This window comes from Streptomyces sp. MI02-7b (genome assembly GCF_033793585.1).
Classification (GTDB): Bacteria; Actinomycetota; Actinomycetes; order Streptomycetales; family Streptomycetaceae; genus Actinacidiphila.
In genome coordinates this window covers 281402-339072 of record NZ_JARAWX010000007.1, presented here as the reverse complement: position 1 = coordinate 339072, position 57671 = coordinate 281402, and the positions used below count along the sequence as shown (strand labels likewise).

Here is a 57671-nt window from a genome sequence, read left to right as displayed (position 1 = left end):
CCGGATCGAACTGCGGCTCACCCCCATGGACATCTCGGGCACCACCCTGCTCACCTCCGACGCCGGCTTCTTCGAGCCCTACATGACGGCCAATCCCGAGGACCGCACCCAACGCGGCATGGGGGCTTTCGAGATCGAGTTCGGCAAGGTCAGCCGCTACTACGCGCTCAGCGTGGACACCTTCGAGACGCAATGGGAACTGGCCAGCACCCTGGAGCAGTTCCGCGCACACGAGTTCCAGCACAAGCAGCGGCTGCGCATGCTCCTGAGCACCCTCACCGACGACACCGCCGCCAAGCCCGTCGCCCCGCCCGCGGGCGAAGCGGACTGAGCGGCGGCGGGCGCAGGTCCGCCGCGAACGGGCTACGGCACGTGGAACAGACCCCGCCGGGCGGCGCGCAGCACACCGGCCGACCCCACGAACAGGGCCTCGGGCAACGCGTCCAGCGGCCAGAATTCCCAGCGGCCGCAGCGGTGCGCCTCACGCACCACGGGCTCGCCGCTGAAGGACAGGACCTCCACGCCGATCTGCATGTGGTGGTTGGCCACCGGGTCCGGGTCGGTGACGTGCGCGACGCGCATCTCCAGCGCGGCGACGCCCGTCTCCTCCTTCAACTCCCGTGCGGCAGCCTCGAGGAGCGTCTCGCCGAGCTCCACGTGGCCGCCGGGCAGCCCCCACGTGCCGTGCCCGAAGGTGTTCACGCGCAGCCCGAGCAGGATCGCGCCCTCGCGCCGCAGGATCGTCTGCACGCCCACACGCACCGTCGGTTCCGCGATTCCGCTCACGTCACGCCTCCGGGCAGGTCCGGGTAGGTCCGGGTGAAGTTGTCCGCGTTGCTGTCGGACTCCACCATCTCACCGATACCCCGTGCGACGGCCTCCCTCTCCTCGAAGAGGTGCCCGATCCGGTGCTCCGCCCCGTCCTTGATCACCACAACCCGGCAGTCGGGATCGACGAAGAGGTAGCTGCCGCTGCGGGTCTTGTTGCGGTACACCTCCAGCGTCACCCCGCGGTCCGCCGCGGCCTTCTCGCACCGCGACAGCGCCTCCTCGAAGTCCCACTCGGAGACCGACAGCCAGTCGCTGTTGTCGGCGCCGTAGTTGGTCTCGGACATCTGGTAGATCTTCCACACGTCCGGCAGGCAGTCGTCGTCCTCGATCAGCCGCAGCACGTCCGGCGCACCGCCCAGATTGCGCCGGGTGATGACCGTGCCCAGCTTCACCTTCACGTCGTAACTCCGGCGCACCTCTTTCAGCAGCGCCAGCACCCGCTCCCGGTGCGGGGCGACGCCGGTGCGCAGCGCGGCGTGCTCGCGGGCGTCGGCGGACTCCAGCGGCAGGGCGATCCACGACAGGTGCGGCAGGACACGGCGCATGACGGGCAGTCGCGCCAGACCGTTCGTCGAGAGCACCACGCGGGGAGCGTCCGTGCCCGAGGGATGGTCCGCGCGGCCCAGCTCGGCCAGGAGTTCCGCCAGATAGGGCAGCAGCGTCGGCTCGCCCCCCGACACCACGATGCCCCGCACGCCCGCTTCCCTGAGCACGTCCGCGACGCGGAAGGCGTCCTGCCGGGACATCGTCGGCACCTCATGGCGCGGCCCGAAACAGAAGGGGCAGCTCAGATTGCACCTGCCGAGCGGGCGGAAGTCCACGTACGCCGGAAGCCTCAGGGGGGATGCTGGCATGGCTCGGCGCTCTCCTGCCCTCGGCAGACCCGGCCGCTCCGCTCGCCGGGCAGTGATTTCGCGGCCACTGTAACCGCAGCGGGGAGTCGCGGCGCGGCATTGACAAGGGTGTTACATGCACCCGCCCCCGGCCCATACTGGGCCCATGCGCGAGGCATTCGCCCATGAAGCGGTCGTGGTTCTGGGGCCCGGTGGGGACGAGAGGGCGCCCGGGGGCGCGATCACCGTGGCGTTGTGCGGTGGCTGGGAGCACGAGGGGCCGTGCCCGCTCGCGGCGCATCACACGGCGGTGTCGCCCGGGGAGGACGAGGGCGTGCGGCTGCGCGTGCTGTTCGCGGCGGAGCCGGCGGACGAGGCGGAGGTGCGGGCCCGGATCGAGGCAGCGCTGGCGGCGGGCACGCTGGGCCGGGAGCCGGCCCCGGACACGCGGTGGGAGGTGCGGGCGTCCGGCCCGAGCGCCGTCCGGGAGGACGAGGCCGGGCACGCGGCGCGGCTCAGCGGCTGAGCCAGTCGGTGTCGCCCATGACGACGACGGGGTGCAGGGCCGGGTCCAGGGTGCGCAGCAGCTCGCGCATGTCGGGACGGGGCAGGCTCACGCAGGCCTGGGTCGGGCCGCCGTGGTCGACGTGGAACCAGATGCCGCCGCCGCGGGAGGCGCCCAGGGGGCGGGTCCAGTCGCGGGGTGTGGTGCCGGGCTGCCGGTTGTAGTTGATGGCGACCACGTAGTCGAACGAGCCGGCCAGCGACTCGCCCCTGAAGCCCTTGCCGGAGATGAAGAACCCCGTCGAGTGGTCGTAGGGGAGCTTGCTGCCCGGATCGGGGAGCAGGCCGCCCGCGTCGGTGAGTCCGTAGACGCCCGCGGGGGAGCGCAGGTCGCCGACGTGGTGGTCGGTGGTCCAGCCGTCGCGGGCGTTGTGGGCGGACCAGGTCGGGCCGTCGCTCCAGCTGCCGTCGGCCCGGCGTTCGTGGACCACGACGTGGGAGACGGAGGAGTTCCTGCCCGCGCCGGTGACCACGACGACCTGGCGGGCGCCGGCCGGGACGGCCTTCAGGGTGCGCGGGCCCAGGCCCGGCACAGTGGTGTCGACCGGCGTCGGCGTCGGCGTGGCGGATGGCACGGCCGGCGAGGCGGAGGCCGCCACGGGCAGCGCCGCCGGCGAGACCGCGGCGGTCGGCGTCCCGCAGCCGGCGAGCAGTCCCGCTCCGGCGGCGACGGCCGCGACAGCGGCGAGCAGGGATATCGCGGAGCGGGCACCGCCGCGCGGCACGCGGTTGGGCATTGGCCAGGCCTTTCGGGGTGAACGAAGTGGTGGGGGGGAAGGGCGATCAGCCCTGGGGGAACCGCGCCGTCTCGAGGGCCTTGCGGATCGCCGCGACGGTGTCCTGGGACGGCTCTCGCAGGCAGACGTCGACGTTGAGCAGCAGGGGCCGGTCCTTCGTCGTGGGGATTCCGCCCCACGCCTGCATCTCGGCGTCGCCGTGGAGGACCTGGCAGCCCTTGCCGGGCGCACCCGGTTCCACGACGTCGAACCCGGCCTTGCCGTCCGTCTTCGTGTACATCGTCTTGTGGATGTAGATCAGCGCCGCGCCCCTGCCCAATGTTCCGACCGGCGGGCAGGCCGAGTACCCCAGGTCGGGGGTGGTCCCGCAGGAGGCCTGCTGGTGCATGGGCTGCTGCGACACGAAGCCGATCATCATCGCGTCCTGGTCGAGGGTGGTGAAGCCCTTCCAGCCGCGCGGCAGCCGGAGCGTCAGCCCGTACAGGTCCTTGAGGTGGACGGTCGTGTACGCGTCCCCGTCCGTGCCGGCCGACGGCATGGACGTGGACGTGGGCGGCGGCGTGGCCGCGGACGTGGCGGTCCCCGCGGCGGCGGGCGTCGCGACCGTCCGCCGGTGCGGGTCGGCGGCGCCCCAGGTCAGGCCGGTCACCGTGAGCGCCCCCACGCCGACGGCCGCCACCGCGGCCGTGGACAGCGCCGCCATCCGGCGCCGCCTGCGCCGCTGCACCCGGCGCCTGACCTGGGCCATCCGGTCGGTGGGGGCGAGGGGCTGCGGCACGGTCCGCTCCAGGAGCACGCTCAGCTCCCACTCGTCCTCGGCGCCCGGTTCCTGCTCGCGATCACGCGAAGTCCCGTTGCGCATGCCGCTCACCCCCTTCCGTCAGGCCGGGCACCGCCGCGATTTCCGTGCGCAGCATGCTCAGCGCCTTGGCCGCCTGGCTCTTGACGGTGCCGGGCCGGCAGCCCAGCACCGCGGCGGTCTCCTCCACGCTCAGGTCCTCGAAGTAGCGCAGCACCACCACGGCCCGCTGCCGCGGCGGCAGCCGCCGTACCACGGCCGCCAGCGACTGCTCCAGGTCGACGGAGGCGAAGGGGTCGCCCGCCGACGCACCGGCCGGCACCTCGCCGTGCGGCACCTCGCCCCGCCAGCGCCGCTGCCACCACGACGAATGCGTGTTGACCAGCGCCTTGCGCACATACGCCTCGGGGTTCTCGCCGGCTATCCCGCGCCATTTGGGCCAGACCTTCGCCAGCACCGTCTGCAGCAGGTCCTCCGCGAGGTGGGCGTCCCCCGTCAGCAGCCAGGCGACCCGGAGCAGCCTCGGCCCGCGCGCGGTGACGAACTCCTCGAAGTCCGGCCCCGCGTCCCTCACCGTGCTGTCCTCGCCATCGCATTCCTGTCCCTGATTCCGGCCTCACACCCGCCCAACCGGGTGGGGCACCTGTTCGGTTGCCTCAGGGACGAAGATCGTTCCGTTCGCCTTGCCATCGCACCGCGCGCGGGCAATGGTGGACAGTGCCCGTTCATGCGGCAGAGGGTCAGGTATACGCCATGGACAGACCCGGTACGCCGGCGGGTCCGCTGCCCCCGGGACCGGCGGGCTCGCGCCTCGACCAGTCGGCCGCCATCGCCGTGACGGACGTCGACGGCCGCGTGACGTCCTGGAGCGCAGGAGCCCAGCGCCTGTTCGGGTACACACCACGGGAGGCGGTCGGCGCGCCGCTGGACGAGCTCGTCGGCGGGGGTCTGCCGCTGCCGGCGGACGGCCGGGCCCGGGTCGTGCCGCTGCTGGACGGCGAGCGCTGGGCGGGCTTCCTGTTCCTGGCCCTGCCCGCGGACGAGCCGGAGCAGGCGCCCCCTGACCTCGGCCCGTACGCGGACGCCACCCTCATGCGGTGGATGTTCGAGCAGAACCCCGACGCCCTGGTGGTCTTCGACGACGACGCCCGGGTGCTGCGCGTCAACCCGGGCCTGGAACGGGCCACCGGCCGCTCCGAGGCGGAACTGCGCGGGCTGCGGCTGACCGAGTTCCTGCACGGTCCGGCCTACGAGGAGAACGAGCAGCGCATCCGGAAGGTCGCCGCGACCGGCGTGGCCGACTACATGGAGCACTACGCGTCGCGGGTGCCCGGCGAGACCAGGGCGCACGTGTGGGGCGTGGACATCTACCCGCTGAAGGACGCCGGCGGACGGGTGCGCGCCGTGGGCCTGGTCGCCTTCGACCACACCCAGGAGACCGAGTCCCGGGAACTGCTGGCGCTGCTCGCCGAGGCCAGGACCCGGATCGGGGCGAGCCTGGAGGTGGAGGGCACGGCACGGGAACTGGCGGAGGTCATCGTGCCCCGGCTCGCCGACTTCGTCAGCGTCGACCTGCTGGACGAGGTGTTCCGGGGCGAGCAGCCCCCGGCCGTGCTGTCGGGTCCGGTCGCGCTGCGCCGGGCGGCGCACCGGTCCGTCCCCGAGACGGTGCTCTCGCCCGGCGGCATGCACCTGCACCCCGTCACCTCACCCATCACCGAGTGCATGGTCACCGGCCGGCCCGTGATGCGCTCCTTCGCCGACCCCGCGATCACCGAGTGGCTGGAGCAGGACCCGCCGCGCGCCGCACTGGTCCGCAAGTACGGGGCGCACTCGCTCATCGCGGCGCCGGTGCGGGCCCGTGGCGCGACGCTCGGCGCGGTCACCCTGGTCCGCCACGGCGGCAGCCCGGAACGGTTCCGCACGAGCCATCTGACGATCACCGACGACCTGGTCACCCGGGCCGCGGTCTACGTGGACAACGCCCGGCGCTACGCCCGCGAGCACAGCATCGCCCTCGCCCTGCAGCACAGCCTGCTCCCGCAGGGCCCGCCCCGGCTGAGCGCCGTGGAGGCCGCCGCCCGCTACCTGCCGGCCGGCGGCGAGGCGGGCGGCGACTGGTTCGACGTGATCCCGCTGCCCGGCGCGCGGGTGGGCCTGGTCGTGGGCGACGTCGTCGGGCACGGCATCAGCGCCTCGGCGACCATGAGCGGGCTGCGGACGGCCGTGCGGACCCTCGCCGACATCGACCTGCCGCCGGAGGAGCTGCTCACCCACCTGGACGACATCGTGACCCACGCCGCGTCCGAGCGGGAGACGGAGGAGTGCCCGGTGAACACCGAGGCCCGCGAGGCCATCGGCGACATCCCCGGCGACGTGGGCGCCACCTGCCTGTACGCGGTCTACGACCCGGTCTCCCGGGTGTGCTCCCTGGCCCGCGCCGGCCACCCCGCCCCCCTGCTGGCGCTCCCGGACGGCACCGTGACCGTGGTCGACCTGCCCGCCGGGCCGCCGCTGGGCCTCGGCAGCCTGCCGTTCGAGGCGGCCGAGATCGCCGTCCCCGAGGGCGGGGTGCTCGCCCTGTTCACCAACGGCCTGCTGACTTCCCGCGGCCGCGACGTCGACCAGCGCCTGGAGCAGCTGCGCCGGGCGCTCGCCGCCCCCGCCGGCTCCCTGGAGGACCTGTGCGACCGGGTCCTGGCGGCGATGCGCGGCGGCGAGGCGATCGGCGAACGGCGGATCGACGACATCGCCCTCCTGGTGGCCCGTACCCGGGCCCTGGACGGGAACCACGTCGCCTCCTGGGACCTGTCGGGCGACCCCGCCCACGTGGCGGAGGCCCGGCGGCGGGTGAGCGAGCGGCTGGCCTCGTGGGGCCTGGACGACGTGGTGTTCACCACCGAACTGGTGGTGAGCGAGCTGGTCACCAACGCCATCCGGTACGGCGGACCGCCCATCCAGCTGCGGCTGATCCGCGATCACCGCTCCCTGATCTGCGAGGTCTCGGACGGCAGCGGAACCACCCCGCACATGCGGCGGGCCCGGCTGTCCGACGAGGGCGGCCGGGGTCTGCTGCTGGTCGCCCAGCTCACCGACCGCTGGGGCACGCGCCACACTCCCGCCGGAAAGACCCTCTGGGCCGAGCAGTCCCTCGCGTCGGCCTGATCCCCGGAGACCTCACCACCTGCCTGACGTATCGTCACTTACCTTTGCGGCGGCCTCACCAGGCCGCCGTGCTCGCGCGGCCGGCCCCCCGACCAGGTGATCTTGTGAACCGGGGGTGTTCCGTCGGAGACTCGAACTCGGCGTCCCCGCCCGCCGATTCACCCCGCACCGACGGAGGAACAGCAGTGAGCACCCTCAACAAGGGCGTCAGCAAGGTCGAGGTCCGTCTCAAATGGGACCCCAGCCCGCTCGGCACCCCCGCCCACGACCTCGACATCGTCGCCGCCACCTACCTCGCCAAGTCCCCGCACGGCGATCCGGCCTACCTCGTGCACTTCGACAGCCGCTCGCCGGACGGCACGATCACGCTCAACCGCGACAGCAAGAACGGCAAGGGCCTGGGCGACGACGAGGTCATGACCCTCGAATTCGACCGGCTCTCACCGGCGTTCGGCCGCGTCGTCGTCGGCATAGCCATCCAGCAGCACGACGGCCGGATCACCTTCGGCGACGTCGCGGGCACCCGCGTGCGGGTCGTCGAGGGCTACGCCGACCTCGCGGCGTCCGACTTCTCCGAGGTCGCGGGCTCCACCGCCGCGGCACTCGGCGAGTTCGTCCGGGCCGGCTCGGGCGAGTGGCACTTCCACCCGGCCGTCCGCGGCTACGACACCGACCCCGGCTCGTTCGCCCGGGAGATGGGCGCGCCCTGAACCCCGGCCCCGCACGCACGCGAAGGCCCGCCGCGCCGGCGGGCCTTCGTGTTCGGACAGACCGTCAGACGACGCCCTGCGCGGTCATCGCCTCGGCCACCCGCAGGAACCCCTCGATGTTGGCGCCCAGCACGTAGTCGTCCCCGCTGCCGCCGTACGTCTCGGCGGTGGCACGGCACTCGGCGTGCACGGACTGCATGACGGAGGCCAGCCGGGCCTCGGTCTGCGCGAAGGTCCACACGTCACGGGAGGCGTTCTGCTGCATCTCCAGCGCGGAGGTCGCCACACCGCCGGCGTTGGCGGCCTTGCCCGGCCCGAAGAGCACCCCGGCCTCGCGGAAGGTCTCGATCGCCTCGGGCGTGCACGGCATGTTCGCGCCCTCGGCGACGGCCACGACCCCGTTCTTGACCAGCGCGCCGGCGTCCTGCCCGGCCAGTTCGTTCTGCGTCGCGCACGGCAGGGCCACGTCGCAGGGCACCTCGAAGACCGAACCGCGCTCCGACCAGCGCGCCTTCGGCTTCGCCTCCGCGTAGGAGGAGAGCCGGCCGCGGCGCACCTCCTTGACCTCCTTCAGCAACTCCAGGTCGATGCCGTCCTCGTCGACGACGTAGCCCGAGGAGTCCGAGCAGGCCACCACCGTGCCGCCGAGGGCGCGCACCTTCTCGATCGCGTACACCGCGACGTTGCCCGAACCCGAGACGACCACCTTGCGGCCCTCGAAGCCCTGGCCGCGGGTCGCCAGCATCTCCTTGGCGAAGAACACCGCGCCGTACCCGGTGGCCTCGGTGCGCGCGTGGGAACCGCCCCAGCCGATGCCCTTGCCCGTGAGGACGCCCGCCTCGAAACGGTTGGTGATCCGCTTGTACTGGCCGAAGAGGTAGCCGATCTCCCGGCCACCGACGCCGATGTCCCCGGCGGGGACGTCGGTGTGCTCGCCGAGGTGACGGTAGAGCTCGGTCATGAACGACTGGCAGAAACGCATGATCTCGCCCTCGGAGCGGCCCTTGGGGTCGAAGTCCGAGCCGCCCTTGCCGCCGCCGATCGCCAGGCCGGTGAGCGCGTTCTTGAAGATCTGCTCGAAGCCCAGGAACTTCACGATGCCCAGATTGACACTGGGGTGGAAGCGCAGGCCCCCCTTGTACGGCCCGAGGGCGCTGCTGAACTCCACCCGGAAGCCCCGGTTGACCTGCGGCCGGCCCTGGTCATCCACCCACGGCACACGGAAGATCACCTGCCGTTCCGGCTCGCACACCCGCTCCGCGATCCGCGCCTCCAGGTACTCCGGGTGCGCCTGAAGTGCCGGCGCCAGCGAGTGCAGCACCTCCCCCACCGCCTGGTGGAACTCGGGCTCACCGGCATTGCGCCGGCAGACCTCCGCGTAGACGGCCTCGATGTGTGCACTGACGTTCATGCGCGCCTTCTCTCGTCTGGACTCCCGGACGCGCCCGCTCGTGCGGCGCGCGACCGGCCGTTGCCGTGACAACGAGTACGGACCGAGGAAAGCCATGTGTCAGCGGAGGGACAGCGCGCACGGCGCGCTGTCCCTCCGGGTGTCAGAGCGTGACCAGGCGGACGGCCGCCAACAGGGTGAGCACGACCGTGACCCGCTCGAAGACCTTCGGGCTGATACGGCTGATCGTCGCCCGGCCGGCCGCGGCACCGGCGAGGACGGCCGGGGCGGTGAGCGCGCCGAAGGCCAGCGTCGCGGGCGTGATCAGGCCGAGCCCGACGCTGAACGGCACCTTGAAGGCGTTGAGCAGCAGGAAGAACCAGGCGCTGGTGCCGAGGAACCCCAGCATCGGCAGCCCGACGGCCAGGAAGTACAGCGCCATGATCGGTCCCGCCGCGTTCGCCGTCATCGTGGCGAACCCGGCCAGCACCCCGGCCCCCGCGGCGACGGCCCGGTGGTGCACCAACCGGTCGTCCGGGCCACGCCGCCGGCTCCACCAGTGCACCGCGAGCATCAGCAGGAGCAGCGCCCCGATCAGCTCCCGCATCCGGGCGTCGTCCACCCGGCGCACCACCGCCGCTCCCAGCAGGACGCCCACCACCACCCACGGGAACAGCCGGACCAGCCGGCCCCAGTCGGCATGCCGCCGGTACGACGCCACCGCCACCACGTCGCCTACCAGCAGCAGCGGCAGCAGCACTCCGGTCGACAGCTTCGCCGGCAGCACGAGGGCGAACAGCGCCACCCCCACCGTCCCCGCCCCGGACACCCCGGTCTTGGAGTAGCCGACGAGGAAGAGCGCGAGCAGGGCCACCGCCCACTGGGCGGTATCCAGGGACGGCATCAGCGCCGCCGGGTCGGTATCCGGGTCATCCGGCCTTCTTATCCGCCCGCCCCTTCGCCCCTCCGGGCGGGGTCCCGTCCGGTTCCTGTCCGGGCCTTGTCCGGTTCCTGTCCGGGCCTTGTCCGGTTCCTGCCCGAGCCCCGTCCCCGGGGCCACCCGCAGGACGCTTCCGCTTCACCCGGGCGCGACACCATCTGAAGATGTTGTGAAACGTTGTGACCAGCCGGTAGCTTGCGGAGCGCCGGATTCCGGCATCAAAAGGCGCGAAATCCCGGTGAGTTACCGGGCCCGCACCCGGTCCGCAGAGGGTGACCGACGCCTCGCCGTCCACATCGAGGAATCGATGCCGGCACCAACGAAGCGTGTGATTGAATGCTCGACATGCCGCTGATCGATCGACTTCGACGGGTCGTCATGACAACGATGTCGGGTTCGGCGGGCACAACTGAACTCCGGTGCGCACCTCCCCCGTTCACGTCGGCGCACCCATATCCGGGCGGAATCCGCCCGGCCGGTGGCGCCGACGATGCGGGCGTGACCGAACGCGGCACGGGATCACCGATCGGACACCTGACGGTCCCCGCGCCGTGCGTGCTGCGCATCACACAGCAGTAGAAGCAGTATCGGAAGGAATGCCTTGCACAAGCGAACAAGGAAGCGCCTGCTTCCGGCCGTCGTCGCCGGCGGAGCTCTGGCCGTGGGTGCCTTCACGCTCCTGCCCTCGACCGCCCTGGCGGGCCAGTCCGGCCCGGCCCCGCACCAGTCGGCCACCCAGGCGGACTTCGAAGCGGCCGCGGCCGAGTACCACGTGCCGGTCTCCGTGCTCCTCGGCGTGGCCCGCCAGGAGTCCGGGCTCCAGTCCCACTCCGGTTACAGCAACAACGCCGGGTGGGGATTCATGAACCTCACCGACGCCACTCCGGAGATGCTGCGAAAGGGCCCCTCGGGCATCACCGGCGACTCGGAGCTCACCTCCGCGACCAAGCACCCCGAGCTGCACACCCTGCTCACCGCCGCGAAGCTCACCGGCATCCCCGCCGACGACCTGCGCCACAACCGGCGGGACAACCTCCGCGGCGGCGCCGCCCTGCTGGCTTCCTACCAGAAGCAGTTGACCGGCCAGACCTCGGACAACGCCTCCGACTGGGCCGGGGCGGTCGCCAAGTACAGCCAGATGCCGAACGAGAGGGCCGCGCAGTCCTTCGTCTCGGACGTCTTCGCCTCGATCCGCTCCGGCGTCCGGCAGACCACGTCGGACGGTCAGCAGGTCACCGTGCAGGCCGACCCGTCCGCCACCCCGGCCACCGGGCAGCTGGCCGAGCTCAAGCTGGCCAAGACCGATCCGAACACGCCGGCCGAGTGCCCCAAGTCGATGGACTGCCAGTTCGTCCAGGCGTCGTCCACGGGTGTCCAGGTCTCCAACCGGCCCGCCAACGGCATCAAGATCACACAGATCGTGCTGCACACCACGGAGGGCTCCTACGACGCGGCCATCCGGACCTTCCAGGGACCGAACGCCGCCGCCGCGCACTACGTGATGCGCTCCTCCGACGGCGCGGTCACCCAGATGGTGTCGGACAAGGACGTCGCCTTCGGTGACGGCAACTACGACAGCAACCTGCACGCGATCCAGATCGAGCACGAGGGCTTCTCCGCCTTCGGCGCGCAGTGGTACACCGACGTCGCCTACCAGCAGACGGCCAAGCTGGTGAAGTACCTGGCGGACCGGTACGACATCCCCCTGGACCGCCAGCACATCCTGGCCCACGACAACGTGCCCGGCGGCAAGACCGCCGACCTGGCCGGCATGCACTGGGACCAGGGCAACGAGTGGGACTGGACCCGCTTCATGAAGAAGATCGGCGCCCCGTTCGACGACGGGACGAGCGGCGTCGGCCCGGTCGGCAGCGTGGTGACCATCGCGCCCACCTTCAACAAGAACCTGCAGACGTTCACCGTCTGCCCGGCCGACGACCCCACGGGCAGCACCCCGGTGTGCACCCCGAAGACGGTCCCGGCGAGCTCGCTCTTCGTCCACCAGGGCCCCAGCGAGGACTCCCCGCTCGTCCTGGACGCGAACGTGCACCCGACCGCGACGAGCGGCACCGACGACGTCAGCGACTGGAGCACCACGGTCCAGGCCGGCCAGCAGTTCGTCGTCGCCGACCAGCAGGGCGACTGGACGGCCATCTGGTTCGACGGCCAGAAGGGCTGGATCTCCAACCCCGAGGGCAAGAACACCATCCCGACCACGGGTGTGAAGATCCTCACCGCGGCCGGCACCACGACCGCGCCGGTCTACGGCACGGCCTTCCCCGACCCGTCCGAGGTCCCGGCCGGCTGGGGCCCCGACGCGCAGAACCCGATCACGGCGCCCAACTACGGCATCCCGGTGGGCCAGGCCTACGTGGCGGACCAGCCCCCGGTCAACGGCCAGGACTTCTTCCCGAGCCGGCAGGGCGTCGTCACCGGCGCCAAGCAGTACTACACGGTGCAGTTCAACCACCGCTACGTGTACGTGAACGCGGCCGACGTCACCGTCACCACGGCCTGACCCGGGCCGCGACGATCGCCGGGACACCCCCGCGCGAGCGCTGAACCACCGCTGCAGCAGGGCTCCTCGGTACCGCGGCCGGCCACACGCCGCCCGCCGGCCGAGGGGCCCTGACGCCTGCCTCCCGCGTACACGGCCACGGTTCGCGGGTTCGGAGGATGAGCGGCAAGGCCCGGAGGAGCGGAGGCAACGGGTCGAGCGCCGCGGGGGACCTGTTCAAGACCTTCACACCTTCGCCGCCCGACCGCGTGGCGCCCCCGTGCATCGACCACGTAGTCTATTTGCATCGTCAAGCAGTTCAGCCGTGACGCCTGGCGTCACGGGCGCCCTCGCGAGGGGCGGACGGCCCGCACGGCAATGTGGCGGATGCGGGGACCGGATGTCCTGAGCTGCGACGACGGCCCTCCGGAGCCAGCGGCACCGGCCGGGTCACGCGCGTTGCAGTGGGTTTGGCTGTAGATGACCGGTCGGTTACCGTATCGCCGGTCGAGGCCCCCGGCAAGCGCGGTCCCCGGTGGCGGCCCGGCCCGCGGAGTGCCCGACGACCTCTCCAGTTCTGAGCTCCCGTAAAGGATCAGCACCTTGCACAGAAGGAAGACGCGGCGGCGGTTGACGCTCGCGATCACGATGGGCGCGGTGGCCGCGAGCGGCCTGGCCGTTCTGCCGGTCAACGCGCTGGCCGACACGACGAGCGGCACCACGACCACCGCGGACACGGCCCGGCAGCAGGACTTCGCCTCGGCCGCCGCGGAGTACCACGTCCCGCCGAGCGTCCTGCTCGGCCTGGCGTACCAGGAGTCGGCCTGGGAGTCGCACGGCGCGCAGGCCAGCGCGGACGGCGGCTACGGGCCCATGCACCTCACCGACGTGACCCCGGCCATGATGGCCGACGACGGCGCGGGCGCCGTCGGGCGCAGCGACCTGAAGTCGATGGCCGCGAACCCGGCGTTGCACACCCTGCAGGCCGCCGCAAAGCTGACCGGCCTGTCCGAGGACGCGCTGCGCACGGACCCCGCGGCGAACATCCGCGGTGGCGCGGCCCTGCTGGCCTCGTACGAGAAGCAGGTGACCGGCGGCGCACCGGCGGACGCCGCCCAGTGGTACGGCGCGGTCGCCCGCTACAGCCAGTCGCCGCAGAAGCGGGACGCGGCGGGCTTCGCCGACCGCGTCTTCGCCACCATCCGCGGCGGCGCCGGCGTCACCACCAAGGACGGCCAGCGGGTCCGGCTCAACGCCGCCCCCTCGGTGCGCCCCGCCACCGCCCAGGTGGACCGGCTGCACCTGAAGGCATCGGCGACCACCGCCACCGAGTGCCCGCCGGCCGTGCCGTGCACCTTCGTGCCCGGCTCCCCGGCCGGCATGCAGGTGTCGAACCGCCCCGCCAACGGCATCAAGATCGACACCATCGTCATCCACGACCTGGAGGGCACGTACGACTCCGGCGTGGCCGGTCTCGCCAACCCGTCGAACGGCGTGTCGACCCACTACGTCATGCGGTCCTCGGACGGCGCGGTGACGCAGATGGTGGCCACGAAGGACATCGCGTTCCAGGCGGGCAACTACTCCTCGAACCTGCACTCGATCGGCATCGAGCACGAGGGCTTCGCCGCGCAGGGCGCCACCTGGTACACCGAGGCGCAGTACGAGTCCACCGCCTACCTCGTGCAGTACCTGGCCCACCGGTTCGACATACCGCTGGACCGCGAGCACATCGTGGGTCACGACAACGTCGCCGGCGGAAGCCCGTCCGGTATCCGCGCTCAGCACTGGGACCCGGGACCGAGCTGGGACTGGGACCACTTCATGCGCCTGCTCGGCGCGCCGCTCAGCGGCCTGCGCGGCACCGCGCCCGTGGGCTCGGTCGTGACCATCGACCCCGTCTTCGACACCAACCTGCAGACCGTCCGGGTGTGCCCGATCGACGACCCGACCGGCGCGACGACCGCGTGCACGGACCGGCAGCAGGCGTCGAACTTCGTCTTCCTGCGCACCGCGCCGGACGCGTCCGCCCCGCTCTTCGGTGACCAGGCGATCCACGGCACCGCCCCGGGCACCGACGAGATCAGCGACTGGGGCAGCACGGCGCAGACCGGCCAGCAGTTCGTCGTCGCCGACGAGCAGGGCGACTGGACGGCGATCTGGTTCAGCGGCGCGAAGGTGTGGTTCTACAACCCGGGCGGCCAGAACACCAAGCAGGCCTACGGCGTGAAGATCATCTCCGCCGCGGGCAGCACTCCGGTCGACGTCTACGGGTCGAGCTACCCGGACGCGTCGGAGTACCCGACCGGCCTGGGCGCCTCGACGCAGGTCCCGCTGGGCGTGTACACCCTGCCGGCCGGCCAGGCCTACGTGGCCACGCAGCCGCCGAACGCCACGGTGGACTTCTTCAAGTCCAGCGGGACGGTCGTCACCGGCGCGAAGACGCAGTACACGATCCAGTACAACCACCGTGTGGCACTGGTGTACTCGGGCGACGTGACGGCGACTCCCGTGACCAAGCACTGGGAGGACGGCAGCGCGAAGCGCTGACGCGCTGACGCGCGGGCCCGCACACGGGCGACCGTGAGCGCGCGTCAGCGCGAGGTGGCCCGGCCGGGGCGGTGAACCCCGGCCGGGCCACCGGCGTGTCCGGGGTGCGGGGTTCTGGGGGTGGGCCCGGATGCTGCTGGACCACGAACCGGTCACGAGAATGAAGAAGGGCCGGATGGACGAGATCGTCCGGGAGGGCGCACGACGGATGCTCGCCGGCGCTCTGGAGGCAGAGGTCAAGGCCTACATCACCGAGTTGGCCGATGAGCGGGACGAGTGGGGCCGTCGGCTGGTGGTCCGCAACGGCCACCACCAGCCGCGGAAAATCACCACGGCGGCCGGTGTGGTCGAGGTGAAGGCGCCGCGGGTCAACGACAAGCGCGTCGATGAGGCCACCGGCGAGCGGAAGCGCTTCTCCTCGGCGATTCTGCCCCCGTGGGCCAGGAGGTCACCGAAGATCGCCGAGGTGCTGCCGCTGCTCTACCTGCACGGCCTGTCTTCGGGCGACTTCGTGCCCGCGCTGGAGCAGTTCCTCGGCTCGACGGCTGGGCTGTCGCCAGCCACCGTCACCCGGCTTACCGAGCAGTGGCGAGCCGGCCACACCACGTTCCAGGAGCGCGACCTGTCCACCACCGACTACGTGTATGTGTGGGCCGATGGCGTTCACCTGCGGATACGCCTGGAGGAAACAAAGGCCGCCGTCCTGGTGATGATCGGCGTGCGTGCCGACGGCACCAAAGAACGGGTCTGATGCAGTTTCGGGTGACAGGTTGACCTGCCCCACAGTTTGGGTTCCAGCTGCGGTGGCTAACTGGCGGCGGGGACGGTGTCTTGTGCGGAGAGTAGCTCGTACTCGATCGGGGTGCGGTAGCCCAGTGCTGAATGTCGTCTCTGGCGGTTGTAGAAGATCTCGATGAACTCGAAGATCGCGTTGGCCAGTTCGATCCGGGTCTTCCAGCGCTTGCGGTTGAGCAGCTCGATCTGCATGGAGGACCAGAACGACTCCATCATCGCGTTGTCCAGGCCGTCTCCGACGGTGCCGAATGACGGTAGGAGGCCGGCGGAGCGGATCCGTTCGCCGAAGACCCAGGAGGTGAACTGGGTGCCGTGATCGGCGTGAACGATCCCGCCCGGCTCGGGGCGGCGGTTGCGGATGGCCATGTCCAGCGCGTTGACCACGAGGGTGGAGTCCTGCCGTGAGTCGATGGACCAGCCCACGATCCTGCGGCTGAACGCATCCAGAACTGCCGCGCAGTACACCCACCCTTCCCTGGTGCGGTGCTGCGTGATGTCGGTGACCCACAGCTCGTCGGGACGCAAGCGATGGAACTTGCGATTGACGAGGTCCTCGGCAGTGACGATGCCACGCAGCCGCTTGATGCGCACCGGTCCGGGCAGGCCGTGGATCCCGGCTTGTGTCATGAGCACCGACACGGTCCTGGTGCAGACCCGGATGCCCATGCCCAAGGTGAGCTCGGCGTGGATGCGGCGGTAGCCGTAAGTGCCGCGGGAAGCGACGTGAACCTCTCGGATCAGCCCGGTCAGCCAGTCTCGCCGTAGCTGCCGTGGCGTGGTCGGTGTGCGCTTGTGCTTGTAATAGTTCTGCCGGGCGACACCAAGGATCCGGCAGCACCTGTTGACCGGTGCCCCGGCATCGACGAGTCGGTCGATCACCGGGTAGAGCCTTTTGGGGCCGGCTTGTCCTCACCGAGGAACTTCGCCGTCTGCCGGACGATCGCCAGCTCGGTTTCCAGCTCATGGATCCGCCGGCGAGCGGCCCGCAACTCAGCGGACTCGCTCGACGGCGTTCCCGGTCGCCGCCCGTTGTCGATGTCGTCTTGCCGCAACCACTTCGACAACGTGACGGGATGGATGCCGAGCTCCACCGTCGTCTGTTTGGCCTGCTTGCCGGCGCGGATGAGCGCGATGGCGCGCGCCCGGAACTCCGGAGGATAGGGACGAGGCATGACTGCCAGCCTTCCGTGAAGGACTGTCAGTTAGCCACCAAAACTGGAACCTGAGAGGTGGGGCAGGTCAAGATGTCACCCGATCGTGCGGCAGACCCCACATGCCTGGCGCAGGTGGCCGCGACACTCGAAACCGCTGCTGTTGAGTTGCTGGAGGTTGCGATGCCGATCGACATGGAAGAAGCGACCGGGTTCGAGAAGAACCCCGGGCCGCCGTTAGGCGTCGTGCCAGCCGGAAGTGCGTCCGCCCCGCCAGACAGCTTCGATAGCCACGATGTACCGGCCGGAAGGCGCGGTGAACTTATAATTATTGCAGTCGTTTCCTGCGCCATCCCCGTCGGCGAGGTCCATGATCTGGCCGTTGTCGAGCTTGAAGCGGCCGTAGACACCCACACCGTCGGCCTCCTTGTCGCACACCCACCCGGTCTTGTGGTCGCTGAAGACGCGGGTTTGCCCGAGCCACGTTTGATTCCACTGGCCCGCTGAGTAGACGTTGGCGTCATGCTGATGGGCCGCTGCGGGTGTTGCGAGAGCCAGCGTGCTGGCCATCGCGGCAGCGGCGGCGACCAAGACCGGAGTGATTTTCCTCAACGCGATCCCCCCTGATGAAACTTCGCGGCGCCCACGATCAAGTGGCGTGAGCCGAGATGTTGCCATGGACACAACAGAGCGTCAACGGCAAGGACTGAACATCAATCTCGGGGCAGGTCCACGGTTGAGGGGGACGAACCCGGGCCGCTCACTCCGGTGGCGGCGCCCCCGCGTCGGGGTGGCCGAGTGTCGGAGAGTTAGTGTTGACGTGCGGGCTTCATTCACCCCCCCCCGGGTGGAACCTGCCGAGGCCTCCGCTCACCCCCCCGAGCGGAGCCCTCCTTGCTGCGCAGCAGAAGGCCCCCACCGCCTGCCAAAGATCGGTGGGGGCCCGTTGCCGTCCGCCCCGTGGTGCTTGCCGTCGAGCGGCCGGCAGTCTCAGGAGGGTGCGGTCCAGCGGGGTGCCGGGGCCCGGCTGACGCAGGCGGCCGAGTCGGCGCAGACGACGCCCATGCCGCCCGGGCCGGAGCCGGTCTCGACCATGAACGGGACGAAGTCGGTGGTGGACTTCTGGCAGCGGGCGCAGGTGCGCGGGGTGCTCTTCTCGGCGGCGGTCATCGCTCGCCGTCCCGGGCTTCGGTGAACACGACCCACAGGCCGGTCGCCACGGTGCAGCGCGCGGCTCCGTGGCCGCAGTCGACGCAGCCCTGCGAGTGCTCAAGGTAGAGGCGGTGCGCGCGGCGTGCACGGCCCTCAAAGGCGTTGAGTCCGGCGGCTACGCGCGGGCTGTGCTGGACGGTACCGTGAGCCATGTCGGCTCCCTCCGGGTCGACCGTGCCCCGGGCCGTCGCCACGGCTGCGGGGCTTCCTTCTGCCCAGCGTAGAACAGGTCTGATGGGTCTGATAGGGGTGATGAGTAGACCCATAGTGATCATCTAGCCGAGTAGGGGCACCGCGCCCATCCTGATGAGATGGACTGGAAGCCCGAGATCCCCAGGTGGCGGCAGGTGTACGAAGCGATGGAGGAGCGCATCGCAAACGGTACGTACCCGCCGGGCTCCCGGCTTCCGGGGATGCTCGACATTGCAGCCGAGTGGGGTATCGGGGCGGTGACCGCGCGCCGTGTCCTGCAGGAGCTGCGTGCCGCCGGCCTCGCCGTGATGCACCCGGGGCTGGGCACGTTCGTGACCGAGCTGCCCAAGTCACAGAATTGAGCCCTTCCCCAGCCAGACACCGGGGCTCTAACGTGCACCCGTGAAGATCTCCTTGAGGGTCCTAGTCGCCCTGGGTCTCACCAGCACTGGCGTCCGCGTTATCGTCTCGGCCGTCATGGACTCTGACGGCGGTGGCCTCGTCTACATCGCACTTGGTGCCTGCGTGCTGTACGCAGCCTGGATGCATTGGCGAGTCGTCCTCCGCTCCATGCGTGCGCGAAGCGAGAAGCCCTGACCCCGGACGCACAAAAGCGCCCCCGCCGTCCCCAATGACAGCGGGGGCGCTGCGTGCCGCTACGCCACGCGAACTAGTTCATCTCGATCTTCCGCCAGGTGTTGTAGTCGCTTTGGTAAGTGACGTACACGTGATCATTAGGCTGCTCATCGGCCGTGAGGGCCCAGTCCGTCGTGTCCAGGATGTAGGTGTAGGTCGAAGTGCCGACCTTCCAGTGCCTGCTCGTCCAGTCCTCGCATGTGCCGGACTTGACGTCGTCGCTGAGGGCATGGCCACCGTTGACCAGACAGTCCCCCGTCCACCTGTTTTTCAACAGTCTGTAGTCCGAGTTCCAGGAGCTGTTGATCCAGGACCACTGCTGGGCCGTGCCTCCAGAACAGTCGGCCATGCGGATGACGCCGGTTGAATACTCCGTCAGGCACCGTCCGGTGCCATCGGTGAACGACCAGTAGATCGCCGCAGCCGAGGCCGTCTGGACGCTGGTGGTCATGGATCCGAGCGTGGCCAGCGCCAGGCCGGCAACCGCGAGGATGCGCTTACGCATACGGAAGTTCTCCCCATTGATCTTGAGAGTGATCGGGGAGTCAGACTGGCTTGGGCGATCAAACAGTGGGGTGTCGCAGAAGCAACGGAACCCTGAATGCCGGGTTGCGAGCGGAACTTCGTCGGTACACAACGACACCAGACCCACAAAGTTGGCAGACCCCCCGAACGCACGAAAGCGCTCCCGCCGTCCCGAAGGACAGCGGGGGCGCAGGCGTCTCGGCTACTTCCGGCCGAACTTCACGTACTCGGTGTCCAGCAGCGCGGTGTGCGTTGCCGCGGTGGCAATGAGGAGCACCAGAAAGAACCCGGGGATCGGGCTTTCGTTCCCAGGGCCGGCAATGGCGTCGACCGACAGACCGATGGCGATGGCCACCACCGTCGCCGCACCGTAGACGACCGGCACGATGGGCCGCACGACACCCTTCACGGTCGCGATGACGAACGGAAGCGCGGCAAGTAGCCCCATCGAAATCACCGGCACGAGCACCCAGATCACCTTCGCCTTCGTGTCGGCGAACATACGCGGGCGCTCCGCCACGATGGGCGCATTCAGGTACGGGTTACCGCTTGGCTGCATGTGTCCCCCAATGAGGCCGTTGGTCGGCCTAGGTTGCCGGACGGCGGGACGACAGCACGACAACAACCACACGTCGTGACCCAACGGTTACGCGACTGCGCCCCGCCACCCGTGAGGACATCTGGGGTCTTCACCGGATCGCGCGCCGGGGCAGGCCGCTCGCGCCAGGATGGCTGCATGACGCAACCTCGCTTCCACCCCGGTGACGGACGACCTCGGTACGTAGGTCCCGCCACGGTGGTCTTTCCTGACGGCCGTGAAGTCTCCGTTACGGCCTCGCTCGTGCTGCGGCTGGACCCGGCCACCGTGGAGAACTTCAGCTACGACCGCCACAGCACCTGGGCTGGCAGTGTCGCGCTGACAGACAGAGAGACGGGCGTGGACCTCTTCGACGCGGAGCCCGGCACATTGCGCATGCCCGACGGGCGCCAAGGTGAGTTCATGGCCACGGGAGGTCCAGCCTGGGAGGTTGGCTGCTCCGGCCTGGGGCCAGCGCCCTTTGGCCCGCATTGAGCTCGCCCGCTGGAAAGACGGCGGGGTGCGCAGGCTAAGAGGTCGCGCGGATAGGCGTGGTTGGGGGCCCGGCAGCAAAAACGGGCACAGGTCCCGGTGATCATAGAGTTGCGACGCTCTGTGATCACGAGGGAGACCTGTGCCCGTGCTGCCGTCATGGCTCACCGAACCGCTCTGGGAGCAATTCGTGGCGCTGCTGCCCGAGCGGCCCGAGTTCCACCCGGACCATCCACTCGGCTGCCACCGCCGACGCATCAGTGACCGGATCATCTTCGACAAGATGCTGCAACTGCTGCGCTTCGGCTGTTCTTACGAGGCGATCGCCGACACGACCTGCTCAGCCACCGCGATCCGCAGCCGTCGCGACGAGTGGATACGACTCGGCATCTTCGCCCAGTTCAAGCAGATCGCGCTGGACTCCTACGACCGGATCGTGGGCCTCGTCCTCGACCAGATCGCCGGGGACGGCTCCATCACCAAGGCTCCCGGAGGCGGCGAGGTGGCCGGTCGCTCACCGGTCGACCGCGGCAAACGGGGCTTGAAACGTTCGGGTATGACGGACGGGTACGGCATTCCACTGGGTCGTGTCCTGGCCGACGCCAACCGCCACGACTCCCCGTTGCTCGCCCAGACCCTGGACCGTCTGGACGACCTGGGGCCGTTACCCGACGACATCACCGTGCACCTGGACGCCGGCTACGACTCGGACAAGACCCGCGCGCTGCTCAGCGAACGCGGCCTGCACGGACGCATCGCGCTCAAGGGGGAAAAAGCGCCCATCCAGGCCAGTCGGCGTTGGCATGTCGAACGCACCCACGCCTGGCAGAACGCCTTCTACCGGCTCGCCCGCTGCTACGAACGGCGTACCACCGTTATCGACGCATTCTTCGACCTCGCCGACACGATCATCACCGTGCGGAGTCTGATCCGGAAGGCATGGACGACTCACCGCTGGGACCAACGCCCGAACCGCTGGCCATGACCGCACCCCCATCCGTGCGACCTCTAAGTCACTGGTATTGAGGCTAATGCTGCCGTGTCAGTGGTCGGTGCTACGTTCCTGCATGCGCTGCCAAGAAGATCATGTACAGGCCTTCTGGTCCGATTTGACCGGTACCTGACATTCAGTCAGCTACCCAATCCGGCAGGACTGGGGCCGATCCAATGAAGGAGAAGTTCGATGCGTAGAAGCGTGCTGGGTCGCGGCCTGGCCCGTACTGTGGCTGCCCTCACGGCAACCCTGGCCCTTGCGGTGACAGCAGCCCCGCTGACGAGTACGGCGCAGGCCGCCGAGGCGGTGACGGGAACGCTCAGCTTCAGCGGCGATCCCGGCGAGTACGTCACCGGCGGCCAGTCCTACAGCTACACCCCTGATACGACGCAGATGTTCGATGTCCAGGGGGCGACCGACGAGTCCGGCCTGAGCGCCACCGTCGTCTCGCCTGAGGGTGAGCGCTGGTTCCTGGACATGGCAGCCCCTTCCGGCGAGAAGCTGGCCCCCGGTGTCACCTACACCAACACATCCAACTGGCCCAACGCTCAGCCGGGAGACCCCCAGCTGGAGTTCAGCGGCGACCGCGACTGCCAGAACGGCACCGGCTCCTTCACCATCTCCAGCATCTCCTACGGCCCCTACGGCTACATCCGTGCGGTCGACGCCACCTTCGAGCGGTACTGCAGCGGCTCCACGCTTCCCGTGCGAGGTGAGCTCCACGCGCAGATGCCCGACCCAGCGCCGGAACTCGCTGTCAGTATGACGCTGAACACCACGGGCACGGTCAACACCCACACCGGCGTGATTACCGTCGGCGGCTCCGTGACCTGCAACAAGTCGGCCCCCGTCACCCTCAACACCAGCGCCTACCAGATACAGAAGACCGGGACCCCGAGCGGCTCGTACGAGAACCTGACCTTCACATGCGAGCCCGGGTCCCCGGTCCCGTGGACCGCCTCATTCCCCAGCAACCTCGACCCCACCGCCTCCTTCAAGCCCGGCGCCGCTGTTCTCCGGGGCATCGGCTCGGCGCGCGACAATGACTACCCGGCGACCGTCAACCTCCCCTTCCCGGACACCGACATCACTCTCGTTAAGTCTTGACCTCGACGCGGGCCTGGCTGCGCCTAGCAGCCGGGCCCGCCTGACGCTGACTGATGCGTCGGCGGTGGCAGCCGAGTGGATGGTCCGGGTGGAACTCGGGCCGCTCGGGCAGCAGCGCCACGAATTGCTCCCAGAGCGGTTCGGTGAGCCATGACGGCAGCACGGGCACAGGTCTCCCTCGTGATCACAGAGCGTCGCAACTCTATGATCACCGGGACCTGTGCCCGTTTTTGCTGCCGGGCCCCCAACCACGCCTATCCGCGCGACCTCTAAGCGGTCGGGCACGGTGGCTGGCACGCGCAGCAGCGCCCGCCCCCGGAGATGGGAGCGGGCGCCATGACTGGCCCGAGGACTGATCAGGTCCTCACCTTGCCCTGACCCAGCAGTGCCTGGACGTCGCCACCATTCCGCCGGCGAATCACGCCAGCCAGCGGGTTGATGAGCTGCTCCGCCACGACCCTGCCGTCCAGCGTGATCGTGTTATGGATGACAATCGGCTGCCCGCCTCCCGCTCCGGCCATCTGCCGCGACTGCCCGGCCGGGTAGACCGTTGACCCGGACGGGATGCGGACCAGCTCCGGGCCTTGCTCCCCGACCCACGTCAGGCCGCCGCGCGGCCCGCCCGAGGCAGCGCCGATGACGCCCCCGCTGGCCTTGCCCTTGACGCCCAACGACTTCTTGAGCTGCCTGGCGAACGCCTCGGCAGCCTTGGCCATGGTCGATTCGAGCTTGTCCTGCTTCGCCTGCAGCCCCTTCACGAGTCCGTTGGCCGCGGCGATCCCGGCCCCGTACATCGCGTCCGAGGTCGCCTTCCCGGCCGCCGACGCAGAGCCCTTCAACTGCGACTCCAGGGAGTTGATCTCCTTGATGTCGCCCGCGGACGCGCCCATGAGCGCGCGCGCCGTTCCGAGCCCTCCGCCGCCGAGCCCCGCCTGCGCGATCTCGCTGAGGCTCTGCGCGTTCAGGCCGCGCTTCTTGAGTGCGGCCAACGCCGCAGCGAACTCCTTCGCCTCGCCCGCGGTTCCGCTGAGTCCGGACTTGATGCCGCCCACCGTGACCAGCCCGCCGGCCTGCGCCATGCCCGTGAGGTTGCCGGAGCCGAGGATGCCGGACGAAACCGAGCTGGCCATCTGGGCGGCCGCGTCCTTCAGGCTGGCCAGCTTGTCCTTGGCCTTGTCCAACGCCGTGTTGACGCTGGTCAACGCCTTCTCCTGCTTGATCAGGGAAGCCGCCGTAGAGTCCAGACCCCTGAGCAGCCGCGACTCGGTGAGCCCAGAGGTGGCCGCCTTGATCAAGCTGCGCCACTTTCCGAGCGCGCCCACCAGGTCGCCGAGTGAGTCGGCGCCGCCCAGCTGGTTCGCGACGCTGGTGTTCTTGTAGCCGGCCATCCGCCCGAAGTGGCTGAGGGTCAACTGCGCCGTGGCATCCGAGCGCGCCTGCTTCATCGCGTCCGTGAGGCCGCCCTTGGCGAAGTGCTGGACCGTGCCGGAGTTGATCGCCTCCAGTAGTCCCCGATTGCGCTTGGTCGCCGCGGCGTTCACCACGAACTCGCCGTTCGACAGCATCGCCGGAATGCTGTCCGAGGTGGCCGAGCCCGGCCCGGAGATCGCGCCGCCGCCGGCGTGGCCAGGCACCCGGCCGGACGCCACGGCGCCGATGTTGACGTACGCGTTCGCCACGAACCGGCCGGCGATGGCGCCGATCGAGGAGTAGAACGATGTCGTGTCGGCCTTCACCACGACGCTCTTGGCACCCACCTTGGCCGCGCGGACGGCGCTGACCGCCTGGTCGTAGGGCGTCTTGTCCGCGCTCAGCTTGCCCTTCTTGTTGAGGTTGGTCCGCGTCAGCGCCTCTCCCGCCGCGGCCAGGCCCCGCTCGAACTCCGAGGTCTGCAGCCCCAGCCGCTGGCCCCTGAGCTTGGGCACGGCGTTGTCGCTGAACTCGGTGATCTTCCGTCCGGCCTCGTCCATGCTCTGCGAGACGCCGCCCTTGAAGTCCTCGAAGTCCTTCAGCGCAGCGAACGCCTTGTCGCCGATGCCGGGGATCGGGGCCATGGCGACGGCGAAGCCCTTGACCACGACCTCGGCCATGTTCAGCGCGGCATCGGTGACCGACCGGAACGCGTTGAACATGGTCCAGGGGGATCCGCCGTGGTCCATCAACGCAGGTCAACTCGCATGGCCGGACTCGGCTCGCTACCGGACACGATCCTGACCCGCTCCGTCATCATCCGCATGCGCCGCCGCGCCCCCAACGAGCACGTAGAACCATTCCGGCAGCGCATCCACGAAAAGGAAGGCCACAAACTCCGCGACCGCCTCGCCCGCTGGGCCCAAGTCTCCCGCGGGGCAGTCGAAGGCAAATGGCCAGAGATGCCAGAAGGCGTCACCGACCGGCCCGCCGACGTCTGGGAGCCGCTACTCGCGGTGGCGGACGCTGCCGGCGGAGCGTGGCCCGCTCGCGCCCGGGCCGCGTGTGCCGAGCTGGTCGCCGCGGCCCAGGAAGACGATCGGGCCTCACTCGGTATCCGGCTGCTGACGGACCTGCGGGACACCGTGTTCTGCGGCATCGACCGCATGCCCACGGCCGCAATCCTCGAATGCCTCAATGCCATGGACGACGCCCCGTGGATCGACATGGGAGGCAAGCCCCTCACCCCGCGCGGACTGGCCCGAATGCTGGGCGAGTACGTCACCGGGGCCAACAAGCCCATCAAGCCCCGACCCATTCGCACTGCTGCCGGCACCATCCCCCGCGGCTACTACGCGGAAGACCTCACCGACGCCTGGACCCGCTACTGCCCTCCGCCCCCTCCCAAGTCCGCTACATCCGCTACACCGCAGCTCAACGGGGGTGAATCCGTAGCGGATGAGCTTCCCGGAATCCGCTACATCACCCCGGAAACCGCTACAGCCGCGCCCGCCGGCCACACCGCGTAGCGGCACCAATCCGCTACACGCTACGAATCCGCTACACAAAACAGGCCCCTGACCTGCGGTGTAGCGGATGTAGCGGATGTAGCGGACTTCTGAGAAGGCCCGAAGAGACACCTTCCTAGGAGACATCCGGATGACGACCGCGATTGCTGCCCCCATCGACCGACTCCTCTACAAACCCGAGGAGGCTGCCGAAGCGCTCGCCATCGGCCGCTCCACCGTCTACGAGCTGATGGCCGAAGGCGCCCTGAAGTACATCAAGTTGGGCCGTACGCGTCGGATTCGGCGCGCCGATCTCGAAGCCTACGTAGCGGCCCTTCCGTCCCAGCACAACTGACCTACCCACGTCCAGAGGCGCCCCGAGCATCGCGCTCGGGGCGCCTTCCGCATGGAGGAGTACATGAGCCCCCGCAAGCCGAACAATGAGTCGTCCATCTACTTCGGCGCCGATGGCTGGTGGCACGGCCGCGTCACAATGGGCGTGAAGAACGACGGAAGCCCTGACCGTCGCCACCGCCGCGCCAAAACCGAACCCGAGATCAAGCGCAAGGTCAAGGAATTGGAACGGCAGCGCGACGAGGGCCGCGCAACCAAGGCAGGCCGCGCGCCGACCGTCGCGAAGTGGATGGAGATCTACCTCACCGACATCGCGAGCCTGAAGCTCAAGCCACGCTCCCTCGATGACTACTGGTCGAAGACGCGCAACGACATCATCCCGGGCGTCGGTCAGCATCGAGTCGACAAGTTGCAGCCGGAGCATCTGGAGCGGATGTACCGCGCCCTACTCGACGCCGGTCACGCTCCCTCGCACGTCGTGAAGGTGCACCGCATCCTGTCCCGCGCGCTCAAGATTGCCCACCGTCGCCGCATGATCAGCGAGAACGTCGCCACTCTTGTGGACCCGCCCAGTGTCGATGAGACCGAGGCGAACCCGTTCACTCAGGAGGAGGCCAAGGCGTTTCTCGAAGCCGCCGCGAAGCGGCCCACCTTCATGCGCTGGATCGTCGGTGTCGGTATGGGATTCCGGCAAGGCGAGACGCTCGGGCTGCGATGGCCCTACGTCGACCTGAAAGCGGAACTCTTCCGCCCCGAGTGGCAGCTACAGCGCCTCACGTGGCGACACGGATGCGACGACCCACACGCGTGCGGAGTACGCCTCCACCGCTTCGACCCGTGCCCACCCGGCTGCACCACACACAAGGGCTACACGCGTGGCTGTCCGAAGCCATGTGCCAAGACGTGCACGAGGCATGCAAGCGCCTGCCCGAGGCGCAAGGAGGGCGGCCTTGTCTTCACTCGCCCCAAGACCAAGAAGAGCCGGAACGCCGTCCCAATCCCGCCCGTCTTCATCCCGTTTCTGGCTGACCACAAAGCCCGACAGGAGGCGATGCGAGCGGCGGCCGGCGAGCTCTGGGAGGAACACCACGTCGTGTTCTCGCGACCGGACGGACGCCCGCTCGACCCGCGCGCCGACTACGACGAATTCAAGGAGCTGCTGGCCGAGGCCGGGATCGATGACCGCCGACTGTACGACGGGAGCCGCCACACAGCGGGCACGATCCTGAACGAACTCGGGGTGGACATGACCACGATCATGGAGATCCTGCGGCACACCCAGATCAGTCAGACCCGCCGCTACGTGAAGGGCCGATCCCACCTGTCGAAGGACGCCATGCGGCGCATGGGCGAGTTCTTCGCACCCGCTCCCACAGAGCCCGATCCGAGCCCCACTGAGACCAGAACTGAGACCGCCGACACCCGCGCGGCCCGATCCCGCCATCGCCGTCGCGTCCGCTGAACGACAAAACCCCAGGTCGGATCCGATCCGACCTGGGGTTTCAGGTGAGCCGCCTTCGGGATTCGAACCCGAGACCTACGCATTACGAGTGCGTTGCTCTGGCCAACTGAGCTAAGGCGGCAAGCTGCCCGAGACAGCTTCGCATCGGCAGCGGGCACAAGTCTACACAGTTCTGAGGGAGGCCCTGACCAGGGTCGGGGCCTCCCGGGTGGCCGGGTCAGCAGGTCTTGCCGGCGGCGGGCGGGGTGCCCTTGAGGAGGTAGGTGTTGACCGCCTTGTCGATGCAGTCGCTGCCCCGGGCGTAGGCGGTGTGGCCGTCGCCCTTGTAGGTCAGCAGGACGCCGGAGTCGAGCTGCTCGGCGAGGGACTTCGCCCAGCCGTAGGGGGTCGCGGGGTCGCGGGTGGTGCCGACCACGAGGATGGGGGCGGCGCCGCGGGCCTCGATGCGCTGGGGGTGGCCGGTGGGGCGGACGGGCCAGTAGGCGCAGATGAGGCTGGACCACGCCAGGTTGTCACCGAAGTGCGAGGAGGCCTCGCGGAAGGTGGACACCGCGCGATCGGCGGCGGGCGGGCCGGTGAGGGCCGGCGGGAGGTCGGTGCAGTTCACCGCGGCGTTGGCGTACATGAGGTTCGAGTAGTGGCCCTGGTTGTCGCGCTCGTAGTACGAGTCGGACAGGCGGAGCAGGACGCTGCCGTCGCCCTTGGCGGCCTTGGAGAGCCCGGTGCGCAGGGTGGGCCACATGCTCTCGTCGTACATCGCGGAGATCACGCCGGTGGTGCCGAGCGCCTCGGTCAGCTTGCGGCTGGAGCCGGTGGGCAGCGGCTTGGCGTCCAGGGAGCGGAAGACGGCGTCGAGGCGGCGGCCGGCGTCGGCGGTGCTCTTGGTGCCGAGCGGGCAGTCGCGCCGGCGGATGCAGTCCTTGGCGAAGGCGTCGAAGGCGACCTCGAACCCGCCGGCCTGGGCGCGGCTGCTTTCCAGGGCGGAGACGGACGGGTCGACGGCACCGTCCAGGACGAGCCGGCCGACGCGCTGGGGGAACAGGCCGGCGTAGGTCGCGCCGAGGAAGGTGCCGTAGGACTTGCCGACGTAGTTCAGCTTCGCGTCGCCGAGCAGCGAGCGGAAGATGTCCATGTCGCGGGCGGCGTCGACGGTGGTGACGTGCTCCAGCAGCTTGCCGGAGCGCTGCCGGCACCCGTTGGCGAAGGTCTTGTCCGCGGCGACGAGCTTGTCGACCTCGGCCTTGTCGTCGGGGGTGACGTCGGTGGCCGAGTAGGTGTCCATCTGCTTGTCGGGCAGGCACACGACCGGCTCGCTGCGGGCGACGCCCCGCGGGTCCATGGCGGCCATGTCGTACCGCGCGGTGACGGCCGCAGGGTAGCCGAAGGCGGCGTACTGCAGGTAGTCGATGGCCGAGCCGCCGGGGCCGCCCGGGTTGACCAGCAGGGAGCCGAGGCGCTTGCCGGGACCCGCGGCCTTCTTGCGGGCGACGGCCAGGTTGAGGTCCGTGCCGCCCGAAGGGTGCTTGTAGTCGAGCGGCGCCTTCATCGTGCCGCACTGCATACCGGGCATGTCCTTGCAGGCCTGCCAGCTGATCTTCTGCTGGTAGTACGGCCGCAGATCCTGCGGGATGTCCGCGGGCAGGGCGCTGAGCGATTCCGCGGCCGACGTGGCCGCGGCGGAATGGCTCGTCCCCCCGGTCGTGCAGGCGGACAGCAGGAACCCGGCGACCGCGAGGACGGTGCCGGAAGTACGGAGCAGGGCGCGCATCAGAGCCTCGGTTCCCTCGTGGTGGTATTTGCGAGCGTATCCGCACGGCCGCGGGCGAACCGTTATCCACAGCCCTCATACGGGTGATTCCGCGACAGAGTCCGAGCACGGTCACGGCCGTCCGGGCCCGTCCAGCTTCTCGGTGACATAGCCCGCGACCAGGGCGAAGAGCCTGCGCCGGGGGGTGATGTTGTCCAGTACCCGCACCTCGGCGGGCGCCCCGCGCATCCGGTCCCGCAGGGCGAGGGCGGAGCTGCGGGCGCTCTCCTCGCCGGAGGGCACGGCGAGCAGCAGCTGCGGGCGGGTCGCGGCACGGTCCGGGTACGCGCCGCCGCCGTACGGCCGCGCGGGGGAACGGGCGGCGCCGCCGTCCAGGTCCTGCGGGCCGTCCGGTTCGTAGGCGCCGGAAACGCCGATCGCGGCCGCGTACCGGGAGGGGCGCTGCAACTGCCCGCGCACCACGCACTCCGCGTCCTGGCCCACACCGAGCACCGCGCGGGCGGTCCGGCCCGGCAGGACGCGGTAGAGCCGGCCCACCTCGTCGGGCAGCTCCACCGCCCCGCCGCCGCAGCGGGCGGGCATCACGACGACGACGGGGTCGGCCAGGCCGCGCAGCGACTGGGCGGCGAAACCGGCGAACAGGTCCGGGTCGGCGGGGTCGAGGTGGGCGACGACCAGGGGGAAGTACAGCCCGGCGGAGTTCGGGAAGTCGTACTGCGGTGGCAGCCAGACGCGGGTGCCGTCCTCCAGCTCCTCCAGGGTGCCGCCGGAGGGATGCCCCAGGGTGCGCGGCGGGGCGTCGTCCTCCTCGGGCTCCGGGGGCTGTCCGGGCCGGACGTCCGCGGGTGCGGGCGGCGCGGGGGCCGCCGCGACGACCACGTCCCGTGCCCCGTCCGGCCGCGCGAGGTCCGCGAGCGGCGGGAAGGCCGCCGTCAGGAACGCGGCACCGAGGGCCAGGACCGCCCCGCCCGCCCGCAGCGCCGCCCCGCCGTAGGCCACGGGCAGCTCATAGACGCGGCCCGCGCGCTGCTCCCACCAGTGCCGCAGCGCCGAACGGGCGAGCAGCAACGCGGCGGCGCCGGCCAGCACCGGCAACGCGGACAGAAGGACGACCTCGGCCACCATGGGCACGTACGGCACACCACCTCGCGCAGGTCCCCCACAGCCCTCCGGGCACGGGCGGCCACCCACGCCGGAGGCAGGGGCGCGCCCCCGCTCGCTTCGCTCACCCCCGCGGGGACAGGGAGCGGGGGCACCGGACGCCAGCCTGGGGCAAGGGCCCGCGCGGCACCGGGTGACGACGCGGCGGAACGCAGACGATCACCCGTCCGCCGCACAAATGAGCAGGTCGGCGGCCCTGCGGGGGCGTCCGCGACGACGGCGCCGTCAGCCGGCCCGCAGCGCCAGCGTCATCGCCTCGACCGCCAGCAGCGGCGCAACGTTCCGGTCGAGCGCGTCGCGGCAGGCGAGGACGGCCTCGATGCGGCGCAGTGAGTTCTCCGGACGGGAGCCGGACGCGATGCGCTCCACCGCGTCCCGCGCCTCGACGTTCGCGATGGCCACGGACGTGCCGACCTGCAGCGCCAGCACATCCCGGTAGAAGCCCGCCAGGTCGGTGAGGGCGAGGTCGAGGGTGTCGCGCTGGGTCCGGGTGGAGCGGCGCTTCTGGCGGTCGGCGAGGTCTTTCATCACGCCCGCCGTGCCGCGCGGCATGCGGCTGCCCGCCCCCGCGGAGGCGCCGAGCGCGGCGCGCAGCTCCTCGGTCTCCTTGCCGTCGAGCTCCTCCGACAGCTGCTTGGCGTCCTCCGTCGCCGCGTCCACGAGCTCCTGGGCGGCCTTGAGGCAGCCGCCGACGTCGTCCACGCGCAGCGGCAGCTTCAGCACGGCCGCGCGCCGCGCCCGGGCCTGCTCGTCGGTGGCCAGCCGGCGCGCCCGGTCCATGTGGCCCTGGGTGGCGCGGGCGACGGCCTCGGCGACCCGCGGGTCGATGCCGTCACGGCGCACGAGCGCATCGGCGACCGCCTGGACGGGCGGGGTGCGCAGCACCAGGTGACGGCAGCGGGAGCGGATCGTCGGCAGCACGTCCTCGATGGAGGGCGCGCACAGCAGCCACACCGTGCGCGGCGCGGGCTCCTCGACGGCCTTCAGCAGCACATTGCCGGCGCCCTCGGTCAGGCGGTCGGCGTCCTCCAGGACGATGACCTGCCAGCGGCCGGACGCCGGGGACAGGATGGAGCGGCGCACCAGGTCACGGGTGTCCTTGACGCCGATGGAGAGCAGATCGGTGCGCACCACCTCGACGTCGGCATGGGTGCCGATCAGTGTGGTGTGGCAGCCGTCGCAGAAGCCGCAGCCCGGCACGCCGCCCAGGGCCCGGTCCGGGCTCACGCACTGCAGCGCGGCGGCGAAGGCGCGTGCCGCCGTGTCGCGGCCCGCGCCGGGCGGCCCCGTGAAGAGCCAGGCGTGAGTCATCTTCGACGCGGACGGCAGGGCGGTGCCCGCGGCGGCGGCCGTCACAAAGGCGTCGGCGTCACGCGCGGCGGCGGCAAGCTGCTCCGTCACCCGCTCCTGGCCGACCACGTCGTCCCATACCGCCATCGTGCCCGTCCGTCCTGTGGTGCTCCTCGGTGTCCTACGGTTCCACCATTGTCGGGCACGGCACCGACAGCCCCGCCTCCGGCGGACTCAGCCCGCCGCCCTGCGGTGGCGGCTGACCCTGCGCGCGGGGCGCCGCCTGCGCAGCAGCACCGCCGCGGCCCCGGCCCCGCACAGCGCGGCCGCCGACAGCGCCGCCCCGACCGTGCCCGCCGTCCCCGACGACTCCCCCAGGGTGCCCGAGGCCGCCGACAGCGGACCCTGGCCCGGCAGGGCCGCGGCCATCGACGCGGCGGGCACCGGCGTGTACGAGGGCACCGGCGAGGCCGGCGCCGCCGGTGCGGGCGTCGGCGTCATCGCCGCGCACGCCACCGTGAAGCCGCGTGGCTTCGCGCCCTCCCCCAACCACGTCAGCCGGTAGCCGCCGTTGGCGAGCACGATGCGGGCCGAACTGCCCGTCCCCTCGTCCCCCGTCACAAAGGTGCCGTTCATCGCCGGGCCGCCCTTGGCGCGGTCCACGGCCCAGTTGACCGCCTGCCCCGGCTCGAAGCCCTCGCCGCGCAGGTGGAAGGTGCACACCGTGGCCTTGTCGCCCCGGGTCCTGCCCAGTTCCTCGTCGTAGACGGCGACCGTGCCCTTCCCGCCACCGCTCTCCTTGGTGGCGTACGCGACCGGGCCGAGGGCCACCAGGGCCGCCAGCCCGGCGAGGACGACCGCCGTGACGGAAGGGATGCGCATGGGGAGAGTTTCCCGGATTCCCCCGGCGACGCCAAAGCGGGGTGGTCATGGGGGGAGTGGCAGGGACGGATCCCGTGCCTGACGGGCCCTCACATGGCGGGCTCCACGCGGCTTCTCGGTGCCGGGTCCGTCCCGCCCGTCACCGGGAGGCAGGCAACTGGCCTCGCTCCCGTCCCGCGGCATGACGTGACGCTCAGAGCGGGAGGCGGTGGACGCCGCCCGCGACGGCGCGCTGCGCAGGGGCGTCGGTGCCGGTCCAGCAGGAGCCGCGGCGGGCCAGGAGCCGCCGCAACCACACCTCGGTGGCGACCAGTTCGGCGAGGCCGTCGGTGGCGACGGCCTCCCCGCCCGCGGCCGCGCGCAGGGCGGCGCGGACGACGCCGGCCTCGACGAGGCCGGCGTCGGCGAGGAGCGGCGCGTCGAAGAGGTCGAGGAGGCCGTCGACGGAGGCACGCAGACCGGTGCGGGCGGCGGCGGCCGCGGAGACCTGGGAGGTGGCGCCCCACCCCGGGGGGAGGTCGCGGATGCCCGCGCCCTCCAGGACCGAGCGCAGCACCGTGGCCCGGGCACCGGGCTGGACGCGCAGGGTCTCGGGGAGCGCGCGGCAGGCGCGGACGACCTGGTTGTCGAGAAAGGGGGCGTGGATCCGCTGGCTGCGCACTTCCGCGGCCTGCTCGAAGACGCGGTGGTCGGCGGCGTGCCGGGCGAGCGCGGCCTGCGCCCGGCGCTCACCGGGGCGTTCGACCGCGGTACGGGGGCGGGCGGCCGCCTCCTGCAGGCGAACCGATACTTCAGCCAGCGCCTCGCCGGTGAGCCAGCGCGCCGCCGGGCCCGGACGGCACCACGCGAGCGCCGCCAGGGAGGCCTGGAGAGGGCCGGCGTGCTCGTCGAAGCGGCGTGCCATCAGCTGTGCGGCGGCGTTCTGCACACCCTGTTGATAACTCGTGCGGGCCAGCCGCCGCGCCGCGCGGTAGACCGTGAACGGGACGAACACCGAGCGGCCCGCGGGCCCGTCGGCGCGGGCGAGGGCCGTGACAGGTCTCAGCAGGCTGCGGCGGCGCCGGTCCAGCAGCAGGTCGGCCAGGCGCGCCGGGTGCGCGTCGAGCACCTGGCGGGCGCCGTGCCCGACGAGGTGGTCGGCGCCGCCCGCCGCGAGGCGCAGCCGGTGCCGTCCGGCGGCCACCAGGGAGGGTCCGGGTTCGTCGGTGAGGGGGACGGCGTCGAGGTCGGCGTAGGGCAGCGCCCGCGCGCCGCCGGGCACGACCACGTGGTGCAGGCGCGGGTCGGCGGCCAGGGCGCGGGCCCGCTCCAGCTCGGCCTCACGGGCCGGACCGCCGCCCGCGGTGAGGTCGTTGAAGGTGACCGCGAGCAGCCGCTGGCCGGCCGCCGCGCCGTGCCCCAGTGGGGTGCCGGGCATGCCGGGCAGTCCCGCCGCCAGCAGGGCGAGCGTGGAGGAGGCGCTGCCGCCGGACAGGTCGGAGCCCACACCGGGCGCCGGTTCCTCGCCGGGCTCCGGTACGAAGCGGGGCTGTGCCAGCCGGGCGCGCACCGCGTCCACCAGGGCGTCCCGCACGCCGGCGATCGCTCGCTCCGGCGGCACATGGGCGGCGGGAGTTCCGGCCACCGCCAGGGAGGCGGTCGGCTCGTAACCGCTCACCTCGGGCACCGCTTCCCGCAGGATCAGCGCGTGCCCCGGCGGCACCCGGCGCACGCCCGCGTACGGCGTGCCGTCGCCCAGCGCCTCGGGGGAGTCCGGGCAGGCGAGCAGCGCCGCCAGGTACGTGACGTCGAGCGCGGCCTCGGTCAGGTCGGCCAGCGGGAGCGCCGCCGTGGCGTACGCGGTGCCGCGCGCCCACCGGGTGTGGAACACCGGCCGGGCGCCCGCGAGATCGCCGAGCACGGTGATCCGGCGCCCTATCTGCAGGACGCACGTGTAGCTGCCGGCCCAGGTGGTCAGGTGGCGCAGCGCGCCGCCGCGCGCCGCGAAGAGCCCGACCCGCAGGTCGGCGTCGGAGGCGGCGCAACGGCCCAGCACGGCCAGCCGGGCGACGGAGCCGTTCTCGGCGTGTACCAGGCGCACCTCGTCGGCGCGCCAGTCCCCCACGGCCCACAGCGGATCGGGGTCACTCCACAGGAGTTGGGCGCCCACCGGAAGCAGTGTGCGGCCGCGCGCCCCGGGGACCTGGCCCACCGCGGCGTTGCTCCAGCCGACCAGCCACCGCATCGCCCGCCTCCACAGGTTGTGGACCAGGGGGGCCTCTTCGTGGACAACTGGCCCCCGCGGCAGGCCGAACTGCCGCTCCGTCCGGGGAACATGCTGCCACGGAGCGGCGCGAAAGGAGGCGCATGAGGGCATGGTCGAGCGCCGGGCCCCGTGCGACGCACGGTCCGGCGAGGGGCCGTTTAGGCCCAACTCCCCGCTGATCAGAGCCACTTCACACACACCGACGGACTTGAAACGTCGTTTTCAGGCCAATGTCCCACCAGCCCGCATTCGTCCGTTGTGTGCCATGTGGGCGGCGCGGTCCGGGAGGCGCGGCACGCCCCCCGGACCGGTCCGCCACCCGCGGGGATTGTGGTGGCGGAGCCCCCTGGCCCGCTGCTGCCCCCCATAGCCGCACATGAGAGCCGCGGGCCGACCCACGGCACCATGGAAGCGCCACCGTACGAATCGGCACAGAGCGCGCGGATGGGCGCACGGCCGCATACGCCGGTAGCACGCGCCACCAGCAGGAGTCGCGAGGCCGCATTCAGGGCAGGAATCTCGCCATCCGGGACAACAGCTCTTAACGGTCGGGATGCGGAGAACTACCCTGGGTTCACCCGAGAAGCGAAGGTCCCGGCGGCTCGGGGTCCGGCGCATGCCCTCGGGCGGCGGCGGTCCCCGCTCGTCTCCACAAGAGACGCCGGGGCGGCCGTTGTGGTGCGTCGAGAGGGTGTGACAGACGTGGCAGGCGTACACGGCCCTCGCGCTTACGGCGAGAGGCGGTAGTGGTCATGACCAAAGAACCCCGAGGGCCCAACGAGAAACTCGGCACCCTTCTCGCCCTGGCCGGCATCAGCAACGCTGGACTCGCCCGCCGGGTCAACGACCTGGGTGCCCAGCGCGGGCTGACCCTGCGGTACGACAAGACCTCGGTCGCCCGCTGGGTGACCAAGGGCATGGTCCCGCAGGGCGCCGCCCCGCACCTCATCGCGGCCGCCATCGGCAGCAAGCTCGGCCGCCCCGTGCCACTGCACGAGATCGGCCTGGCCGACGCCGACCCCGCGCCCGAGGTGGGCCTCGCCTTCCCGCGCGACATCGGGGAGGCGGTGAAGTCGGCGACCGACCTGTGGAAGCTCGACCCCGGTCGGCGCGGCCCGGGCGGCGGCGGCATCTGGCAGAGCCTGGCCGGCTCGTTCGCGGTCAGCGCCTACGTCACGCCCGCCTCCCGCTGGCTGATAACCCCGGCCGACGCCCGCGTCGCCCGCGAGGACCCGGCCCCGGGCACGCACCACGTCGGCCACTCCGACGTCGGCAAGCTCCGCGAGGCCGCGGAGGACGCGCGCCGCTGGGACTCCAAGTACGGCGGCGGCGACTGGCGTTCGGGCATGGTCTCGGAGTGCCTGCGGGTCGAGGCGGCGCCGCTGCTGCTCGGCTCGTACTCCGACGACGTCGGCCGGTCGCTGTTCGGCGCCACGGCCGAACTCACCCGGCTGGCCGGGTGGATGGCCTTCGACACCGGACAGCAGGAGGCCGCTCAGCGGTACTACATCCAGGCGCTGCGGCTCGCCCGCGCCGCGGCCGACGTCCCCCTCGGGGGCTACGTCCTGGCGTCGATGTCGCTGCAGGCCACCTACCGCGGCTTCGCCGACGAGGGCGTCGACCTCGCCCAGGCGGCCCTGGAGCGCAACCGCGGGCTGGCCACGGCGCGCACGATGTCGTTCTTCCATCTGGTCGAGGCCCGCGCCCACGCCAAGGCCGGGGAGAGCCACGCCTGCGCGGCCGCGCTGGCCGCCGCCGAGTCCTGGCTCGACCGCGCCCGCGACGGCGACGCGGACCCGGCCTGGCTCGGTTTCTACTCCTACGACCGGCTCGCCGCGGACGCCGCGGAGTGCTACCGCGATCTCAAGGTGCCCGGCCAGGTGCGGCGGTTCACCGAGACGGCACTCGCCCGGCCCACCGAGGAGTTCGTGCGCTCGCACGGGCTGCGACTGGTCGTCTCGGCCGTCGCGGAGCTGGAGTCCGGCAACCTGGACGCGGCCTGCGCGGCCGGGGTCAAGGCGGTCGAGGTCGCCGGGCGGATCTCCTCGGCCCGCACCACCGAGTACGTGCGGGACCTGCTGCACCGGCTGGAGCCGTACGGCAACGAGCCGCGGGTCGCGGAGTTGCGGGAGCGGGCGCGTCCGCTGCTGGCGGCGCCGGCGTAGGAGGCGTCGTCACGCACCCCGGCACGCCTTCCTTCGCGGGCCGGGGTGGCTGTTCCCCGCCCTGACCGGCTCTCCCGGCGCGGCGGGGCCGCTCCCCACCACCCCGCGGAAACCCGCTCCCCCTCTGTCGTGGCAGTGACATACGCTGCCCTGCGGCCGCGCCCTTCACATCGTCCCCACACGGACGGCGTGCAGGCGTCGCGCGGCCCGGTTCGGCACCCGGTGCGTCCACCGGGCTCTCAGTGGGGGTACACATCACCGTGCGCACGCGCACCGCCTCGACCGCGCTCGCGGTCGTGTTCAGCTCGGCGGCCCTGGTCGCCGGCACCGTGAGTCCCGCCGCGGCGGACTCCAGCAAGGCCCTGCCCATCGCCTCGTACGGCGACATCGCCGTGGACGGCGCCCACAAGCGGGTCTACATCAGCGACCCCGACGGCAACAAGGTCGTCGTCACCGACTACACGGGCAAGCCCGTGGCGACCGTGCCGAATCTGCCCGGGGTGCGGGACCTGGCGATCACGCCCGACTCGCGCACCGTCTACGCGGCCGTCCCGGGTGAGGACGCGGTCGTGGCCATCGAGACGTCCACCGCCACCGCGGCGGCGCACTACCCGACCGGGGAGAACACCGACCCGCAGACGCTGGCGGTCGCGGGCGGCCGGGTCTGGTTCATGTACGGGCAGCAACCGTCCCACCACCTGGGATCGTTCGACCCCGCGTCGGGCACCCCGGAGATCGCTCTCGACCAGCTCCCGGGCGTGGGCTTCTACGACGCCCCCGAGTTGGAGTCGGCCGGGAACACCCTGGTGATCGGCGTCCACGGCACGTGGTCGGGTCTCGCCGTGTACGACGTGTCCTCCGGCGCCCCCGTACTGCGCAAGCAGGGCATGCCGGCCGAGGCCGACAACTACATGAGCGACTTCGCACTCAGCGGCGACGCCAAGAAGATCGTCGCCGCCTCCGGCGAAATGCCCTATGCGGCGACCGCGATCAACACCGACGACCTCAGCCGCACCGGTGCCTACCCGGTCGAGGCGGCCAACCCGAACTCCGCCGCGATCGCGGCGGACGGCACGATCGCCGTGTCCGCGTTCAGTTGGTACGACAAGGACATCTACGTCTTCAAACCCGGTGCGAAGACGCCCTACCGCACCTACACGTACGGCCAGGGCACCGCGGGCGGCGACACCATCGTCGGCCAGGGGCTGGCCTGGGCCCCGGACGGAAGCAAGCTGTTCGCCCTCGCGAACGGCTACAGCGGCACCTATCTGCGGGTCCTGGACAACGCGACCCGCTACCCGGTCAAGGCGACCGTCTCGGCGCCGGCCAAGGCGACCCGGGCGAAGAAGCTCAGCGTCACCGGCAAGCTGGCCTCCGCCAAGTCCTTCCCGTCCGGTGCGAAGGTCACCGTCACCCGCACCGACATCGTCTCGCCCAAGGGCAAGTCGCTCGGAACGAAGACGGTCAGCTCCTCCGGCGCGTTCTCCTTCACGGACATACCGCCGGCCGGCGGCAACGTCACCTACACCGCGCAGTACGCGGGCGACGCCACGCACGCGCCGGCGTCGGGCAAGGACACGGTCGCCGTCTCACGGGCCGCCACCTCCTTGAGCCTCAACCACAACGGCACGCTGTACGCGTACGGCGCCGACGTCTCGTTCACCGCGCACCTGGGATCCACGTACCAGAACCGCACGGTGCAGATCTGGGCAGACCCGTTCGGTCCGGACAAGCCGAAGAAGCTGGTGCGGACGGGCAAGGTCAACTCCAAGGGCAACCTGTCCGTCACCGTGGACATGACCCGCGACATCACGGTGACGGCGGTCTTCGCCGGTGACGCCCGCTCGGCCTCCAGGACGGTCACGGCCACGGCGTACGCCAAGGTGAGGGTGGCGACGACGATCGCCAAGCAGTACAAGACGGCGAAGATCGGCTCCACTTCCTACGCGTACTTCCACAAGAAGACCAACCCGGTCTTCACCACGACCATGACGTACTACAAGGGCCGCGCGCAGCGGCTGAACCTGGAGTTCTCCTACCAGGGCCGGTGGTACGACGGGGGATCGCAGTACTTCGCGCTCGGCACCAACGGCAAGTCCGTCGTGACCCTGACCGGTACGCACGAGACCGGTTTCCGGATGCGCGTGCGCTCCTCGTACGTCAACGGCTCCTCGGGCGACACCGTGAACTCCACGACCTACGGCGCCTGGAAGTACTTCTCCTTCACCACGTAGCCCGCGGCCGGGCGGCACTCCTCGGCACGCTTCGCACGGAAGGGCCCCACCGGCGTGGGGCCCTTCCGCCGTGCGCGGACGGGCGCGCCGGTCAGCTGTGATGTTTCTGTGACGCGTCCATGTACAACGAAGCCGGTGTTCCGCGGGTCTGAAGGACGTGTGCCCAGGACGGCACACACGAGGTATACCGAGACCCGACAAGGAAGCGTTGATGAGACGTTCCGTCCGCAGTTCCGTCCCCCGGGCAGCCCGCGCGCTCGCGGCGGTCGCTGTCCTGGCCGCCGGGTTCGGAGCCGCCGCGCCCGCCGTCGCCGCCGACGGCACCCCGCTGCCGGTCACCATCACCGGCGCGAACCGCGTCGACCTCTCGCTCCAGGGCGGCGACGACGACCCGAGCGAGCCGCAGGTCACCCTGCGCCTCGCGGCACCCGGCGACGACGAGCCGGGCGACGACGGCGTGATCCCGGTCGTCCACGAGGGCGAGTACAAGATCAGGATCGACGCCACGGCGCTCGCCGGCGTCGCGGCCGTCAAGCTGCCCTGCGCGTCGAGCGGTCTGACCGCCGTCTGCGAGGGCAACACCATCAACGCCGGCGAGCTGGCCAACCGCCTCGGCGGCATCCGGCTGGACCTCGACAGCCAGAGCGAGGCGGGGGACTTCGGCTCCATCAAGGTCACCGGCGAGGGCGAGGGCGTCGCCTTCACGCCGCTCACCATCGACGTGCTCGTCGGCGGCCCCGAGCTCCTGGGCCGCAGCCTGACCGAGCCCAAGGGCTTCGCCGCGGGCGACACCTACGACGCCCCGGTCGGGTTCCGCAACGCCGGCGGCATGGCCGCCGACGGCGCCGTCCTGCGCTTCCACGGCTCACGCGGGCTGAGCTTCCCCGACAGCTACGGCAACTGCGCCTACAAGCAGACCACCGACGGGTCGCTGCTGTACCAGGGCACGGACGCGATCTGCACCTTCGACGGGGTCTACAAGCCCGGCACGGCGTACGCCCTGGCCGAGCCGCTGAAGGTGAAGACGGCCGGCTACGCGCTCGGCGACGTCTTCAGCTACGGCTTCTCCGCGGTCAGCGCGCAGAAGGCCAAGGCCCTGCTGACGGGCGACGACTACACGCCCGGCACCGGCGCACCGCTGACCCTCAAGGAGGTCCCGGGCGCCCCGGCCGGCGACTACACCCGCTACTCCGAGCTGGACCTGCCCAGCCACAACACCTACGACCTCGTGCTGACCGGCGCCACCGCGCGGGGCGGGGCGGGCGACACGGTGAAGGCGGACATCGGGTTCCGCAACGACGGCCCCGCCTGGATCAGCGCGCTGCGCTCCGGCGGTGAGCCGCTCGGCTTCACGGTCGGCGTGCCCGCGGGCGCCAAGGTGACCAAGAGCCCGAGCAGCTGCCGCTCCACCACCCTCAACGAGGGTGTCAAGGGCTACCTGTGCTGGGTGGACACCCCGCTCCTGGAGAACACGAAGCTCTCCTTCCCGTTCGAGCTGCGCATCGACACGGTCGTGGAGAACGCCAAGGCCAAGATCACGCTGCCGGCCTGGAACAACCCGGTCGAGCCCAACCAGTCCAACAACACCGCGTGGATCGTCCTGAACCCCCGCGACGACGACGGCTCGTCGACGGACGGATCGACCTCCGGCGGCACGTCGCCGAGCCCGAGCGCGAGCCCGTCCTCCTCCGACGACGGCTCGTCCGTCTCGGGCGGCACGTCCGGCGACAGCGGTTCGGCCTCCTCCGGGGGCGACTCCGGGGGCGGCGGCCTTGCGTTCACCGGCGCCGGCGGCGCGCTGACCATCGGCGGTGCCGCGCTCCTCACGCTCGGCCTGGGCACCGCGATCGTGGTGGTCGTCCGCCGCAAGTCCGCTGCCTGACGCCCGCACAGCAGGTCACGACGGCCGCCGCACCGCTCCCGGTGCGGCGGCCGCCGCCGTCCGCGGGACAACCACGTCACACCGGTCCGCTCGCAGGTTTGACGGGGGCGCGGGCGGGCCAAGCCTCAAGCGGGAGGTGACCGCGCGCATGGACACCGCGGACGTCGTCGTGATCGGCGCCGGCATCGTCGGCCTGGCCACCGCGTACGCGATCACCCGTGCGTCGCCCCGCACGACCGTGGCCGTGCTGGACAAGGAACCGGGCCCGGCCCGGCACCAGACCGGCCACAACAGCGGCGTGATCCACAGCGGCATCTACTACCGCCCCGGCTCGCTCAAGGCGCGCTACGCGACGCAGGGCGCCGCCGAGATGGTGAAGTTCTGCGCCCGGCACGACATCCCGCACGAGGTCACCGGCAAGCTGATCGTCGCCACCGCGCGCGAGGAGCTGCCCCGGCTGCACGCCCTGGTGCAGCGCGGCCGGACGAACGACATCCCGGTCCGCGAACTGGGCCCCGCCCAGATCGCCGAACGCGAACCGCACGTCGCGGGCCTCGCCGCCATCCACGTCGGCACCACCGGGGTGTGCGACTTCACCGCGGTCGCGGAGGCGATGGCCCGCCTCGCCACCGAGTCCGGCGAGGCGCGCACGGCGTACGGCACCGAGGTCCGGGCGGTGCACCGCGACGGCGGCACCGTGATCGTCGAACCAGCCGCCGGACCCCCGATCCGCGCGAAGGCGCTCGTCAACTGCGCCGGCCTGCAGTCCGACCGGATCGCGCGGCTGGCCGGCGACGACACCACCGGGGTGCGGATCGTGCCGTTCCGCGGCGAGTACTACGAGCTGGCCCCGGCCCGCAACCGGCTGGTGCGCGGCCTGGTCTACCCGGTGCCCGACCCCGCGTTCCCCTTCCTCGGCGTCCATCTGACCCGCGGCATCGACGGCACCGTGCACATCGGCCCCAACGCGGTGCCCGCCCCGGCCCGCGAGGGCTACCGGCGGCGCACGGTCAGCGCGCGCGACCTGCTGGAGACGGCCCTGTTCCCCGGCACCTGGCGGATCGCCCGCCGGCACTGGCGGTACGAGGCGGGCGAGCTGCGCCGGTCGCTGTCGAAGCGGGCGTTCACCGACGAGGTGCGCCGGCTGCTGCCCGAGGTGACCGCCGCCGACCTCGTGCCGTCCGCCGCCGGTGTACGGGCCCAGGCGGTGCTGCGCGACGGGGAACTCGTGGACGACTTCCTCTTCGCGGGCAGCGGCCCCTTCGTGCACGTGCTCAACGCCCCGTCGCCCGCCGCGACCGCGTCGCTGCCGATCGGCCGGGAGATCGCCCGGCGGGCACTGGAAGCCGCGGGGCACACGTAAAATCGACGCACCATGTACAAGCCCCACACCCCCCACTTCCCGGGCGGCCCCGCCTCCCACCCGCATCCGGACGCGCACACCGAGCAGCGCATCCGCACCTTCCACCCCCGCCGCGGCCGGGTCACCCACGGGCAGCAGGCGGCGCTGGAACGGCACTGGGCGGACTGGGGCGTCGACATCGACGGCAGCCCGCTGGACCTCGGCGAACTCTTCGCCGACGCGGACCTCGCCGACGACCGCCCGGTGGTCCTGGAGATCGGCTTCGGCATGGGCGACGCCACCGCGGCCATGGCCGCCGCCGATCCCGGCACCGGGATCCTCGCGGCGGACGTGCACACCCCCGGGCAGGGCAACCTCATCCGTCTCGCCGAGCGGAACGGCCTGTCCAACATCCGGGTCGCCAACGGCGACGCCGTCATCCTGCTGCGCGACATGCTCGCCCCCGGCTCACTGGCCGGGCTGCGGGTCTTCTTCCCCGACCCCTGGCCCAAGGCGCGGCACCACAAGCGGCGCATGATCCAGCCCGAGTTCGTGGCCCTGGCCGTCTCGCGGCTGCGGCCCGGCGCGACCGTGCACTGCGCGACCGACTGGGAGCCGTACGCCGAGCAGATGCTCGAGGTGCTCACCGCCGACCCGCACCTCGTCAACGCCCACGGGGAGGGCTACGCGCGGCCGCGCCCGGAGCACCGGCCGATGACCAAGTTCGAGCGGCAGGGCATCGCCAAGGGCCACGTCGTCAACGACCTGGTCTTCACCCGCCGGTAGCACCTGTTGACGTCGGCCGGACACAGGGCGATCGTTGTGGCTCACCAGTGACGTTGCGCGAAACACCGTCGCGCGCCGCAACCACTCCCCCGTAAGGTCGTTGGGTGTCCTCGTACTCGCATTCGCCCGACCCGCCCCTGCCGGGCCCGGCGGCCCACCCGGACGTCCCCGAGTACCCGGAACGCCGGCACGAACCGAGTTTCGCGCTGCCCGCACCCGGCCAGTGGCGCTACAAGCCGCGCCGCCACTTCTGGGAGAACCGGACGCTGCGCCTGGTGGTGCTCTTCTCGGTGCTCGCGCTGTGCGGAGTGATCATCCTGGCCCTGGTGCGGCGGCAGACCGGCACCGAGGGCTTCCTCGTCGGCCTCGCCCTCGCGATCCTGCCCGTGCCGCTGCTCGGCGGCGCCTTCCTGTGGCTGGACCGCGTCGAGCCCACCCCGCTGCGGAACGCCGTCTTCGCCTTCGCCTGGGGTGCGTGCGCCGCCACGCTGGTCGCCATCCTCGCCAACGAGTACGCGACCGAACTGCTGGCCTCGACCTTCACCGCAAGCCCCGCGCAGAGCGACAGCTGGGGCGCGACCTTCGTCGCCCCCTTCGTGGAGGAGAGCACCAAGGGCACCGCGATCCTGCTGCTCTTCCTCTTCCGCCGCCGTGACTTCACCGGCGTCGTGGACGGGGTCGTCATAGCCGGACTCACCGCCACCGGCTTCGCCTTCACCGAGAACATCCTCTACCTCGGCTCGGGCTTCGCCGAGGACCAGGCGCTGGGCGGCGGGGGCGTCGGCCCCACCACCGCCGCGATGTTCGTGGTCCGGATCGTGATGACGCCGTTCGCCCACCCGCTGTTCACCTCGCTGACCGGCATAGGCTTCGGCATCGCCGCGACCTCCCGCCCCGGCCGGGCCCGCCGCTGGCTCGCCCCGATCGGCGGCTGGCTGCTCGCGATGACGCTGCACGGCACCTGGAACGGCTCCGCATCCTTCGGCCCGCTGGGCTTCCTCGCCGTGTACGCGACGCTGATGATCCCGCTGTTCGGCCTGCTGGTCTGGCTCGCGATCTGGTCCCGTTCCCACGAGCTCAAGACCATCCGCACCCAGCTCCCGCTGTACGCCGTGGCCGGCTGGCTGACCCTGCCGGAACCCCTCGCCATCGGCTCCATGAGGGGGCGTTCGCTGGCCCGCGCCGCCGCCCGCCGCGCGCAGGGCCCGGCTGCCGCCCGTACCGTGCGCGAGTACGTCTCCTTCGCCACCTCGCTGGCCTTCCTGCGGGCCCGCGCCAACCGCGGCGCCGCCGGTCCCGACTTCCACGCGCGGGAGCAGGAACTCCTGCACCACCTCTGGGAGCGCAAGACCGTCGCCCAGCCGGCACTCACCCATGCGGCCCACACCATCCGCCCGCCGTACCCCGCCGTGTACGCCTGGGGGCAGCGCCCCGCGGCCCCGTACGGGGCCGCGCCCTACGGGGCTCCGCGCTGGGGAGCCCCGCAGTGGGGGGCACCTCAGTGGGGCGCTCCGCAGTGGGGGTCGGCGGCGTACGGGGCGGGCGGGGGGTGGGGGCAGCAGCTGCCCCCGCAACCTTCACCGGCGGCGCCGGAGGGCCCGGCTCAGGCCCAGACCCCGGCCCCTGCCCAGGCCCCCGCCCCGTACTGGCAGCAGCCGCGCCCCTACCCGTACTCGCAGGGCGGCCGCCACCGCTGATCCCGGGCGCGCCCACGCCCGCGGCGGCGATCGACTGCGGTTGCCGGGGCCCCCGGCCGGGGTTGCAATGGCGATGTGAGCCCCCACACGAGCAGCTCGCCCAGCCCCCGCCACCGCCCTTCCGGCCGGACCAGCTGGAAACGGATGGCGATCGCCCTCATCCCGACGCTGGCCGTCTCGGCCGCGCTCGTGGCCGGGATAGGCGCCGGCGCGGTACCGGTCTCACTGGCGATATCGCCGACGACCGCCACGCTGTCAGGCCAGAGCTTCCAGGTGGCCGCGGACTCCCTGGAAGGCACGGGATTCACCCAGTACCTCGCCGTCGACTCCTCCGCCCGCGGCGACTTCCCCGAGGCCGTCTCCGCGATCGGCTCCGCGGAACTGCACAACCTGTGCCAGTCGGTGGTCAGCTCCCTCCCCGGCATCGGCAAGGTCACCATGCTGATCAAGGCGGGCGGCGGCAGCAAGCCCGTCCACGCCGACCAGCTGATCGTCGACACGGACGCCCTGGAGGGCGACGCGACGTTCCGCAACATCCAGATCGGCGCGGACGCCGCCCAGCTGCCCGGCGACGGCCGCGCCAAGGGCCCCTCCGGCGCCTTCGGGCAGCAGGCCGACAGCGTCCGCATCGACCACCTGCGGCAGACCACACGTTCGATCAACGCCGCCACCTTCCAGCTCAACGGCCTGCACCTGACCGTGAAGAAGGGCGCGCAACCCTGTTTCTGAGGCGTGCCCTGACCCGAATGGGCGAGCGCGTACCGCCGTCGGGGTGATTGCCACCGCGCACCGAGCCACCGATCAGACTGTCCGACGGTTGACCAGGCGTGCAGACCTCTGACGCCCGTCCCTCCGGCCGCACCAGCTGGAAGCGGCTCGCCCTCGTCATGGTGCCGACACTCGCCACCGCCGGCGCTCTCGTCGCGACGATGGCCTCCGGCGCGCTGGCCACGTCCTTCGGGGTCTCCGCCAACTCCTTCCCGGTCGCCGGCGAGAGCTTCCAGATCGCCGCCACCCGGCTCGAAGGCGACGGCTTCGTGCAGTTCGGCGTCGTCGACCGGGGCCGCGACGGGCTCTACCCCGAAGCGCTGTCGGGCATCCGTTCGGCCACCCTCCACCACCTGTGCCAGTCCGTCGTCCAGAACATCCCGCTACTGGGCGCGGTCACCCTGCGGCTCACCTCGACGCCCGCCCACGCGGACCGCCTCATCGCGGACGCCCACGACCTGCGGGGCGACGCCGTCTTCCAGAACATCAACATCGGCCAGGACGCGGGCACCGTGCGCGGCGTGCCCGGCGTGCAGGGCACACCGGGCACGTTCGCCGAGCAGGCCTCCACGGTCGTCATCAACGACCTCCGCCAGACCACGCGCTCCGTCAGCGCGGCCACGTTCAGACTGCCGGACCTGCACCTCACCGTGCGGCGCGGCGACCACTCCTGCTTCTGAGGGGGCCCGCCGCCTTGATCCCACCGAGGAAAATCCGGTCCCGCTTCCGCCTCTGGCGCCGGTCCCGGCCCTTCTGGGCCGGCTTCTGGACCCTGCTCGCGGGCCTGGAGATCCTCTCCATCCCGCTCGCGCCGCTGTCCCTCATGATCCACGAGGGCATCGCGGGCGTCTCCGGCCTGCTCATGGGCGTCTTCCTGATCGTCCTCGGCCTGACGATGTGGTTCGCGCCGCACTACCGGACGTTCGCCGGCATCGCCACCCTGGTCTTCTCCGTCGCCTCCCTGGTGCTGTCCAACTTCGGCGGCTTTTTGATCGGCTTCCTGCTCGGAGTGGCGGGCGGAGCGATGGCCGTCAGCTGGGTGCCCTACGGCGACGGGAACGGCCGCTGGGGACGGGGACGGCCGGTGCCGGACTGGGGCGGGGGCGGAGGCGGTGCGGGCCCGGCGCACGATCCGGAGGCCCCGCGGGAGCCGGACGCCCCTGCGGCGCCCGGCGCCCCGGGGGGTGACCTGCCGGAGCCGCCGCCCGCGGCGCCCCCGGCCGCACCCCCCGCCGGGCCGCAGCCGGAGACCAGCCGCGGCCTGCGGGCCGGCACCGTCACGCGGTTGCGGGCCCTGAGCGTCATCCCGGTGGGCGGGGCGCTGCTGGCCGGGGGCCTGCAGCCGATGGCGGCGTCCGCGGCGCACGACCACCGTGCGGCCGAAGGGCCGCCGTCCGGTGCGTCCGGCGCGTCCGGTGAGTCCGGCGCGGAGGCGACCCGGCGCGCGCACGAGGCGATCTGCGGCGTCCTGGACGGGCTGTACCAGGCACGCCACCCCACCGTGCACGGCACCGGCACGGCCAAGGAGGCGCGAGCGGGCCTGCGTCTCGGCGTCGGGCTGGAGGCGCCGCTGCCGGTGCACGGGAAACTGGACATCGGCCCGCCGGCGCCGAGGTCGGCCCCGCACGGCCCGGCCGCCCCGCTCGTTCCCGTGCCGTCGCAGCGCCGGGCGGCACCGGTGCCCCCGTTGTCCCCTTCGCCGTCCCCTTCGCCGTCCGCGTCACCGTCGTCCGGGGGCGGCGGCCTGCTCGGGGCGGTGTCGGACCTGCTCGGGCTGCGCCACGCCGCACCGTCCGCGCCGCCCGCGCCGCGCGCGGAGGGGGTCCCCCGGCGCGCGGCGCCGCAGCGCGGACGGGAGGCTCGCGGCAGCGACCCGGGGAAGAGGAGGCCGCAGCCGCCGCACGTCCCGACCGGCATCCTGTCCGGCAACAAGATCACCCCGGACAGCCTGCTGGATCTGATCGTGCCCCGGCCGCCCGCCGACCGCGGCATGGACGCGCCGTTGTCGCTGCTCCCACCACGCATCCGCATCGGCGGCGGCACGCCGGACTCCCCCTGGTGCCTGCCGCAGGTCTCGCTGGAACTGTCCATCGGCGCCGGGCGCTACCGCCCGCCCGGCCTCGCCGCGGAGCAGCCCTTCCGCGTGCTGACCCCGCTGCTGGTGCTGACCGGGCTGACGTACCGCGGCATCACGGGCGTCCCCACGCGGCACGGCCGCGAGCGCGTCCTGGTCTTCACCGCCTGGCGGGTCGACATCGCGAACCTGCGCCAGACTGCCGGCCTGCTCTCACCTGCCTGCGCACGCGGCCGCGCCGAGAACTGGACGCCGCCTTTCCACGGGCTGCCCGGCCTCGCCCTGCCGATGCTGGACATCGGCCTGCCCGGGATCGGCCACGTGTCACCCGAGCCCGCGCCCTGGGCACCCTGCCAGGGCGAACTGGAGACCGACGGCCGCCCCTGGAGCACCACCACGGCCACGGGCCGCCCGGTCGTCCTGCTGACCCGGGTGCTGAGCGGCAACCTGCTCGGGCTGCTGCCCGTCACCTTCACCCCGGACATGCCGCCCCCGCTGCCGCCCGGGCTGACGATCCCGATCCCGCTGTTCTTCACACAGGTCGTGACCTACAACCAGCTCCTGCGGGCGAACCTGCTCACCATCCCGGGCCTGCACCAGTACGTGTCACTCCCCGGCCGCTGACTGGCAGACGACCGCGCCGGCCAGCAGGAGGGCGGTGAGCGCGGTGACGACGAGGGCCTTGCGGACAACGGACATGGCGTACCCCAGTGGAGCGTTGGACGGACAGACGGAAGCAAGCAGGCGACAACCTACCGAAATCACCCACGCACCCCGAGTGACACGCCCCGCTAGGCCGGCGCCTGCTGCCCGCGTACCTCGATCCCGGAGAGCAACTCCCGCGTGGCCGCGGCCACCGCGTCCACGGCCTCCTCGAAGACCTCCCGGTTGTGCGCCGCCGGCGCCCGGAACCCGGAGATCTTCCGCACGTACTGGAGGGCGGCCGCCCTGATGTCCTCGTCACTCACGTCGGTCGTCATCGGCGGACGCAGCGTCTTGATGCTTCGGCACATACGACCAGTGTGCCCGGCCCCACTGTCACGCCCACCCCGCCCGCGGCCGCCGGCCCCACCACCAGCCGCTTGCGCCGCCCGGCGCGTCGTCGTCCTCCAGCGTCAGCTCCATGTACCGGCCGTCGACCTCCCCCAAGGCCTCCCCGTACACCTCCGCCACCGGCCCCGGCAGCTTCCGTGCCAGCCCGGCCACCCCGTCCCGGCACGCCAGCTCCCCCCGTGCGGTCACCCGCCCCGCCTCCAGCCCCCGCACCACCCGCTCCCACGCCTCCAAATGCATGCGCGCCTCCCACAGCACGCTCCCCTCCACCTCCCACAACGCCTCGTCCCCCACCCCGTACGGCGCCCGCCGCAACGCGTCCAACGCCTGCTCGAAGCCATCGGTGACCGGGGTCTCGCTCGTACTCATGCGCCCATGCTGCGCCCGCCGCCCAGCTCACGCCCGCCGACGCGCGGCCACCCACTGCGGCAGCTCATCCAGCCCGTGCAGCCGGACATCGGCCAGTTGCTCGGGATCGAATTCGTCCGGCACAAAGCCCCACACGCCGCGCCTGATCAGTGCCGTCGCCAATCCAGCAGTCTTGGCCGGCACCACGTCGTTGAGCGCGCGGTCCCCGACGTACACCACCTCGCGAGCGTCAAACGGGCACTCCGCGATGATCCGCTCGAAGAAGGCCGGATCCGGCTTCTTCACGCCCCATCCCGCGCTCGTCGCGATCATCTGCACCGGCAGCTCGCAGTCCATGAGATCCCGTTCGGCCCGCACCGGCTGGTTCCCCGCGATCCCGACCCACACGCCCATGTCCCGCAGCGCCTGGATACAGGGGCGGACATCCGGATACAGGTCCTCACGACCGAATCGGGTTCCCCTCCCGGCCGCGGCGCGCGCTCGCTCCTCGGCCTCCCCGTCGAAGTCGGGCCTGAACACACGGAAAGCATCCCCCTGCTCCCGTCCGCGGGCCGCCATCGCCCCGAACACTGCCGAGAACGTATGCCTGGGCACCCCCAACCAGTCAGCCCACGAACCCCAGATCTCGGTCTCGTCGACGAGCGTTTCCCCAACGTCGAACACGACGGCACGTATCACGCCCGCCAGCCTAGGTCGGCCCCCGACGGGAGGGGCAGAGCGCAGGCATGGCTGTCAGCGGCTTGCTGTAGAACTTGACCATCGTGACGACATTCGGGGGGCCTTGTGACTGACGCGACTCATTCTGTGGATCCAGTGACGGGTCTCTACGAGCAGCTGATCACCGGCCAGCTCGAAGAGCGCATCCACACGCTGCGCGCGCAGGGCTGGACCGTGCACGATGAGGTCGTCGGTTCGCAGTCATCACCGCATGTGCTCTCCCGGCACATCGGAGGAGCGGTCGAGCGCGTCCTCAAGGACCTCAGTCCGGCCGAACAGATCGTGGCTGCCAATCTGATCCTCGAGTCGGTCTCCACGATCGATGGCACCCACCAGGGGAAGGAGTCAGTCGCGGAAGGTCCTCGGCAACTCCTTGCCGTGGCTCGGGAGGAAGCGGCCGGGGTCTACTCGGTCAGGCCCGCGACGCCGCTGTCGGAGACGGCACTGATCACCAACTCGCCCGAGGACCCCAGCCTTGGTTCCGAACTGCGGCACGAGCTGGCGACCGCCGATCGCATCGACCTGCTCTGCGCCTTCGTGAAGTGGCACGGGCTCCGGGTGCTGGAGCAGGCCCTCAAGGCAGCCCAAGCCCGCGGTGTGCGGATCCGCGTCATCACCACGACGTACATCGGCGCCACCGAACGCCGGGCCCTCGACCGGCTCGTGCGTGACTTCGATGCTGAGGTGAAAATCAACTACGAACTGCGCTCCACGCGGCTGCACGCCAAGGCCTGGCTCTTCCGGCGCGACACCGGCTACGACACGGCCTACGTAGGCAGTTCCAATCTCTCCAAGTCCGCCCTGCTGGACGGCCTCGAATGGAACGTCCGGCTCTCGTCCGTGGCTACGCCCGCGGTACTGAAGAAGTTCGAAGCCACCTTCGACTCCTACTGGAGCGAGCCGTCCTTCGAGACCTACGACCCGGACCAGCACGCCGCACGTCTCGACGAAGCCCTCCGGCGGGCCGCCGGCAACGGAAACCAGACATCGGGCAGTCGCGCCATCAGTCTGTCCGGGCTGGAAGTACGACCGTACCCACACCAGCGGGACATGCTGGAGCGGCTGCACGTCGAACGAGACGTCCACAGCCGCCACCGCAATCTCCTCGTGGCCGCAACGGGGACCGGCAAGACGGTCATGGCCGCGTTCGACTACAGAAACCTGCGCAAAGTGCTGGGCAGGGATGACCTCAAGCTGCTCTTCGTTGCACACCGGCAGGAGATCCTCGAGCAATCGCAGCGTACCTACCAGGACGTCCTGACGGACGCGAACTTCGGTGAACTGCTCGTCGGCGGCGAGATCCCGGAACACTGGACCCATGTCTTCGCCAGCGTCCAGTCCCTCAATGCGAAGGCGCTCGACAGGTTCGCGCCCGACCACTTCGACGTCGTCGTCATCGACGAGTTCCACCACGGGGTGTCGCCCACGTACCGCAAAATCGTGGATCACTTCACCCCCCTGGAATTGCTGGGCTTGACGGCCACACCGGAGCGCATGGACGGCCAAAACGTCCAGGACGCGTACTTCGACGGTCGCATCGCCGCCGAGATGCGGCTCTGGGAAGCGCTCGAGAACGACCTGCTGAGTCCGTTCCACTACTTCGGCATCACCGACAACACGGATATGACCGCCGTGACCTGGACGAACGGCACTTACGACCGGAACGGGCTGAACAATCTGTTCACCGGCAACGACGCACGTGCTCGACTCGTCGTCCGGGCCGTCAAGGACAAGATCGCCGACCCGGGTTCCATGCGGGCCTTGGGCTTCTGCGTCTCCGTCGCGCACGCCCACTTCATGGCTGAGTTCTTCTGCCGAGCGGGGCTCAACGCCAAGGCGCTCTCTGGGGAGACTCCTCGCGAGGAGCGGAGGGCGGCACTGAACGAGCTGAAGAACGGGACCGTTCAGATCCTATTCTCCGTCGACCTCTTCAATGAGGGGCTGGACATCCCGGACGTCGACACGCTCCTGCTGCTCCGCCCCACCTCCAGCGCGACGGTCTTCCTGCAGCAACTCGGCCGTGGCTTGCGGCGCAGCGAGGGCAAGGCCGTCCTGACCGTGCTCGACTTCATCGGCCAGCACCGCAAGGAGTTCCGCTTCGAGGAGCAGTTCCGGGCTCTGACGAACTTCACACGCAACCGATTGCTATCCAACATCGAGCATGACTTCCCGCAACTGCCGTCCGGCTGCCAGATCATCCTTGAGCCGAAGGCCAAGGAAGCCGTGATCAACAACATCCGTACGCAGATCAACGTCAACGTCGCCCAACTCGCTCGCGAAGTTAGCACCTACGCAGAACCCGCCCTCGCGGGCTATCTGGCTGAGAGCAGGCGCGAACTCAAGGAGATCTACCGTGGCGGCAACTCGTGGACCGGCCTCCTGCGCCGCAGCAAGCTGCTCGCCCCTGAACACCCCGAGGGTGAAGCCGCGCTCCTGAAGCGGGTCTCTGCCATCCTGCACGTCAACGACCCGGAGCGGGTCGCTGCTTACCAGCGCCTCTTGCGGGACGACGCTCCCCCGTACGGGGACCTCGACGAGCGCGGGCAGGCCTACGCGCGGATGCTCTTCTTCTCACTGTGGCCGCTCGGCAACGGATTCTCCGCTTACCAGGAGGGCTTCGACGCACTCCGGGTTCAGCCCGACCTGCGGAGCGAACTCCGCCAAGTCCTCTCCTACAACCTGGACCGCGCCGACCACGTTCCCGTCCCCCTGACGGGCCCGCACGCGCACCTGCCCCTGACCGTGCACGCCGGCTACAACCGCGCCGAGATTCTTTCCGCTCTCGGAGACGCAGCCCTGGGCGGCTCCCTGCCCGGACACTTCCAAGCGGGCGTGAAATGGTGCGAGGACATTCGGACAGACGCGCTATTCATCACTCTAGAGAAGGACGAGAAGGACTTCTCACCGCAGACGCGGTACAAGGACTACGCCATGAGCGAGGTCCGCTTCCACTGGGAATCGCAGAACGCGACCTCCAGTAGTTCACCTACCGGCCTGCGCTACCAGCGCCACCGTCAGATGGGGACACACGTCCTGCTCTTCCTCCGCCGCTACAACACGACCGACATCGGCGGACCGCAGCCTTGGATGCTTCTCGGCCCGGCCCAGTACCGGACGCACGAAGGCAGCAAACCCATGGCCATCCAATGGGAACTCCAGCACGAACTGCCCGCCGACGTGTGGACCTATTCCGCGCTCGCCGTCGGCTGATCTTGTTGCAGAACTACCGCTTGAAGGTTCCTGCACCACTCCCTGGGGCGACCTTGTGTCACCACCGTGCAACACGGCGTACCTCGTGATCCACTCCCCCCGTTTCCGGTGCATCCGCAGTTCAAGAGCATCGGAGGAGTCCCCATGGAGCGAGCGAACGTTGCAGCGCGGTATATCACGCAGGCGGCTCTTGCCGCGTCCACCGCCGTCGCCACCATCATCAGCTTTTCGGCACCGGCTTCGGCCACGGCCGTGGGGTACGGGAAGGTCGGAAGCTTCTGCTTCGACGTAAAGGGTCTGCAGCTCTGTGCTCCCGGAGCCACGATCGGTCACGTCATCAAGGGAAGCGGACGAACGATCACCCGCGAGGAAGCATCGGTGCAGGACATCCTCGGCGGCGACACCGGTGGTGGTAAGTGGTGCAACTGGCATATCGACTGGCGCTACTCGGATGCTGACGGGAAGACATACCTCATTCGGCCGGGTTCCATGCACCACTCGTGCACTTTCATGACGGCGGTAGGGCGTGTCGATGACTCTAGGCGGACGTTGAAGCACTACGGGAAAGCCTGCGCAGATTTCTTCGCCAGTGGCGAGAAGCGCGGGACCCAGTGCCACAACATCGTCGAATAAGAGGCGGAATCCCCATGACCGACAAGTCGTCCAACGCGCGCGTGAGTCGACTGCTGCGCTGGTTGCTGCTGGCCGGGCTGAGCTACATGTTTGCCATGTTCGTCGTGCTCGGCGGCCTGTCGCTGCTGCCCAAGCAGACGCAGATGTCCGTGTCCGAGTCGGCCGTCGGTTGGGCCGTCCTCGCAGTGGGCGCAGTGCTCTTCACCGTGGTCGCGAACAGGACGAGCGGTCGGGACAGGTCCTGATCCCCGAAGGTGGATACCACCCGTACCTCACGACCGCATCCATGCCCGCGTGCCGAAGGAGGCGCAGGAGCGGGAGGCGGTTGCCGCCGCGGAGCGGAGGGCGGTGGTGAGGAGGGCGGGGGTGAGGCGGGTGCGGACGTGGGTGAGGAGGGCGTGGGCGAGGGCGCCGTGGAAGATGTCGCCGGCGCCGAGGGTGTCGGCGACGGTCGTGGGGGCGGGGACGGGGACTTCGCCGTCGGCCCACAGGACCGGGAGGGGACCGCGGGTGACGATCGGCCAGGGGACGCCGGCGCCGCGGAGGTAGGCGAGGACGTCGGCGGGGGACGACGTGCCCGGGGGGCGGAAGTCGGCGGAGCAGACGGCGAGGTCGGTGTAGGGGAGCAGGGGTGCCGTGCCCGGGCGCCAGCTGCCGGCGTCGAGCAGGGTGGGGATGCCCGCGGCGCGGGCGTGGCGGACCGCAGGAAGGGCCAGGGCCGGGTGGTGGGCGTCGATCAGGACGAGGTCGGCGGAGGCGACGAGCGCTTCGAGGTCGTCCGGCGGCGTCGGTCGGGCCGATGCAGGGGAGGCGACGGCCCGGTCGCCGGTGGACTCGGTGACCAGGATCGTGGAGACGGCCGGCGGCTCCGGGGAGTCCGCGGTGAGGTTGAGGACGGCGACGCCGAGCGCCGCCAGGTCCTCGTCGATCGCCGCGGACAGCGGATGGCCGCCGAAGGCGGTGAGCAGGACGGCCTCGCCCCCGAGGTGGGCGAAGGTCGCCGCGGCGTTGGTGGCGGGCCCGCCGGCCGCGATGAGCTGGGCCGAGGCGGCCAGCTTCTCGTTGGGGGCCGGGACGTGGTCGACCCGCGTGATGACGTCGAGTGTGCAGAGGCCTACGAAGAGCGCGCGCATGGGCGCATAGTGGCATCGGGGGGTACGCCGCGGGGGCTGTCCCGTTTACGCGCCTCCTACGGGTAGGGGTGCACCATTTTTCCCGTACCCCCGACGCGGAGTGCTCACGGGCCACTACGCTGTGTGCCCAGCAATGGTGCGCGGGGAATGCCGTAAGCAGGAGGACCGCATGGGGAACGCGCGACCAGGTGGGGCAGGTCCGGCGGACGTCGAGGTGGTGCTGGCGCGGGCGCAGAACGCGTTCGAGATCGACGACGTCGTGCTGGGGCGGCTGGAGACCGCGCTGATGGGCTGCACGGAGCTGGCGTCCTTCCGCCAGCGCAAGGGGCCGCCGCGGCGGTTGAGCCGGCGCACGCTGCGCCACACGTTCCTGCTCGCGGACGGCGGCACCCAGGTGCTGTGGGAGATCGAGCACAACACCGGCCCCGGCGAGGACCAGCTGTACGAGGTGTACGCGGACCCCGACGTGCTCGTCGCCGCGCAGCATGTGATCGACCTGCGTTTCGGTGAGCCCGCGCCGCAGGAGCTGGAGGCCGAGGCCGCGGAGTGGCTGGCCCGGCTGCCGCGGGTCGGGGCGGAGCCGCTGCCCGGCCCGAGGCAGTACATGCGGGAGGACTCCGCGGAGCACGCCTGGCGGGTGCTGCGCCGTGCCGAGAACAGGGACGCGCCCGGCGACGACCTGCGCGCCCGGCTGGGTTCGGCGGTCGGTCACGACATCGCGTACGTCACCGGCCGGCACACCCGTATCGGGACCGGCCGCGTGGTGGGCTGGACGCTGTACGAGCACGCGTTCCTCCTCGCGAGCGGCGAGGAGCTCAGCCTGTGGGAGGTCGAGCACACCATGACGCCCGACGGGCGCCCGGTGTGCGAGGTCTACGCGGACGAGACGGTGGCCTGCGACGCGGCGGACGTACGCATGGAGGCGCTGTAGCGGCTTTCCCGGCCTCGCCCATGGTGCCGCGCGTCCCCGGGACGCGCGGCGGCCTCCCGTTGCGGGCGCTCCGCAGCCGGGGGAAATTGGGCGTAGAGGGAAACGGGAGGTTCCCATGACGGTCCTGGCGGAGGTCGAGTTCCCGGGCGTGACGGCCCTGCAGTACGAGGAGGCCAATCACCGCGCCGGATTCGGCCCCGGCCATCCCCCCGCCGGGTTGCTGGCCCACGCCGCAGTGATCACCAACGACGGTCTGCGGATCGTGAACGTGTGGAACTCGGCGGAGGCGCTGGAGGCCTACCTGGTGATCATGATGCCCGCCGCCAAGGAGTCCGGGTTCCCGGAGCCGAGCGGGCCACCGCGGATCTCGGAGCTCTACAACTTCCTCGTCCCGTAGGTCATCGGCCCGGAAACGACGGACCGGCGGCCTGGTGTCGGGGGTGTCACCAGGCCGCCGGGGTCCGTGCGTAGGGCGTCAGCTCGGGATCAGGGGTTCATGCCCATGCTGCGCAGCCACGGCATCGGGTCGATCGGGTCGCCGCCGCCGGGGCGGACCTCGATGTGCAGGTGCGGGCCGGTGACGTTGCCGGTCGCTCCGACGCGGCCGATGGTGTCGCCGGTGGAGACCTTGCCCGAGGTGACGAGCATCGAGGAGAGGTGGCAATACCAGAGCTCGGTGCCGTCGTCGAGGGTCAGGATGATGCGGTAGCCGTACGAACCCGCCCAGCCGGCCGAGGTGATGGTGCCGCTGTGGATGGCCTTGGCCGGGGTGCCGGTCGGGGCGGCGAAGTCCTGGCCGGTGTGGGTGTTGGCCCACAGGGAGCTGGACTGCCCGAAGCTCGCGGTGAGGGTGTACGAGGTCAGCGGCAGGGTGTAGCTCTTGGCGAGCTCGGCCAGCCGGAGCGCCTCGGCCTTCTTCGCGGCCTCCTGGGCCGCCTTCTTCTTGGCCGCGGCCTCCTCGCGCACCTGCTGCGCGGCGGCGGCCTTGGCCGCCTTGGCGGCGGCCTGCTGCTGCGCGGCGGACCGCGCGGCCGCGTCGGCGGCGTTCCGCTGCTGCTGGGCCTGATCGAGGATCCGGCTGCGCAGCGCCTCGCCGGCGCCCGGGGTCAGGGCCTGGGCAACGGGCTTGGCGGTGGGCTGGCTGTCGAGCAGCGAGCCGAGCCCGGGCACCTTGTTCACCTCGGGCAGGTTGGGCAGGGAGACCGGGAGCGGGTTCTTGCCCTCGGCGGTCGCGACACCGCCGACGCCGAGCACGGCCACGGCCGCGACGCCGAAGACCGCCGAACCGCGGGACAGGGAGCGCTGCTTGGCGACCCGGTGCCGGCCACGGACGGGGGCGGTGGACTCCTCGGTGGGGTTCCACGGCTCGGCGGCCGGTTCCGGCTCGCCGAAGGGGGAGAAGGTCTGCGTGGTCTGCGCGGTGTACGCGTCGCGGGTGTACGCGTCGCGGGTGTCCGCCTCGTGGGCGGGGCCGGTCTCCGGCGCGTCGTACGCCCCGTCGACGAAGGCGGCGGCCTCGACCGCGCTGCGCGGCTCGGGCACGGGGGCGACCGGCTGGACGGGCGCGACCGGTTCGGCGACGGGGGCGGGGGCCGCGGCGAGTGCTTCCTCGACCCAGCCGGCGGCGAAGTTCCACTCCGCGGTGTCCCAGCCGTCTATCGCGTTCTTCGTCGGCGGAGTCTGCTCGGCGGCCGGGGGAGTCCAGCCGGCGGCCATGTTCCACTCGGCGGTGTCCCACTCGGGGTTGGTGTACCCGGTCCCTTGTCGCTGTTGTCCGGGTATCAGGGCAGGCTCGTTCGACGCCACGCGGGCGCACTCCTTTCCTTCCTTCTCGCCTACCGGGTTAGCTGACGGGTTCGGAGCAGGAAGGTCTCCTACGAGGACCGTGAAAGGCCCCCGA

General features: G+C 71.2%; 48 protein-coding genes, 1 tRNA gene, 4 pseudogenes and 1 riboswitch (2 of these 54 running past the window's edge). Of the genes and pseudogenes, 27 read left to right on the top strand and 26 right to left on the bottom strand.

Features of this window, described 5'->3' with window-relative positions; translation table 11 throughout:
* Positions 1–331, top strand: partial view of a hypothetical protein gene (locus tag PV364_RS14650; protein ID WP_319660350.1) — the end only. It extends 1421 nt beyond the left edge of the window; only the last 331 of its 1752 coding nucleotides appear in the window; the start codon falls outside the window, past its left edge; it ends in the stop codon at positions 329–331.
* 32 nt (positions 332–363) lie between these two features.
* Here PV364_RS14650 and PV364_RS14645 read toward each other — a convergent pair whose 3' ends face one another.
* Together PV364_RS14645 and PV364_RS14640 are read right to left on the bottom strand one after the other, a co-directional pair.
* Complete coding sequence (locus tag PV364_RS14645) at positions 364–786, bottom strand: nucleotide triphosphate diphosphatase NUDT15 (RefSeq protein WP_319660349.1); 423 nt, start codon at positions 784–786, stop codon at positions 364–366.
* The gene (locus tag PV364_RS14640; RefSeq protein ID WP_319660348.1) at positions 783–1685 is read right to left on the bottom strand and encodes a radical SAM protein; all 903 of its coding nucleotides are present in this window, start codon (positions 1683–1685) and stop codon (positions 783–785) included. The genes PV364_RS14645 and PV364_RS14640 overlap by 4 nt, the downstream gene beginning before the upstream one ends.
* A 145-nt stretch (positions 1686–1830) precedes the next feature.
* Between PV364_RS14640 and PV364_RS14635 the strand changes: the two genes are divergently transcribed.
* Positions 1831–2190, top strand: coding sequence for a hypothetical protein (locus PV364_RS14635; protein WP_319660347.1), 360 nt, complete (start codon positions 1831–1833; stop codon positions 2188–2190).
* Here the strand turns inward: PV364_RS14635 and PV364_RS14630 are convergent.
* Genes PV364_RS14630 through PV364_RS14620 form a run of 3 tightly spaced genes read right to left on the bottom strand, consistent with a single transcriptional unit; the run spans position 2180 to position 4338 of the window.
* Positions 2180–2965 carry a hypothetical protein gene (locus tag PV364_RS14630; RefSeq protein ID WP_319660346.1) on the bottom strand — a complete coding sequence of 262 codons (786 nt, stop codon included), beginning with the start codon at positions 2963–2965 and terminating at the stop codon, positions 2180–2182. The two genes, PV364_RS14635 and PV364_RS14630, sit on opposite strands and share 11 nt — an antisense overlap.
* Before the next feature lie 46 nt (positions 2966–3011).
* On the bottom strand, positions 3012–3827 hold the full coding sequence (locus PV364_RS14625) for a hypothetical protein (protein ID WP_319660345.1): 816 nt from the start codon (positions 3825–3827) through the stop codon (positions 3012–3014).
* The gene (locus PV364_RS14620; RefSeq protein ID WP_319660344.1) at positions 3805–4338 is read right to left on the bottom strand and encodes a SigE family RNA polymerase sigma factor; all 534 of its coding nucleotides are present in this window, start codon (positions 4336–4338) and stop codon (positions 3805–3807) included. Before PV364_RS14620 ends, PV364_RS14625 begins: the two co-directional genes overlap by 23 nt.
* A gap of 179 nt (positions 4339–4517) precedes the next feature.
* Between PV364_RS14620 and PV364_RS14615 the strand changes: the two genes are divergently transcribed.
* Positions 4518–6929 carry a SpoIIE family protein phosphatase gene (locus PV364_RS14615; protein WP_319660343.1) on the top strand — a complete coding sequence of 804 codons (2412 nt, stop codon included), beginning with the start codon at positions 4518–4520 and terminating at the stop codon, positions 6927–6929.
* 185 nt (positions 6930–7114) lie between these two features.
* The gene (locus PV364_RS14610) at positions 7115–7639 is read left to right on the top strand and encodes a TerD family protein (protein WP_319660342.1); all 525 of its coding nucleotides are present in this window, start codon (positions 7115–7117) and stop codon (positions 7637–7639) included.
* A gap of 64 nt (positions 7640–7703) precedes the next feature.
* Here PV364_RS14610 and gdhA read toward each other — a convergent pair whose 3' ends face one another.
* Positions 7704–9050, bottom strand: coding sequence for an NADP-specific glutamate dehydrogenase (gdhA, locus tag PV364_RS14605; protein WP_319660341.1), 1347 nt, complete (start codon positions 9048–9050; stop codon positions 7704–7706).
* A 142-nt stretch (positions 9051–9192) separates the two neighbouring features.
* Positions 9193–9933, bottom strand: a complete 741-nt coding sequence (locus tag PV364_RS14600) for a sulfite exporter TauE/SafE family protein (RefSeq protein WP_319660340.1) — start codon at positions 9931–9933, stop codon at positions 9193–9195.
* 637 nt (positions 9934–10570) lie between these two features.
* Here PV364_RS14600 and PV364_RS14595 point away from each other — a divergent pair.
* The 3 genes and pseudogenes from PV364_RS14595 to PV364_RS14585 form a co-directional block, all read left to right on the top strand.
* Positions 10571–12487 carry an N-acetylmuramoyl-L-alanine amidase gene (locus tag PV364_RS14595; RefSeq protein WP_319660339.1) on the top strand — a complete coding sequence of 639 codons (1917 nt, stop codon included), beginning with the start codon at positions 10571–10573 and terminating at the stop codon, positions 12485–12487.
* Between the two features lie 582 nt (positions 12488–13069).
* Positions 13070–15016 carry an N-acetylmuramoyl-L-alanine amidase gene (locus tag PV364_RS14590; RefSeq protein ID WP_415924552.1) on the top strand — a complete coding sequence of 649 codons (1947 nt, stop codon included), beginning with the start codon at positions 13070–13072 and terminating at the stop codon, positions 15014–15016.
* Positions 15017–15146: 130 nt separating this feature from the next.
* Positions 15147–15764, top strand: a pseudogene (locus PV364_RS14585) (transposase); the annotation flags it as partial.
* A 59-nt stretch (positions 15765–15823) separates the two neighbouring features.
* Here the strand turns inward: PV364_RS14585 and PV364_RS14580 are convergent.
* The 4 genes and pseudogenes from PV364_RS14580 to PV364_RS14565 all read right to left on the bottom strand — a co-directional run bounded on the left by PV364_RS14580 (position 15824) and on the right by PV364_RS14565 (position 18326).
* Positions 15824–16983: pseudogene (locus tag PV364_RS14580) on the bottom strand (IS3 family transposase).
* A gap of 216 nt (positions 16984–17199) precedes the next feature.
* A complete protein-coding gene (locus tag PV364_RS14575; RefSeq protein WP_319660338.1) occupies positions 17200–17532 on the bottom strand; it encodes a hypothetical protein in 333 nt (110 codons plus the stop codon).
* Positions 17533–17952: 420 nt separating this feature from the next.
* The gene (locus PV364_RS14570) at positions 17953–18132 is read right to left on the bottom strand and encodes a hypothetical protein (RefSeq protein ID WP_319660337.1); all 180 of its coding nucleotides are present in this window, start codon (positions 18130–18132) and stop codon (positions 17953–17955) included.
* The gene (locus PV364_RS14565) at positions 18129–18326 is read right to left on the bottom strand and encodes a hypothetical protein (RefSeq protein WP_319660336.1); all 198 of its coding nucleotides are present in this window, start codon (positions 18324–18326) and stop codon (positions 18129–18131) included. The genes PV364_RS14570 and PV364_RS14565 overlap by 4 nt, the downstream gene beginning before the upstream one ends.
* A gap of 159 nt (positions 18327–18485) precedes the next feature.
* On the opposite strand from PV364_RS14565, the gene PV364_RS14560 reads away from it, so the two are divergent.
* Positions 18486–18728: a winged helix-turn-helix domain-containing protein gene (locus tag PV364_RS14560; protein WP_319660335.1), complete on the top strand. Its 243-nt coding sequence runs from the start codon at positions 18486–18488 to the stop codon at positions 18726–18728.
* A gap of 308 nt (positions 18729–19036) precedes the next feature.
* Here the strand turns inward: PV364_RS14560 and PV364_RS14555 are convergent, their stop codons facing one another.
* Both PV364_RS14555 and PV364_RS14550 read right to left on the bottom strand, forming a co-directional pair.
* A complete protein-coding gene (locus tag PV364_RS14555) occupies positions 19037–19507 on the bottom strand; it encodes a hypothetical protein (RefSeq protein WP_319660334.1) in 471 nt (156 codons plus the stop codon).
* A gap of 222 nt (positions 19508–19729) precedes the next feature.
* The gene (locus PV364_RS14550; protein ID WP_319660333.1) at positions 19730–20029 is read right to left on the bottom strand and encodes a hypothetical protein; all 300 of its coding nucleotides are present in this window, start codon (positions 20027–20029) and stop codon (positions 19730–19732) included.
* Between the two features lie 709 nt (positions 20030–20738).
* Between PV364_RS14550 and PV364_RS14545 the strand changes: the two genes are divergently transcribed.
* Together PV364_RS14545 and PV364_RS14540 are read left to right on the top strand one after the other, a co-directional pair.
* Positions 20739–21581, top strand: coding sequence for an IS5 family transposase (locus tag PV364_RS14545; RefSeq protein WP_319660332.1), 843 nt, complete (start codon positions 20739–20741; stop codon positions 21579–21581).
* A gap of 198 nt (positions 21582–21779) precedes the next feature.
* Positions 21780–22697: a hypothetical protein gene (locus PV364_RS14540; RefSeq protein WP_319660331.1), complete on the top strand. Its 918-nt coding sequence runs from the start codon at positions 21780–21782 to the stop codon at positions 22695–22697.
* A 43-nt stretch (positions 22698–22740) separates the two neighbouring features.
* On the opposite strand, the pseudogene PV364_RS14535 reads toward PV364_RS14540, so the two are convergent.
* A pseudogene (locus PV364_RS14535) lies at positions 22741–22866 on the bottom strand (IS5/IS1182 family transposase); the annotation flags it as partial.
* Positions 22867–23053: 187 nt separating this feature from the next.
* Entirely contained in the window at positions 23054–24856 is a 1803-nt protein-coding gene (locus PV364_RS14530; protein ID WP_319660330.1) for a hypothetical protein, read from the bottom strand.
* Between the two features lie 15 nt (positions 24857–24871).
* Here PV364_RS14530 and PV364_RS14525 point away from each other — a divergent pair.
* The 3 genes and pseudogenes from PV364_RS14525 to PV364_RS14515 form a co-directional block, all read left to right on the top strand.
* Positions 24872–25636: pseudogene (locus PV364_RS14525) on the top strand (DUF3631 domain-containing protein); the annotation flags it as partial.
* A gap of 130 nt (positions 25637–25766) precedes the next feature.
* Positions 25767–25970 (top strand): helix-turn-helix domain-containing protein, encoded by a 204-nt coding sequence (locus PV364_RS14520; protein WP_319660329.1) that lies wholly within the window; start codon positions 25767–25769, stop codon positions 25968–25970.
* Positions 25971–26033: 63 nt separating this feature from the next.
* Positions 26034–27431: a tyrosine-type recombinase/integrase gene (locus tag PV364_RS14515; RefSeq protein WP_319660328.1), complete on the top strand. Its 1398-nt coding sequence runs from the start codon at positions 26034–26036 to the stop codon at positions 27429–27431.
* Positions 27432–27478: 47 nt separating this feature from the next.
* Here the strand turns inward: PV364_RS14515 and PV364_RS14510 are convergent.
* From PV364_RS14510 to PV364_RS14485, 6 genes are all read right to left on the bottom strand, one after another.
* Positions 27479–27552 (bottom strand) — tRNA-Thr (locus tag PV364_RS14510).
* A gap of 96 nt (positions 27553–27648) precedes the next feature.
* Positions 27649–29199, bottom strand: coding sequence for an alpha/beta hydrolase (locus PV364_RS14505; protein WP_319660327.1), 1551 nt, complete (start codon positions 29197–29199; stop codon positions 27649–27651).
* Between the two features lie 111 nt (positions 29200–29310).
* A complete protein-coding gene (locus PV364_RS14500) occupies positions 29311–30339 on the bottom strand; it encodes a hypothetical protein (RefSeq protein WP_319660326.1) in 1029 nt (342 codons plus the stop codon).
* 246 nt (positions 30340–30585) lie between these two features.
* Positions 30586–31797, bottom strand: a complete 1212-nt coding sequence (locus tag PV364_RS14495; RefSeq protein WP_319660325.1) for a DNA polymerase III subunit delta' — start codon at positions 31795–31797, stop codon at positions 30586–30588.
* 87 nt (positions 31798–31884) lie between these two features.
* Entirely contained in the window at positions 31885–32532 is a 648-nt protein-coding gene (locus PV364_RS14490) for a hypothetical protein (RefSeq protein WP_319660324.1), read from the bottom strand.
* A 193-nt stretch (positions 32533–32725) separates the two neighbouring features.
* The gene (locus tag PV364_RS14485) at positions 32726–34756 is read right to left on the bottom strand and encodes an asparagine synthase-related protein (RefSeq protein WP_319660323.1); all 2031 of its coding nucleotides are present in this window, start codon (positions 34754–34756) and stop codon (positions 32726–32728) included.
* A 773-nt stretch (positions 34757–35529) separates the two neighbouring features.
* Between PV364_RS14485 and PV364_RS14480 the strand changes: the two genes are divergently transcribed.
* The 9 genes from PV364_RS14480 to PV364_RS14440 all read left to right on the top strand — a co-directional run bounded on the left by PV364_RS14480 (position 35530) and on the right by PV364_RS14440 (position 48349).
* Positions 35530–36942 (top strand): MFS transporter, encoded by a 1413-nt coding sequence (locus tag PV364_RS14480; RefSeq protein ID WP_319660322.1) that lies wholly within the window; start codon positions 35530–35532, stop codon positions 36940–36942.
* 260 nt (positions 36943–37202) lie between these two features.
* On the top strand, positions 37203–39176 hold the full coding sequence (locus PV364_RS14475) for an Ig-like domain repeat protein (RefSeq protein ID WP_319660321.1): 1974 nt from the start codon (positions 37203–37205) through the stop codon (positions 39174–39176).
* Between the two features lie 211 nt (positions 39177–39387).
* On the top strand, positions 39388–41058 hold the full coding sequence (locus PV364_RS14470) for a hypothetical protein (protein ID WP_319660320.1): 1671 nt from the start codon (positions 39388–39390) through the stop codon (positions 41056–41058).
* Positions 41059–41206: 148 nt separating this feature from the next.
* Positions 41207–42421, top strand: coding sequence for an L-2-hydroxyglutarate oxidase (gene lhgO, locus PV364_RS14465; RefSeq protein ID WP_319660319.1), 1215 nt, complete (start codon positions 41207–41209; stop codon positions 42419–42421).
* 12 nt (positions 42422–42433) lie between these two features.
* Positions 42434–43186, top strand: a complete 753-nt coding sequence (gene trmB / locus PV364_RS14460) for a tRNA (guanosine(46)-N7)-methyltransferase TrmB (protein ID WP_319660318.1) — start codon at positions 42434–42436, stop codon at positions 43184–43186.
* Positions 43187–43290: 104 nt separating this feature from the next.
* Positions 43291–44883: a PrsW family intramembrane metalloprotease gene (locus PV364_RS14455; RefSeq protein ID WP_319660317.1), complete on the top strand. Its 1593-nt coding sequence runs from the start codon at positions 43291–43293 to the stop codon at positions 44881–44883.
* A gap of 144 nt (positions 44884–45027) precedes the next feature.
* Complete coding sequence (locus PV364_RS14450) at positions 45028–45612, top strand: DUF6230 family protein (protein ID WP_319660316.1); 585 nt, start codon at positions 45028–45030, stop codon at positions 45610–45612.
* A gap of 98 nt (positions 45613–45710) precedes the next feature.
* On the top strand, positions 45711–46331 hold the full coding sequence (locus PV364_RS14445) for a DUF6230 family protein (RefSeq protein WP_319660315.1): 621 nt from the start codon (positions 45711–45713) through the stop codon (positions 46329–46331).
* A gap of 14 nt (positions 46332–46345) precedes the next feature.
* Positions 46346–48349 carry a DUF6114 domain-containing protein gene (locus PV364_RS14440; RefSeq protein ID WP_319660314.1) on the top strand — a complete coding sequence of 668 codons (2004 nt, stop codon included), beginning with the start codon at positions 46346–46348 and terminating at the stop codon, positions 48347–48349.
* A 167-nt stretch (positions 48350–48516) separates the two neighbouring features.
* On the opposite strand, the gene PV364_RS14435 is transcribed toward PV364_RS14440, so the two are convergent.
* Genes PV364_RS14435 through PV364_RS14425 form a run of 3 tightly spaced genes read right to left on the bottom strand, consistent with a single transcriptional unit; the run spans position 48517 to position 49825 of the window.
* Positions 48517–48738: a DUF2277 domain-containing protein gene (locus tag PV364_RS14435; RefSeq protein ID WP_319660313.1), complete on the bottom strand. Its 222-nt coding sequence runs from the start codon at positions 48736–48738 to the stop codon at positions 48517–48519.
* A gap of 25 nt (positions 48739–48763) precedes the next feature.
* Positions 48764–49147 (bottom strand): hypothetical protein, encoded by a 384-nt coding sequence (locus tag PV364_RS14430; protein ID WP_319660312.1) that lies wholly within the window; start codon positions 49145–49147, stop codon positions 48764–48766.
* Between the two features lie 27 nt (positions 49148–49174).
* The gene (locus PV364_RS14425) at positions 49175–49825 is read right to left on the bottom strand and encodes an HAD family hydrolase (RefSeq protein ID WP_319660311.1); all 651 of its coding nucleotides are present in this window, start codon (positions 49823–49825) and stop codon (positions 49175–49177) included.
* A 105-nt stretch (positions 49826–49930) separates the two neighbouring features.
* On the opposite strand from PV364_RS14425, the gene PV364_RS14420 reads away from it, so the two are divergent.
* From PV364_RS14420 to PV364_RS14410, 3 genes are all read left to right on the top strand, one after another.
* Complete coding sequence (locus PV364_RS14420) at positions 49931–53074, top strand: DUF3427 domain-containing protein (protein ID WP_319660310.1); 3144 nt, start codon at positions 49931–49933, stop codon at positions 53072–53074.
* Positions 53075–53218: 144 nt separating this feature from the next.
* Positions 53219–53707: a hypothetical protein gene (locus PV364_RS14415; RefSeq protein WP_319660309.1), complete on the top strand. Its 489-nt coding sequence runs from the start codon at positions 53219–53221 to the stop codon at positions 53705–53707.
* Between the two features lie 14 nt (positions 53708–53721).
* Complete coding sequence (locus PV364_RS14410; protein WP_319660308.1) at positions 53722–53952, top strand: hypothetical protein; 231 nt, start codon at positions 53722–53724, stop codon at positions 53950–53952.
* Positions 53953–53979: 27 nt separating this feature from the next.
* Here PV364_RS14410 and PV364_RS14405 read toward each other — a convergent pair whose 3' ends face one another.
* The gene (locus PV364_RS14405; protein ID WP_319660307.1) at positions 53980–54840 is read right to left on the bottom strand and encodes a PfkB family carbohydrate kinase; all 861 of its coding nucleotides are present in this window, start codon (positions 54838–54840) and stop codon (positions 53980–53982) included.
* Positions 54841–55009: 169 nt separating this feature from the next.
* Between PV364_RS14405 and PV364_RS14400 the strand changes: the two genes are divergently transcribed.
* Positions 55010–55771 (top strand): DUF6227 family protein, encoded by a 762-nt coding sequence (locus tag PV364_RS14400; RefSeq protein ID WP_319660306.1) that lies wholly within the window; start codon positions 55010–55012, stop codon positions 55769–55771.
* A gap of 115 nt (positions 55772–55886) precedes the next feature.
* The gene (locus PV364_RS14395; protein ID WP_319660305.1) at positions 55887–56168 is read left to right on the top strand and encodes a hypothetical protein; all 282 of its coding nucleotides are present in this window, start codon (positions 55887–55889) and stop codon (positions 56166–56168) included.
* An 89-nt stretch (positions 56169–56257) separates the two neighbouring features.
* Here PV364_RS14395 and PV364_RS14390 read toward each other — a convergent pair whose 3' ends face one another.
* The gene (locus PV364_RS14390) at positions 56258–57313 is read right to left on the bottom strand and encodes a M23 family metallopeptidase (RefSeq protein ID WP_415924556.1); all 1056 of its coding nucleotides are present in this window, start codon (positions 57311–57313) and stop codon (positions 56258–56260) included.
* Between the two features lie 275 nt (positions 57314–57588).
* A riboswitch (cyclic di-AMP (ydaO/yuaA leader) is annotated at positions 57589–57671 on the bottom strand; it runs 57 nt beyond the window's last position.

Coding starts and splice junctions, on each gene's coding strand:
- PV364_RS14640 (WP_319660348.1), bottom strand. CDS start 1,685: ATGCCAGCATCCCCCCTGAGGCTTCCGGCGTACGTGGACTTCCGCCCG.
- PV364_RS14635 (WP_319660347.1), top strand. CDS start 1,831: ATGCGCGAGGCATTCGCCCATGAAGCGGTCGTGGTTCTGGGGCCCGGT.
- PV364_RS14630 (WP_319660346.1), bottom strand. CDS start 2,965: ATGCCCAACCGCGTGCCGCGCGGCGGTGCCCGCTCCGCGATATCCCTG.
- PV364_RS14625 (WP_319660345.1), bottom strand. CDS start 3,827: ATGCGCAACGGGACTTCGCGTGATCGCGAGCAGGAACCGGGCGCCGAG.
- PV364_RS14615 (WP_319660343.1), top strand. CDS start 4,518: ATGGACAGACCCGGTACGCCGGCGGGTCCGCTGCCCCCGGGACCGGCG.
- gdhA (WP_319660341.1), bottom strand. CDS start 9,050: ATGAACGTCAGTGCACACATCGAGGCCGTCTACGCGGAGGTCTGCCGG.
- PV364_RS14600 (WP_319660340.1), bottom strand. CDS start 9,933: ATGCCGTCCCTGGATACCGCCCAGTGGGCGGTGGCCCTGCTCGCGCTC.
- PV364_RS14575 (WP_319660338.1), bottom strand. CDS start 17,532: ATGGCCAGCACGCTGGCTCTCGCAACACCCGCAGCGGCCCATCAGCAT.
- PV364_RS14570 (WP_319660337.1), bottom strand. CDS start 18,132: ATGACCGCCGCCGAGAAGAGCACCCCGCGCACCTGCGCCCGCTGCCAG.
- PV364_RS14565 (WP_319660336.1), bottom strand. CDS start 18,326: ATGGCTCACGGTACCGTCCAGCACAGCCCGCGCGTAGCCGCCGGACTC.
- PV364_RS14560 (WP_319660335.1), top strand. CDS start 18,486: ATGGACTGGAAGCCCGAGATCCCCAGGTGGCGGCAGGTGTACGAAGCG.
- PV364_RS14555 (WP_319660334.1), bottom strand. CDS start 19,507: ATGCGTAAGCGCATCCTCGCGGTTGCCGGCCTGGCGCTGGCCACGCTC.
- PV364_RS14550 (WP_319660333.1), bottom strand. CDS start 20,029: ATGTTCGCCGACACGAAGGCGAAGGTGATCTGGGTGCTCGTGCCGGTG.
- PV364_RS14540 (WP_319660331.1), top strand. CDS start 21,780: ATGCGTAGAAGCGTGCTGGGTCGCGGCCTGGCCCGTACTGTGGCTGCC.
- PV364_RS14530 (WP_319660330.1), bottom strand. CDS start 24,856: ATGGACCACGGCGGATCCCCCTGGACCATGTTCAACGCGTTCCGGTCG.
- PV364_RS14520 (WP_319660329.1), top strand. CDS start 25,767: ATGACGACCGCGATTGCTGCCCCCATCGACCGACTCCTCTACAAACCC.
- PV364_RS14515 (WP_319660328.1), top strand. CDS start 26,034: ATGAGCCCCCGCAAGCCGAACAATGAGTCGTCCATCTACTTCGGCGCC.
- PV364_RS14505 (WP_319660327.1), bottom strand. CDS start 29,199: ATGCGCGCCCTGCTCCGTACTTCCGGCACCGTCCTCGCGGTCGCCGGG.
- PV364_RS14495 (WP_319660325.1), bottom strand. CDS start 31,797: ATGGCGGTATGGGACGACGTGGTCGGCCAGGAGCGGGTGACGGAGCAG.
- PV364_RS14490 (WP_319660324.1), bottom strand. CDS start 32,532: ATGCGCATCCCTTCCGTCACGGCGGTCGTCCTCGCCGGGCTGGCGGCC.
- PV364_RS14485 (WP_319660323.1), bottom strand. CDS start 34,756: ATGCGGTGGCTGGTCGGCTGGAGCAACGCCGCGGTGGGCCAGGTCCCC.
- PV364_RS14480 (WP_319660322.1), top strand. CDS start 35,530: ATGACCAAAGAACCCCGAGGGCCCAACGAGAAACTCGGCACCCTTCTC.
- PV364_RS14470 (WP_319660320.1), top strand. CDS start 39,388: ATGAGACGTTCCGTCCGCAGTTCCGTCCCCCGGGCAGCCCGCGCGCTC.
- lhgO (WP_319660319.1), top strand. CDS start 41,207: ATGGACACCGCGGACGTCGTCGTGATCGGCGCCGGCATCGTCGGCCTG.
- trmB (WP_319660318.1), top strand. CDS start 42,434: ATGTACAAGCCCCACACCCCCCACTTCCCGGGCGGCCCCGCCTCCCAC.
- PV364_RS14450 (WP_319660316.1), top strand. CDS start 45,028: ATGGCGATCGCCCTCATCCCGACGCTGGCCGTCTCGGCCGCGCTCGTG.
- PV364_RS14435 (WP_319660313.1), bottom strand. CDS start 48,738: ATGTGCCGAAGCATCAAGACGCTGCGTCCGCCGATGACGACCGACGTG.
- PV364_RS14430 (WP_319660312.1), bottom strand. CDS start 49,147: ATGAGTACGAGCGAGACCCCGGTCACCGATGGCTTCGAGCAGGCGTTG.
- PV364_RS14415 (WP_319660309.1), top strand. CDS start 53,219: ATGGAGCGAGCGAACGTTGCAGCGCGGTATATCACGCAGGCGGCTCTT.
- PV364_RS14410 (WP_319660308.1), top strand. CDS start 53,722: ATGACCGACAAGTCGTCCAACGCGCGCGTGAGTCGACTGCTGCGCTGG.
- PV364_RS14405 (WP_319660307.1), bottom strand. CDS start 54,840: ATGCGCGCGCTCTTCGTAGGCCTCTGCACACTCGACGTCATCACGCGG.
- PV364_RS14400 (WP_319660306.1), top strand. CDS start 55,010: ATGGGGAACGCGCGACCAGGTGGGGCAGGTCCGGCGGACGTCGAGGTG.
- PV364_RS14395 (WP_319660305.1), top strand. CDS start 55,887: ATGACGGTCCTGGCGGAGGTCGAGTTCCCGGGCGTGACGGCCCTGCAG.